Origin of the sequence: Micromonospora lacuserhaii (assembly GCF_036902735.1) — a bacterium.
Classification (GTDB): Bacteria; Actinomycetota; Actinomycetes; order Mycobacteriales; family Micromonosporaceae; genus Micromonospora.
In genome coordinates, this window is sequence record NZ_JBAKHO010000005.1 from 168,995 (window position 1) to 213,556 (window position 44,562).

At 73.0% G+C, this 44,562-nt stretch carries 43 protein-coding genes (1 of these 43 running past the window's edge); 26 read left to right on the forward strand and 17 right to left on the reverse strand.

Translation table 11 applies throughout. The features are described 5' to 3' along the window. The 3 genes from otsB to V6U81_RS05540 form a co-directional block, all read right to left on the reverse strand. A protein-coding gene (gene otsB / locus V6U81_RS05530; RefSeq protein ID WP_334485108.1) for a trehalose-phosphatase crosses the window boundary here: on the reverse strand, positions 1–455 show its 5' portion. Its footprint begins 370 nt before the window's first position; 455 of the gene's 825 nt are visible here — the first part of the coding sequence; the start codon lies at positions 453–455; the stop codon falls past the left edge of the window. A 93-nt stretch (positions 456–548) separates the two neighbouring features. Then, positions 549–902 carry a hypothetical protein gene (locus tag V6U81_RS05535; protein WP_334485109.1) on the reverse strand — a complete coding sequence of 118 codons (354 nt, stop codon included), beginning with the start codon at positions 900–902 and terminating at the stop codon, positions 549–551. Positions 903–1,064: 162 nt separating this feature from the next. After that, positions 1,065–1,505, reverse strand: coding sequence for an XRE family transcriptional regulator (locus V6U81_RS05540; RefSeq protein ID WP_334485111.1), 441 nt, complete (start codon positions 1,503–1,505; stop codon positions 1,065–1,067). Between the two features lie 264 nt (positions 1,506–1,769). Between V6U81_RS05540 and V6U81_RS05545 the strand changes: the two genes are divergently transcribed. From V6U81_RS05545 to V6U81_RS05570, 6 genes are all read left to right on the forward strand, one after another. Then, the gene (locus V6U81_RS05545) at positions 1,770–2,114 is read left to right on the forward strand and encodes a hypothetical protein (RefSeq protein WP_334485113.1); all 345 of its coding nucleotides are present in this window, start codon (positions 1,770–1,772) and stop codon (positions 2,112–2,114) included. Between the two features lie 31 nt (positions 2,115–2,145). Continuing rightward, complete coding sequence (locus V6U81_RS05550; protein WP_334485114.1) at positions 2,146–2,541, forward strand: hypothetical protein; 396 nt, start codon at positions 2,146–2,148, stop codon at positions 2,539–2,541. 352 nt (positions 2,542–2,893) lie between these two features. Further along, a complete protein-coding gene (locus V6U81_RS05555; protein WP_334485115.1) occupies positions 2,894–4,309 on the forward strand; it encodes a PhoH family protein in 1,416 nt (471 codons plus the stop codon). A 287-nt stretch (positions 4,310–4,596) separates the two neighbouring features. Then, a complete protein-coding gene (locus V6U81_RS05560) occupies positions 4,597–5,298 on the forward strand; it encodes an aggregation-promoting factor C-terminal-like domain-containing protein (RefSeq protein WP_334485116.1) in 702 nt (233 codons plus the stop codon). Between the two features lie 112 nt (positions 5,299–5,410). Continuing rightward, positions 5,411–6,067: a rhomboid family intramembrane serine protease gene (locus V6U81_RS05565; protein ID WP_334485117.1), complete on the forward strand. Its 657-nt coding sequence runs from the start codon at positions 5,411–5,413 to the stop codon at positions 6,065–6,067. A gap of 117 nt (positions 6,068–6,184) precedes the next feature. Then, entirely contained in the window at positions 6,185–7,153 is a 969-nt protein-coding gene (locus V6U81_RS05570; protein ID WP_334485118.1) for an NAD(P)/FAD-dependent oxidoreductase, read from the forward strand. A gap of 169 nt (positions 7,154–7,322) precedes the next feature. Here the strand turns inward: V6U81_RS05570 and V6U81_RS05575 are convergent, their stop codons facing one another. Next, positions 7,323–8,015: a TetR/AcrR family transcriptional regulator gene (locus tag V6U81_RS05575; RefSeq protein WP_334485120.1), complete on the reverse strand. Its 693-nt coding sequence runs from the start codon at positions 8,013–8,015 to the stop codon at positions 7,323–7,325. 140 nt (positions 8,016–8,155) lie between these two features. Between V6U81_RS05575 and V6U81_RS05580 the strand changes: the two genes are divergently transcribed. Then, positions 8,156–9,073: an NAD-dependent epimerase/dehydratase family protein gene (locus V6U81_RS05580; RefSeq protein WP_334485122.1), complete on the forward strand. Its 918-nt coding sequence runs from the start codon at positions 8,156–8,158 to the stop codon at positions 9,071–9,073. Between the two features lie 18 nt (positions 9,074–9,091). On the opposite strand, the gene V6U81_RS05585 is transcribed toward V6U81_RS05580, so the two are convergent. Continuing rightward, a complete protein-coding gene (locus tag V6U81_RS05585) occupies positions 9,092–10,063 on the reverse strand; it encodes a DMT family transporter (protein ID WP_334485124.1) in 972 nt (323 codons plus the stop codon). Beyond that, complete coding sequence (gene glpX / locus V6U81_RS05590) at positions 10,060–11,091, reverse strand: class II fructose-bisphosphatase (RefSeq protein WP_334485126.1); 1,032 nt, start codon at positions 11,089–11,091, stop codon at positions 10,060–10,062. The genes V6U81_RS05585 and glpX overlap by 4 nt, the downstream gene beginning before the upstream one ends. 157 nt (positions 11,092–11,248) lie before the next feature. Here glpX and V6U81_RS05595 point away from each other — a divergent pair, with 157 nt between their 5' ends. Next, entirely contained in the window at positions 11,249–12,040 is a 792-nt protein-coding gene (locus V6U81_RS05595; protein WP_334485128.1) for a DUF4245 domain-containing protein, read from the forward strand. 152 nt (positions 12,041–12,192) lie between these two features. Next, on the forward strand, positions 12,193–13,035 hold the full coding sequence (locus V6U81_RS05600; RefSeq protein ID WP_334485130.1) for a hypothetical protein: 843 nt from the start codon (positions 12,193–12,195) through the stop codon (positions 13,033–13,035). A 67-nt stretch (positions 13,036–13,102) separates the two neighbouring features. Here the strand turns inward: V6U81_RS05600 and V6U81_RS05605 are convergent, their stop codons facing one another. Beyond that, positions 13,103–13,315: an exodeoxyribonuclease VII small subunit gene (locus V6U81_RS05605; RefSeq protein ID WP_334485203.1), complete on the reverse strand. Its 213-nt coding sequence runs from the start codon at positions 13,313–13,315 to the stop codon at positions 13,103–13,105. Positions 13,316–13,378: 63 nt separating this feature from the next. After that, the gene (gene xseA, locus V6U81_RS05610) at positions 13,379–14,593 is read right to left on the reverse strand and encodes an exodeoxyribonuclease VII large subunit (RefSeq protein ID WP_334485132.1); all 1,215 of its coding nucleotides are present in this window, start codon (positions 14,591–14,593) and stop codon (positions 13,379–13,381) included. A 261-nt stretch (positions 14,594–14,854) separates the two neighbouring features. Between xseA and V6U81_RS05615 the strand changes: the two genes are divergently transcribed. Both V6U81_RS05615 and V6U81_RS05620 read left to right on the forward strand, forming a co-directional pair. Next, the gene (locus tag V6U81_RS05615; protein WP_334485133.1) at positions 14,855–15,841 is read left to right on the forward strand and encodes a 4-hydroxy-3-methylbut-2-enyl diphosphate reductase; all 987 of its coding nucleotides are present in this window, start codon (positions 14,855–14,857) and stop codon (positions 15,839–15,841) included. A 39-nt stretch (positions 15,842–15,880) separates the two neighbouring features. Continuing rightward, positions 15,881–16,333: a hypothetical protein gene (locus V6U81_RS05620; protein ID WP_334485135.1), complete on the forward strand. Its 453-nt coding sequence runs from the start codon at positions 15,881–15,883 to the stop codon at positions 16,331–16,333. Positions 16,334–16,406: 73 nt separating this feature from the next. Here the strand turns inward: V6U81_RS05620 and V6U81_RS05625 are convergent, their stop codons facing one another. After that, the gene (locus V6U81_RS05625) at positions 16,407–19,634 is read right to left on the reverse strand and encodes a S8 family serine peptidase (protein WP_334485137.1); all 3,228 of its coding nucleotides are present in this window, start codon (positions 19,632–19,634) and stop codon (positions 16,407–16,409) included. A 369-nt stretch (positions 19,635–20,003) separates the two neighbouring features. After that, a complete protein-coding gene (gene rmuC / locus V6U81_RS05630; protein WP_334485139.1) occupies positions 20,004–21,167 on the reverse strand; it encodes a DNA recombination protein RmuC in 1,164 nt (387 codons plus the stop codon). A gap of 54 nt (positions 21,168–21,221) precedes the next feature. Between rmuC and V6U81_RS05635 the strand changes: the two genes are divergently transcribed. Continuing rightward, positions 21,222–22,070 (forward strand): hypothetical protein, encoded by an 849-nt coding sequence (locus V6U81_RS05635; RefSeq protein WP_334485141.1) that lies wholly within the window; start codon positions 21,222–21,224, stop codon positions 22,068–22,070. A 66-nt stretch (positions 22,071–22,136) separates the two neighbouring features. On the opposite strand, the gene ppc is transcribed toward V6U81_RS05635, so the two are convergent. Together ppc and V6U81_RS05645 are read right to left on the reverse strand one after the other, a co-directional pair. Beyond that, entirely contained in the window at positions 22,137–24,923 is a 2,787-nt protein-coding gene (ppc, locus tag V6U81_RS05640; RefSeq protein WP_334485143.1) for a phosphoenolpyruvate carboxylase, read from the reverse strand. Between the two features lie 111 nt (positions 24,924–25,034). Beyond that, entirely contained in the window at positions 25,035–26,060 is a 1,026-nt protein-coding gene (locus tag V6U81_RS05645; RefSeq protein WP_334485145.1) for a YhgE/Pip domain-containing protein, read from the reverse strand. An 80-nt stretch (positions 26,061–26,140) separates the two neighbouring features. Between V6U81_RS05645 and V6U81_RS05650 the strand changes: the two genes are divergently transcribed. Further along, on the forward strand, positions 26,141–26,548 hold the full coding sequence (locus V6U81_RS05650; protein ID WP_334485147.1) for a VOC family protein: 408 nt from the start codon (positions 26,141–26,143) through the stop codon (positions 26,546–26,548). A gap of 33 nt (positions 26,549–26,581) precedes the next feature. Next, positions 26,582–27,622: a S66 family peptidase gene (locus V6U81_RS05655; protein WP_334485149.1), complete on the forward strand. Its 1,041-nt coding sequence runs from the start codon at positions 26,582–26,584 to the stop codon at positions 27,620–27,622. A gap of 31 nt (positions 27,623–27,653) precedes the next feature. Here the strand turns inward: V6U81_RS05655 and V6U81_RS05660 are convergent, their stop codons facing one another. Beyond that, positions 27,654–28,559 (reverse strand): cyclase family protein, encoded by a 906-nt coding sequence (locus V6U81_RS05660; RefSeq protein ID WP_334485151.1) that lies wholly within the window; start codon positions 28,557–28,559, stop codon positions 27,654–27,656. Positions 28,560–28,714: 155 nt separating this feature from the next. Between V6U81_RS05660 and mfd the strand changes: the two genes are divergently transcribed. From mfd to V6U81_RS05680, 4 genes are all read left to right on the forward strand, one after another. Next, a complete protein-coding gene (mfd, locus tag V6U81_RS05665) occupies positions 28,715–32,353 on the forward strand; it encodes a transcription-repair coupling factor (RefSeq protein WP_334485153.1) in 3,639 nt (1,212 codons plus the stop codon). A gap of 62 nt (positions 32,354–32,415) precedes the next feature. Continuing rightward, complete coding sequence (locus V6U81_RS05670; protein ID WP_334485155.1) at positions 32,416–33,204, forward strand: hypothetical protein; 789 nt, start codon at positions 32,416–32,418, stop codon at positions 33,202–33,204. Beyond that, a complete protein-coding gene (locus tag V6U81_RS05675; RefSeq protein ID WP_334485205.1) occupies positions 33,201–34,184 on the forward strand; it encodes a nucleoside triphosphate pyrophosphohydrolase in 984 nt (327 codons plus the stop codon). The genes V6U81_RS05670 and V6U81_RS05675 overlap by 4 nt, the downstream gene beginning before the upstream one ends. A gap of 146 nt (positions 34,185–34,330) precedes the next feature. Beyond that, positions 34,331–35,950: a DUF885 domain-containing protein gene (locus tag V6U81_RS05680; protein ID WP_334485157.1), complete on the forward strand. Its 1,620-nt coding sequence runs from the start codon at positions 34,331–34,333 to the stop codon at positions 35,948–35,950. 23 nt (positions 35,951–35,973) lie between these two features. On the opposite strand, the gene nudC is transcribed toward V6U81_RS05680, so the two are convergent. Next, the gene (nudC, locus tag V6U81_RS05685) at positions 35,974–36,810 is read right to left on the reverse strand and encodes an NAD(+) diphosphatase (protein WP_334485160.1); all 837 of its coding nucleotides are present in this window, start codon (positions 36,808–36,810) and stop codon (positions 35,974–35,976) included. After that, complete coding sequence (locus tag V6U81_RS05690) at positions 36,807–37,502, reverse strand: hypothetical protein (protein ID WP_334485162.1); 696 nt, start codon at positions 37,500–37,502, stop codon at positions 36,807–36,809. The genes nudC and V6U81_RS05690 overlap by 4 nt, the downstream gene beginning before the upstream one ends. 245 nt (positions 37,503–37,747) lie before the next feature. On the opposite strand from V6U81_RS05690, the gene eno reads away from it, so the two are divergent. The 5 genes from eno to V6U81_RS05715 all read left to right on the forward strand — a co-directional run bounded on the left by eno (position 37,748) and on the right by V6U81_RS05715 (position 42,059). Beyond that, positions 37,748–39,031 carry a phosphopyruvate hydratase gene (gene eno / locus V6U81_RS05695; protein ID WP_334485164.1) on the forward strand — a complete coding sequence of 428 codons (1,284 nt, stop codon included), beginning with the start codon at positions 37,748–37,750 and terminating at the stop codon, positions 39,029–39,031. A 32-nt stretch (positions 39,032–39,063) separates the two neighbouring features. Further along, the gene (locus V6U81_RS05700) at positions 39,064–39,687 is read left to right on the forward strand and encodes an FtsB family cell division protein (RefSeq protein WP_334485165.1); all 624 of its coding nucleotides are present in this window, start codon (positions 39,064–39,066) and stop codon (positions 39,685–39,687) included. A 31-nt stretch (positions 39,688–39,718) separates the two neighbouring features. After that, complete coding sequence (locus V6U81_RS05705; RefSeq protein ID WP_334485167.1) at positions 39,719–40,276, forward strand: DUF501 domain-containing protein; 558 nt, start codon at positions 39,719–39,721, stop codon at positions 40,274–40,276. Beyond that, positions 40,273–40,794: an amino-acid N-acetyltransferase gene (locus tag V6U81_RS05710; protein WP_334485169.1), complete on the forward strand. Its 522-nt coding sequence runs from the start codon at positions 40,273–40,275 to the stop codon at positions 40,792–40,794. The genes V6U81_RS05705 and V6U81_RS05710 overlap by 4 nt, the downstream gene beginning before the upstream one ends. 323 nt (positions 40,795–41,117) lie before the next feature. After that, positions 41,118–42,059 carry a Ppx/GppA phosphatase family protein gene (locus V6U81_RS05715; protein WP_334485206.1) on the forward strand — a complete coding sequence of 314 codons (942 nt, stop codon included), beginning with the start codon at positions 41,118–41,120 and terminating at the stop codon, positions 42,057–42,059. A 24-nt stretch (positions 42,060–42,083) separates the two neighbouring features. Here V6U81_RS05715 and V6U81_RS05720 read toward each other — a convergent pair whose 3' ends face one another. Together V6U81_RS05720 and V6U81_RS05725 are read right to left on the reverse strand one after the other, a co-directional pair. Further along, entirely contained in the window at positions 42,084–42,401 is a 318-nt protein-coding gene (locus V6U81_RS05720) for a helix-turn-helix domain-containing protein (RefSeq protein WP_334485171.1), read from the reverse strand. Beyond that, on the reverse strand, positions 42,398–42,763 hold the full coding sequence (locus V6U81_RS05725; protein ID WP_334485173.1) for a type II toxin-antitoxin system RelE/ParE family toxin: 366 nt from the start codon (positions 42,761–42,763) through the stop codon (positions 42,398–42,400). Before V6U81_RS05725 ends, V6U81_RS05720 begins: the two co-directional genes overlap by 4 nt. 93 nt (positions 42,764–42,856) lie before the next feature. On the opposite strand from V6U81_RS05725, the gene V6U81_RS05730 reads away from it, so the two are divergent. The 3 genes from V6U81_RS05730 to V6U81_RS05740 all read left to right on the forward strand — a co-directional run. Further along, on the forward strand, positions 42,857–43,210 hold the full coding sequence (locus V6U81_RS05730) for a VOC family protein (RefSeq protein WP_334485174.1): 354 nt from the start codon (positions 42,857–42,859) through the stop codon (positions 43,208–43,210). Between the two features lie 71 nt (positions 43,211–43,281). Beyond that, positions 43,282–43,614: a PadR family transcriptional regulator gene (locus V6U81_RS05735; protein WP_334485176.1), complete on the forward strand. Its 333-nt coding sequence runs from the start codon at positions 43,282–43,284 to the stop codon at positions 43,612–43,614. After that, positions 43,611–44,562 (forward strand): HAAS signaling domain-containing protein (locus tag V6U81_RS05740; RefSeq protein ID WP_334485178.1); only part of this gene is annotated, 952 nt, incomplete at its 3' end. The genes V6U81_RS05735 and V6U81_RS05740, both read left to right, overlap by 4 nt.

Consider the following 44,562-nt stretch of genomic DNA (forward strand, 5'->3'; position numbering starts at 1 on the left):
GTACGCCAGTGCAGCGCGACGCTCAGCCGCTTGAACTCCACCAGCGTGCCGGTGGGCAGCTCGGCCCGGGCCAGGTCGGCCAGCTCGGACATGGTCGGCACCCAGGGCAGCGCGGCCGGCTCGGTGACCGTCTCGCCGCCGGAGTGGCTGTGCTCCAGGCCGTACAGCCCGTAGAGGTCGATGCCGGCGAGGCCGCCGAGGTGGTCCCGGAGGAAGTCGACCGGGCGGGCGGAGACGATCGCCACCCGCTGCACCACCGGGGCGAGGGCCTCCAGCGCGGAGAGCACCTTCGGTGCCGGCTGCACCGCGGTCGGGTCGTCGTCGACGGGCGCGAGGGTGCCGTCGAAGTCGAAGAAGAGCACGGTGGCGGCCGCCCGCACGGCGGTGGCCCGCCAGGCGTGGTCGGCGTCCAACGGGGTCTTCGGCTGCTGGTTGCCCAGATTCAACGGCGGCACGCGCGACAGCGTACCCCGGCGGTGACGGCTCATTCGTGGCCGCGAGGTGACGCCTTTTAACACCGTCGGGCCGGGCGCTCCGGCAGGGTACGGTCAGCGTTCGGCGGCTCCCCGACTACGTCGTCCGAACGGCACCACGGCCGCGTCCTGGCCGTGGCTGAGCAGGTAACCCTCCACGAAGCCGGTGTTCCGGTCCCCGGTGTGGGTCTCGATCTCCTTGAGCCGGTCCACCAGGAATTCGCTGAGCGCGGCGACCCGGTTGTCGAGTCTCTCGTGCAGCTCGGCGACGACGGCCAGGACGACCGCGGTGCCGGCGGTGGTGAGTGCGAAGAGGTTGACGACCAGGGGAAGCTGCTCGCCCTCGACCGCGCCGATCACCACATTGGCGGTCACGCACGATGTCATCGACACCGCCGCGACCACGACTGCCCACCATTTAAGGGTCACGGACAGACGCCTCCTTCTGTCCCGCAGGGCTGGGTCCGGCCTTGTCCCGTCCCCCCGCCGATGACGAGCCCAAGCAGTACGAATACGGACGCTAGCGTGCCCGTTCCGGCCCCGGAGCGAAACGAAGGTGTCTGACCAGCCGTTCTTTCGCCATTTGAGGAACTACCCGGCCCGTTCCTCTCGCTTTCGGACATCGACCGGGAGAGTCGGGCGGTATGCGAGGTAGCGAATGGTTTCTCGAATGTGGAACTTCTCCGCGTCGGATACCGCCGGGTCCACCAGCCGGCGCAGCAGGGCCTCGACGTCCGGGTCCATCGGCGGCGGGGTCGCCGGGCCGCGGGGCGCGGCGGCCCGGTCCCAGCCCAGCGCGGCGAAGGCGGCTGCCGGGTTGAGGCCCAGCCCCTCGCAGAAGGCGACCACCCGCTCGGCCTCGGGGTCGCTGGCCCAGTCCCCGCGTACCCAGCGGTTGATGGTCTGTCGGGAGACGCCGGTACGGCGGGAGACCTCGGTGCCGGTCCAGGCCCGCATGGCGCGCGCGTCGTCCAGGGCGCGGCGGACGAAGGTGGCGAATGCGATCTTCCGTGCGGGGGCGGTCTCGGTCACCTCGTGACGGTACGGCGCGAGGGCCGGCGCGGGACGGCCGGGCACCCGTTTGTCACGTAAGCGGGACGCTCTCTCCGGATCGCCGGTAAACGATCCGGAGGCCTTTCCGAGGGGTGTCACCTGGGCAGAATAGATGGACTTAGGTGCGGCGGTAACCGGACGAAAAGCTGATACTGTCACGCTCATGGGACAATCTACGGTGTGTCACGTGCATGAGACGATCAGTGCTCACATGCGTCACGCCCTTCCCGCGAAGGAGGTGTGGTGACCGAACTCGCGACCCGTGCCCAGGCCTTCGGCCTGGTCGCGGAGGGGGTGGCCGCGGGTCTGAGCGCGCCCTGGCGCCTCTACCTCGCCCGGGGTTGCCGATACCTGTCACTGAGCGTCGGGGACCGCGACGAGTGGGACGCCTGGCGTACCCATCTCGGCTGCCCCGAGGTGAGCGTCCGGGTCTACGACGCCGGCGGTGAGATCCGGCGGTCCTCGGTCGCCGAGGTGGTCCTCGACGGCTGCCGGATCAGCGTCGAGCTGGTCGAGGAGGTCAGCACCGACGACCTCGAGCGGCTCCTGGTGGCGGACCCGACCGCCGCCGAGGGAGACGAACGGTGACCCGTCGGTCGCGGCGCACCGGGGCCGCCGGATGAGCCCCTTCCTCGCCGTCTTCCTCGTCCTCGTCCTCGGCGCGACCAGCTACGCGGCCGGCCGGTTGCACGGTCAGCTCAGCTACCGGATCGGCTACCGCTTCGGCTACCGCCAGGGCTACTTCGACGGTGACCGGGGAGCGTGGAACCGGCGTCGTCGGGACGCCCAGGCGGCGATCGCCTCCGCCCGGCCGGTGCCGGTCGGCGCCCCGTCGGCGACGGCCACCCCGGTCGTCCCCCTGGGCGGCGCCCCGGCCACCGGCCCGCGCGGCGGCGCCGTGGTCACCAGCACCGCCGTGCGGCAGGGCACCACGTACACCGGCTCCTCGTTCACCGCGGTCGTCCCGGTGGGTAGCCGGCAGCCGGCGGGGACCTTGGTCCGGCGGCAGGGCTGACGGCCCGGGCCGCCGGCACCGACCCGGTGCGTCGTCCGCGGCGGACACGCACCGTCGGGACCACGTCAGACCGGTGACCGTGGTCCCGCCGGCCGGGATGCGCGCAGGGGGCATGCATCCCGGCCGGTCCGCCGCGCCGGCGTGCCCGCCCGGTCGAGGGAGATCCATGTCGCCCTCTAGCCGAGGGGGCGTGCCGCCGCTAGCGTCTAGGCATGGCACGGGGTTCTCCCGGGCCAGCCGGCCCGCCCGGATCTGCGACCTCGCGCACGGGGTTCCGCATCCGACCCCGTGTCCCCGGGCACCGGAGGAGGCGGAACGCGGGTGGCGGGTGCCCATCCGTCGGAGCAGGCCTGTGACCACTCGCCGTACGAGCGCCGGTGCCGACCAGACCCCGGCCGCGACCGCCACGACCCGCCGCGCCACCCGGAGCCGCCGTACCACGGCCGCCGCTCCGGCCGGTGCCGAGGAGCCTCGACCAGCCGGCCAGGCCTTCGTCCTGGACACCTCGGTGCTGCTCTCCGACCCGGCGGCCTTCCACCGCTTCGCCGAGCACGAGGTGGTCCTGCCCCTCGTGGTCATCTCGGAACTGGAGGGCAAGCGGCACCACCCGGAGCTCGGCTGGTTCGCCCGGCAGTCCCTGCGGATGCTGGACGACCTGCGGGTCAAGCACGGGCGGCTGGACCACCCGGTGCCCGCCAACGACCAGGGCGGCACCCTGCGGGTCGAGCTGAACCACTCGGACGGCGGCGTGCTGCCGCCGGGTTTCCGCAACGAGTCGAACGACGCGCGGATCCTGTCGGTGGCGTTGAACCTGGCCGCCGAGGGCCGGGAGGTGACCCTGGTCAGCAAGGACATGCCGCTGCGGGTCAAGGCCGCCTCGGTCGGCCTGCGCGCCGACGAGTACCGGCACGACCAGGCCAGCGATCCCACCTGGACGGGCATGTCCGAGCTGGAGCTCGGCGAGGAGGAGATCGGCCGGCTCTACGCGGGTGAGACGCTCGACGTGGGCGAGGCGGCGGGTCTGCCCTGCCACACCGGCCTGGTGCTGCACTCGGCGCGCGGCTCCGCGCTGGGCCGGGTGCAGCCCGACAAGACCGTCCGGCTGGTCCGCGGTGACCGGGAGGCGTTCGGCCTGCACGGCCGCTCGGCCGAGCAGCGGGTCGCGCTCGATCTGCTGCTGGACGACTCGGTGGGCATCGTGTCCCTCGGTGGCCGGGCCGGCACCGGCAAGTCGGCCCTGGCGCTCTGCGCCGGGCTGGAGGCGGTGATGGAGCGCCGCCGGCACAAGAAGGTCATCGTCTTCCGCCCGCTCTACGCGGTCGGCGGTCAGGAACTCGGCTACCTGCCCGGCTCCGAGTCGGAGAAGATGTCGCCCTGGGCGCAGGCCGTCTTCGACACCCTCGGCGCGGTGGTGCACGAGAACGTGATGGAGGAGGTGACCTCCCGGGGCATCCTGGAGGTCCTGCCGCTGACCCACATCCGGGGGCGGAGCCTGCACGACGCGTTCGTCATCGTCGACGAGGCGCAGTCGCTGGAGCGGGGTGTGCTGCTCACCGTGCTGTCCCGGATCGGTCAGGGCTCGCGGGTGGTACTCACCCACGACGTCGCCCAGCGCGACAACCTCCGGGTCGGCCGGCACGACGGCGTCGCGGCGGTGATCGAAACGCTGAAGGGGCATCCGCTCTTCGCGCACGTCACGCTGACCCGTTCGGAGCGGTCCCCGATCGCGGCGATGGTGACGGATCTGTTGGAGGACATCCCGACCTGACGCCTCCCGGGCGCCGGATCGCCCCTTTCCGTCCACATTCACTTTGTGGCGCAGGTCACAAATGGGGCCCTTGGTTTCCCAATGGCCTCACTGTGCGCGATGGTGTCCAACGAGCGCCCACGCCCCGACAAGATCGTTGAGCATCGTTCGTCCCACCCCCGGACGGGCCCGCCGCGACCGTCGGAGCGCCGGTGCGACCGGCTCCGGTCGGGGCGCTCGCGGCACGACCGCGCCCGGTGAGGGCCGGCCCCGGGCCGCGTCCTTGCCCCCGACGAAGGGACCACTTCGTGAGTCGGCTGTGGAGCCGGTTCGGCGCCCGTACGGCCGCTGTCGCACTGCTCTCCGTGGGCGTTGCCGGCGGCTTCTATCTGGGCGAAGACCGCGAAACCCAGCAACAGGGCCTGACCGCGCAGGTCGGCCTCGAGGTCGACCAGGCCGAGTACGACTACCAGCACGAGCGGCAGGCCGACCACCGGGTGCAGTCCGCGAAGCAGCGGGCCGCCGAGTACCAGGCGAAGCTGCGCGCGGCTGCTGCGGCCAAGGAGGCCGCCGAGCGGGCCAAGGAGGCCGAGGCCGCCGCGGCGTCCCGGAAGAAGGCCCGTGAGGCTGCGGCGAAGGAGGCCGCGGCCGCCAAGGAGGCGGAGACCAAGCCGTTCGCCGGCCCGATCCCCGCGTCCTGCAGCGAATACAGCGGCAACCGCGGGATCGGCTGCGCGCTGCTGCTCCAGGAGGGCTTCGCGATCGACCAGATGCCGTGCCTGGACAAGCTCTGGACCAAGGAGAGCGGCTGGAACCATAGGGCCTACAACTCCTCGTCCGGCGCGTACGGCATCCCGCAGGCGCTGCCGGGCAGCAAGATGGGCTCGGTCGCCGACGACTGGAAGACCAACCCGGCCACCCAGATCAAGTGGGGTCTCGGCTACATCGAGGGCCGGTACGACAACCCCTGCGGCGCCTGGGCGCACAGCCAGGACGTCGGCTGGTACTGATCGACACCGCGACGGCGGGGGTGTGGGCGACCGCACCCCCGCCGTCGTCGTACCGCTGGTCGGTGGGCCGCCCGGCTGGCGGTCGGCCGGGATTGCTGATAGCTCTGTTCAGGTGACCCCGCACCCGACCGGCGACGGCGACCCGAACCGCTTCGGCACCGAGGCGTTCTACGCCGCGCTCGGCCGCGCCTTCGTCGCCATGTGCGCCGTGGTGCCCTTCCTCTTCCTGATCGAGGCGCTCGACCAGGGCCTCAACTTCGGCCTGGACGTCTCGGCCGGCATCATCCCGCACCGGATCCAGGGGCTCGACGGGGTCTTCTTCTCGCCGTTCCTGCACCACGGCTTCGACCACCTCTACAGCAACAGCATCCCGCTGATCCTGCTCGGCACCTTCGTGCTCGCCGCCGGCACCCGCCGCTTCCTCTGGTCCACCCTGATCATCGTGCTGGTCAGCGGGCTCGGCGTCTGGTTCACCGGGTCGCCCAACTCGGTGGTGGTCGGGGCCAGCGGCGTCATCTTCGGCTACCTCGGCATGCTGCTCACCCGGGGCATCGTCGAACGCAGCTGGTGGAACTTCGCGGTGGTGCTGCTGGTTGGCCTGCTCTACGGCTGGCAGCTGCTGGGCATCCTGCCCACCGACGAGCGGATCTCCTGGCAGGGGCACCTGTTCGGGCTGCTCGGCGGGGTCGTCGCGGCGATCCTGTTCCGCCGGCGCCGACCCCAGCCGGGCGGGCCGTACCACACCGAGTCGTCGCTGACCCTGCCCTGACCGGCGGCGACCCGCCGGCAGCCCGCGGAGCTGGGACATGCTTGCCCGCGCCCCACCTCGCGCCTACCGTCGGCATCAGCACGCGTTGATCCGCCAGCGGAAAGCGACGGTACGCCCATGCGCGAGGTCGATGTCGCCGTGATCGGGGCCGGCCCCGCGGGGCTGTTCGCCGCGTACTACGCCGGGTTCCGCGGGCTCTCGGTGGCGGTGATCGACGCGCTGCCCGAGCCGGGCGGCCAGATCACCGCGATGTACCCGGAGAAGTTGATCCTCGACGTGGCCGGCTTCCCCGCGGTGAAGGGGCGCGACCTGGTGGCCAACCTGGTCGCCCAGGCCGCCCCGTACGCCCCGGAGTACCTGCTCGGCGTCCGGGCCGAGAAGCTGTCGTACACCGACGGGAAACCGGTGCTCGGCCTGGCCGGCGGCGAGCAGCTGCGCTGCGGCGCGGTGCTGGTCACCGGCGGGCTGGGCAGCTTCACCCCGCGCCCGCTGCCGGTCGCGGAGAGCTTCCTCGGCGGCGGGATCGTCTACTTCGTACCGGAGCCGGCGGCGCTGGCCGACCGGGACGTGCTGATCGTCGGCGGGGGCGATTCGGCCTTCGACTGGGCGTTGACCCTGCAACCGCTGGCCCGCTCGGTGACCGTGGTGCACCGCCGTGAACGGTTCCGCGCGCACGCCGGCACGGTCGCCCGGGTGCTGGACCTGCCGGTACGGGTGATCGTCAACGCCGAGGTGACCCGGCTGCACGGCGACGGGACGGTCATCGCGGCCGAGATCACCGTGCGTGGCGGGGCGGCCGAGACGCTGCCGGTCGACACGGTGGTCGCGGCGCTCGGCTTCACCGCCGATTTGGGCCCGCTGGCCGAGTGGGGGCTGCGGCTGGACCGCCGGCACATCGTCGTGGACAGCGCCATGGCCACCAACCTGCCGCGGGTCTTCGCCGCCGGTGACATCACCGAGTACCCGGGCAAGGTGCGGTTGATCGCCACCGGCTTCGGCGAGGCCGCCACCGCGGTCAACAACGCGGCGGTGGCCATCGACCCGACCGCGCACCTCTTCCCCGGCCACTCCTCCGACGCCCCCTGACCCCGCGTCACGCCCCCCGGCCCCCGCCCCGCCGTCGCGCCCCGCCCCCCTTCTCGTCGATCTTGCAGTTTCGGCCCCTGATATGCACTGAATACTCCATTTGCCGGGGCAGTAACCGCAAGATCGCGGGAGGGGAGGAGAAGGGCGGGGTGGGGCGGGGCGGGGTGGGTCAGCGGGGGAGCCCGATCAGGTCGGCCATCAGGCCGGTCTGGTGGTCGAAGTACTCGTCGCGGTGCGGAATGGCGCGGTTGAGCCGGCCGAAGAGTTCGAAGCTGATCAGGCCGAAGAGCTGCGTCCAGCCGGCCATGCCGCGGGCGAGCAGCGACTCGGGCAGGCCGGGGATGAGCCCGGCGGCGATCTCGGCCAGGTCGGCGCGGACCGGCTCGGGCAGTTCGTCACCGTCGGGGGCGGCGAGCCGGCCGTCGGTGAGGCCGTCGCGGAGGATGCCGACCAGGGTCAGCGGCGGGCGCTGGGCGGGCAGCACGGTGTCGTCGGGGGCGGCGTAGCCGGGGACGGGGCTGCCGTAGAGCAGCGCGTACTCGGCGGGGTGGGCGAGCGCCCAGTCGCGGGCCGCCCGGCACGCCGCGTGCCAGCGCCCGCGCAGGTCGGCCCGGTCGGTGCCGGCGTCGGCCGCCTCCACCGCGTCGCCGAGCCCGTCGTACGCCTCCAGGATCAGCGCGGTGAGCAGGTCGTCCCGGCTCGGGAAGTAGCGGTAGATCGCCGAGGAGACCATGCCCATGTCCCGGGCGACGGCGCGCAGCGACAGGTTGGCGCCGTCGGTGGCCAGATGACGCCGGGCCACCGCCTTGATCTCGTCGATCATCTCGGCGCGGACCCGGGCGCGGATCGAGGAAGCGGGCATGGCCCCACTCTGCCACGGGCCGGAGCAGCAATCAAAATAGAGAGCACTGCTCTTGACGCGAGTCGGACGGCGGGTCATGCTGGGTGGCGTCAACAGAGAGCACCGCTCTCTTTTCGTATCTCTGCTCGAAGGGCAGTCCCATGTCGCTGCACGTCATCGTCGGCTCCGGTCCGATCGGCACCGCCACCACGCGGCTCCTCGTCGAGCGGGGCGACCGGGTCCGGGTCGTCACCAGGCGCGGCACCGGCCTCGCCCACCCGGCCGTCGAGCGGATCGCCGCCGACGCCGCCGACGCCGACCGGCTCACCGCGCTCACCGAGGACGCGGTCGCCCTCCACAACTGCGCCAACCCCGCCTACCACCGCTGGCCGACCGAGTGGCCCCCGCTGGCCGCGGCGCTGCTCACCGCCGCCGAACGCAGCGGCGCGGTGCTCGCCACCGTCGGCAACCTCTACGGCTACGGCCCGGTCGACGCCCCGATGACCGAGGCGACCCCGCTCGCCGCCACCGGGGTCAAGGGGCAGGTCCGCAACCGGATGTGGACCGAGGCGCTCGCCGCCCACCGGGCCGGCCGGGCCCGGGTCACCGAGGTCCGCGGCTCCGACTACCTCGGCGCCAACGGCACCTCGCTGCCGATGATGGTGCTGCCCAAGGTGCTCGCCGGGCAGCGGGTCTTCCTCCCGGTCGACTGGGACGCCCCGCACACCTGGACGTACATCGACGACGTCGCCCGTACCCTCGTCGCGGCCGCCACCGACCCGCGGGCCTGGGGACGCGCCTGGCACGTGCCCAGCTCGCCCGCCGTGTCCATGCGGGAGCTGGCCACCCGGGCGGCGAACCTGGCCGGCGCGCCCGCCCCGAAGCTGACCCGGATGCCCTACCCGGTGCTCTGGCTCGGCGGCCTGGTCAACCCGATCGCGAAGGAGCTGCGGGAGACCGCCCACCAGTTCCACCGGCCGTTCGTGATGGACTCGACCGCGGCCACCGCCACCCTCGGCGTCGCGCCCACCCCACTGGACCGCGCCCTCGCCGAGACCGTCGAGGCGCTGCGCGGGTGACGCCCGCACCGGCCGGCGTCAGCGCCTCGGCGCCGGCCCCAGCGCGGCGACCAGCACCGCGACCAGCGTCAACGTCGCGCCGGCCAGGGTCGCCGGCCCCGGGTGCGAGGCCGCCGTCGGCAGCGCCACATCCAGGAGTACGGCGCCGACGATCTGCCCCGCGATGGTGGCCAGCCCGAGCAGCAGCACGCCCGTGAAGCGGACGATGGCCGCCGCGATCGCGATGAACACGATGCCGATCGGGCCGCCCAGGTAGAGCCAGGGCTCGGCCGGGAAGGCGCCGGTCGGGCGACCGCGGACGGCCACCTCCACGGCGAAGGTGGCCAGCAGCGCCAGCGTGCCGACGGTGAAGTTGACCAGCGTGGCGGCCAGCGCGCTCCCCGAGGCCGCCCGGATCCTGCCGTTCACCGCCTGCTGCCAGGCGATGCCCACCCCGGCCAGCAGCGGCAGCGCCGCCAACGCCAGGGTGGCCGGGTCGCCGAGCCGGTCGCCCACCGCGAGCAGCACGGCCAGCACGGTGAGCACCGCGCCGACCAGCCGCGCGGCGGTCACCGGCTGCCGTCCGGCCGGGCCGATCCCGGCCCGGTCCACCGCCAGGCTGCTGCCCGACTGGCCGGCCACCACCGCCACGGTGAAGACCGCCACCCCGAGGGTGCCGATGGTGAGCCCCTGGGTGGCGACCAGGAACGCGCCGCACACCCCGCCCAGGCACTGCCAGGGACGCAGCGAGCCGTCCCGCAGCGCCGCCCGCAGCGCGCTCAGCCCCCGCCGCCCACCCGGGGTGGCCGGGACCAGCACCAGCAGTACCAGCAGGCCCAGCCCGAACGAGACCACCGCGGCGGCGATCCCGTCGGCCAGGCGTACCCCCAGCTCGCCGTTGATCCGGGACTGCACGGCCACGGCGAGCCCCGACGCGGTCGCCAGCCCGACAGCGGCGATCCGCCGGGATGCCGGGACGGTGGGCGGCGCCGCCGTCCCGGTCGCGCTCACTCCTGCTCGGCCAGCGGTCGGCCGTCGAAGTCGACGGCCGAGTAGAGGGCGAGCTTCTCCAACCGGTGGTACGAGTCGATCACCCGGATCGTGCCGCTCTTGGAGCGCATCACGATCGACTGGGTGTACGCCCCGCCCGCCTTGTACCGCACCCCGCGCAACAGGTCGCCGGAGGTCACGCCGGTGGCCACGAAGAAGCAGTTGTCCCCGGTCACCAGGTCGTCGGTGAGCAGCACCCGGTCCAGGTCGTGCCCGGCGGCCAGCGCCTTCTCCCGCTCCTCGGGGTCGCGCGGCCACAGCTTCGCCTGCATCGCCCCGCCCATGCACTTCAAGGCGCAGGCCGAGATGATCCCCTCCGGCGTGCCACCGATACCCATCAGCACGTCGACGTCGGACTCGCCGCGCGCCGCCGCGATGGAACCGGCGATGTCGCCGTCGGAGATGAACCGGATGCCCGCCCCGGTACGCCTGATCTGGGCGACCAGCTCGTCGTGCCGGGACCGGTCCAGCACGCAGACGGTCACCTCGGAGACGTCGGTGCCCTTGACCCGGGCGATCCGCCGGATGTTCTCCGCCGGGCCGGCGTTGATGTCCACCACGTCGGCGTACATCGGGCCGACGGCCAGCTTCTCCATGTAGAACACGGCGCTCGGGTCGAACATCGAGCCCCGCTCGGAGACCGCCAGCACCGCCAGGGCATTCGGCATGCCCTTGCTCATCAGGGTGGTGCCGTCGACCGGGTCCACCGCCACGTCCACCTCGGGCCCGGTCCCGTCACCGACCTCCTCGCCGTTGAAGAGCATCGGGGCGTTGTCCTTCTCGCCCTCGCCGATCACCACGATGCCGCGCATCTGGATCGAGTTGATCAGCTTGCGCATGGCGTCGACGGCTGCCCCGTCGCCGCCCTCCTTGTCGCCCCGGCCGACCCACCGGCCGGCGGCCATCGCCGCGGCCTCGGTGACCCGGACCAGGTCGAGGGCAAGGTTGCGGTCGAGATCCTGGGGGATCCGCGTCCTGGTGTTCGTCATGACGGCTTCCTCCTCGCGACGTTGCGGGGTGGACCGGCAGGCACTGCACTCGCCACTGCCGGCTTTGTCGCTGATCCTCACACGATGACAGGTCCGCCGTGGGCTCGGGGCGGTGGTGGGCGGGATCGGTCACTGACGCGGCTGCGAGAATGGGGCGGTGGAAGCCGCCCAGCCTGCCGACCGCGTACCCGCCGACCAGACCCCGCCCGACGGCCAGCCGCCGGTGACCCCGACCGGCCCCACCCGCGCGGGCGCCGGGTCCCCCGCCGCGGCGGGGACGCCCGCGGCCGGCCCGACCTCCGCCGACGAGCCGGAGACGGCGCTGGTCGAGTCGCCGGCCGGCCCGGCCGACAGCGAACCGGCGCTGGTCGAGCCCGCCGCCGACGAGCGGACGGACGTGCCGCCGGCCGCCCGGCCGGCCCCCGGCCGCCGGGAGAAGGCCCGCTCCGAGCGGTCCCCCCGGGACATGGCGCTGTCGCTGCTGGTGCTGCTCGTCCCGATCGCCCTGCTGGTCGCCTTCTACCGGGGCTTCCTCGGTGGCGAGGAGCCGACCACGGTCGACGCCGCCCCCGCCTACGAGCAGGCCCGCTCGGCCAGCGCCTTCCCGATCAGCGAGCCGACCGGGCTGGGCTCCGGCTGGCGGACGGTCAGCGCCAGCTACCGCACCGTCGAGGGCGGGGCCAACCTGCGGATCGGCTACCTCACGCCCGAGGGACGCGCCGCCCAGCTCGTGCAGAGCAACGTGCCGCCGGAGAAGCTCATCCCCGCCGAGCTGACCGCCCAGGGGCAGCCGCAGGGCCCGGCCGAACTGCCCGGGGGCAACTGGCAGCGCTACACCGGCCGGGGCAACGAACAGGCCCTGGTGCTGCTCGAACCGAACCGCACCGTGATCGTGGTCGGCGACGCCCGGGAGAACGAGCTGCGGCAGCTCGCCGGCGCGCTGCGCTGACGCCGATCGGCGAAAGCGGACACCGGGGCGATTGTGGAGGACCGCGAGCGGGAACAGACACCAGGTGACCTGATCGGCCGGTTCGCCGGCCGAGCGGGGAGCGTCCAGCTTCCGGCGCGCTGTGGGCCGGACGACCCACTTGGAGAGTTCCCGTGACTGTTCGACGCTGGAGCGCGGCGGTGTTCGCCGCGACTCTTCTTACTCCCGGCCTTGTCGCCTGCAACGCCGACGGGACGACCGACCCGGCGGCCTCCGGCTCCGCGACCCCGACCGTGTCCGGCTCGGCGATCGCGCCCAGCGGCAACGCGGACGCCAAGCAGGCCCTGCTCAACTCCACCAACGAGATCCGTAACGGCAACTTCCGGTTCACCATGTCCGGGGCGGGTTCCACCGCCGAGGGGCAGGTGCACGAGCCGAGCCAGAGCGCCGAGATGAAGCTGACCATCGGCAACCCGGGCTCGGACCTGATGATGAACCTCGACCTTATCCACGCCAAGCCGGACAGCTGGGTGAAGCTGGACCTCGGTGGCAAGGCCGCCAGCAGCGTCCCGGGCGCGCAGCGGCTCAACCTCGGCAAGTACCAGCACCTCGACCAGGCCCGGATCAAGGGCAACAAGGCGCTGGGCTTCGACTTCGACAAGGTCGACCCGGCCGGCAGCGAGGTGCTCACCCAGGGCATCACCGAGGTACGGCAGACCGGCGAGGGCAGCTACGCCGGCACCCTGGACGTGTCGAAGGCGGCCGACGCCGGCTCGGTCGACCCGACGGTGATCACCGCCCTCGGCCCGCAGGCCAAGTCGGTGCCGTTCACCGCGAAGCTGGACCCGCAGGGCCGGCTCAGCGAGATGGTGCTCCAGATCCCGGCCGCCGGCCAGACCGCGGCGCAGGAGATCAAGGTCACCTACTCCGACTACGGCAGCGCGTCCGCCGCGCAGAAGCCGCCGGCCGACCAGGTCGTCGAGGCGCCGCAGGAGTTCTACAACCTGTTCAACTGAGTCGACACCGGTGGCGGGGACGGCGTCGGCCGCCCCGCCATCGGCGTCTGGAGTGCAGGCCGGGCCGTCAGGAGTCGGCGTTCTGGCGGGCGGCGTCGATCCGGGCCCGGGCGCCTTCCAGCCAGCCCTGGCAGATCTCGGCGAGCTTCTCGCCCCGCTCCCAGAGGGCCAGCGACTCCTCCAGCGACGTGCCGCCGGCCTCCAGCCGCTCGACCACCTGGGCCAGCTCGGCGCGGGCCTGCTCGTAGCTGAGCCGCTCGTCCTTCTTCGCGTCAGTCATCGCGTCCATCCCACCACATCGTCGGTGCGGCCTCGGCCGGCCAGCCGGTCATGATCGCGCCCGTCAGCCGTCGACCGTAGCGGCCAGCTCGCCCTCGGCGAGGCGTACCCGCAGCGGGTCGCCCTTGGCCACCTCGGTCGCAGCGCGCACGACGTGGCCGTCGGCGCGCTGCACGATCGCGTAGCCGCGGTCGAGAGTGGCCGCGGGGGAGAGGGCGCGCAGCCGGGCCAGGGTGTGCCGCAGGTCGTCGGCGGCGGCGCCGAGTCGGTGGTCCAGGCAGCGGCCCGTCCGGTCGCGCAGCGCGGTCACCTCGGCGGCCCGCTGGTCGACCATCACCTGCGGGCGGGCCAGCACCGGGCGGGAGCGGAGCAGGTCGAGCCGGTGCGACTCCCGGTCGACCAGGTGGCGCACCGCGCGTTCCAGCCGGGAGCGGGCCTGACCGATCAGGCGCACCTCCTCGGTCAGGTCGGGCACCACCCGCTTGGCCGCGTCGGTCGGGGTGGACGCCCGGACGTCGGCGACGTAGTCGACCAGCGGCGCGTCCGTCTCGTGGCCGATCGCGCTGACCACCGGCGTACGGCAGGCGAAGACCGCCCGGCAGAGCGCCTCGTCGGAGAAGGGGAGCAGATCCTCGATGCCGCCGCCGCCCCGGGCGATGACGATCACGTCGATGGCCGGGTCGGCGTCGAGCACCTTCAGCGCGTCGACGATCTGCGGCACCGCGCTCGGCCCCTGCACCGCCACGTTGACCGTGCGGAACTCCACCGCCGGCCAGCGCCGCCGGGCATTGGTGAGCACGTCCCGCTCGGCGGCCGAGGCGCGACCGGTGATCAGGCCGACCCGCTGGGGCAGGAACGGCAGCCGGCGCTTGCGGGCCCGGTCGAAGAGCCCCTCGGCGGCGAGCAGCTTCTTGAGCTTCTCCAGGCGGGCCAGCAGCTCGCCGAGCCCCACCTGGCGGATCTCGTCGGCGCGCAGGCTCAGCGTGCCCCGCGCGGCGTAGAACTCGGGCTTGGCATGCAGCACCACCCGGGCCCCCTCGCGCAGCTCCGGCGCGCCGGTGTCGAGGACGTCCCGGTTGGTGGTGACGGTCAGGCTGAGGTCGGCCGACGGGTCACGCAGGGTGAGGAAGACGGTGCTGGCGCCGGGGCGGCGGCTGATCTGGGCCACCTGCCCGTCCACCCAGACCCAGCCGAGCTTGGCGATCCAGGCGCCGACCTTCTGGCTGACCACCCGGACCGGCCAGGGCTCCTCCGGGGTGCTGCGCGGGGCGTCGGTCACCCGCCCACCCTACGGTCAGCCCCCGACGACCTGCGGGAGCCCCGCGAGGGCGTACCGCTCGCCGTGGCGGGCGGTGGGCACCCGGGCCGGGTCTCGTCGGGGGCCTTCTGGATCACCGTGACGCGCGTCCTGCCGTACCCGGAAAGGGTTTCCGGTGGCCCCGCGCGCTGCCGGTCAGCGCATTCCGCCGGGCTCCGTGCCCCCGGTGTGGTACGGGTCGCAGCCGCTGCCACCGGGAAACCCGGCACGTACGATGGTCGGGTGACCCAGGCTGAGACGACCCCCCGGACCGGCAAGCGCGTGCTCCTGGCCAAGCCCCGCGGCTACTGCGCGGGCGTGGACCGGGCGGTGCAGACCGTCGAGGAGGCGTTGAAGCTCTACGGCGCCCCGATCTACGTCCGCAAGCAGATCGTGCACAACAAGCACGTGGTGCGGACCCTGGAGGCCAAGGGCGCGATCTTCGTGGAGGAGAACGAGGAGGTGCCGGAGGGCGCCACCGTCATCTTCTCCGCGCACGGCGTCGCCCCCGAGGTCTACGAGCAGGCGAAGGCGCGCTCGCTGAAGGCGATCGACGCGACCTGCCCGCTGGTGACCAAGGTGCACCAGGAGGCGAAGCGGTTCGCCGCCGAGGACTACGACATCCTGCTGATCGGCCACGAGGGGCACGAGGAGGTCGTCGGCACCGCCGGTGAGGCCCCCGCCCACATCCAGCTCGTCGACGGCCCCGACGGCGCCGACAAGGTCACCGTCCGCGACCCGAACAAGGTCGTCTGGCTCTCCCAGACCACCCTCTCGGTCGACGAGACGCTGGAGACGGTGGCCCGGCTCAAGCAGCGCCTGCCGCTGCTCCAGTCGCCGCCCAGCGACGACATCTGCTACGCCACCTCCAACCGGCAGCACGTGGTCAAGGAGATCGCGCCCGAGTGCGACGTGGTGATCGTCGTGGGCTCGCGGAACTCCTCCAACTCGGTGCGGCTGGTCGAGGTGGCCCTGGACGCCGGCGCCCGCGCCGGCCACCTGGTCGACTTCGCCCACGAGATCGACGACGCCTGGCTGGCCGGCGCCGGCACGGTCGGCGTCACCTCCGGCGCCAGCGTCCCCGACGAGCTGGTGCAGGACGTGCTGACCCACCTCGCCGAGCGGGGCTTCACCGACGTCGACGAGATCACCACGGCCAACGAGCGGCTTACCTTCTCGCTCCCGCAGGAGCTGAAGCGCGACATGAAGGCCGCGGCCGCCCGGGGCTGACCGCGGAACGGATCGCCGGCGGGGGCCGTCCAAGGAGGCATGAAGACTCCTCGGATGGCCCTCGCCGCTCTGGTCGTCTGCGCGGCGCTGACCGCCTGCGGCGACGACCGGACGGGCACCGCCAGCCCCTCGGAAGGAGCGCCGGTGAGCACGTCGCCCAGCACCGACCCGGCCGAGCCGGTCGACCCGACCGCCCCGATGCCGACCGTCCCCGCGACGGCCCCACCGCCGACCGCGGCGCCCCCGACCAAGCGGCCCCCGCTCGGGCCGAGTCGCCCGCCCGGGCCCGGCGCCACCACGCTCACCGGCACGGTGCAGCCCGGGGTGGAGCCGAACTGCCTGCTCCTCGACGGCTACCAGCTGATCGGCGGTCCCCGCGACGTGCTCAGCCCCGGGGCCAGGGTCAGCGTCACCGGCCAGGCCCAGCCGGACATGATGACCACCTGCCAGCAGGGCATCCCGTTTGTGGTGGAGTCCGCCCGCCGGGCCTGACCGGCACCCGCCACGACGGCCGAGAGGCCCGCCCCCACCCGGGGACGGGCCTCTCGTCTCGTACCTGAGCCGGTCAGCTCACGTTCTGCACCACCACGTCACCGCTGCCGATGAGGATGTTCGTGTCGGTGCGGACCTGGACCGTGCCGTACAGCACCCGGCCGGAACCCGGCGCGACGAGCGCGGTCACCGCACCCGGCACGTCCCACGACACGCCGCTGGGGCGCGCCGCGTTGGCGTCGGTCACCGACACCGAGCCGAAGGCCGGGTTGGTGAAGACGTCGATGTAGTTGTAGGTGGTGGAGCCGGCGGGCACCGCGTACCCCTCGACCCGCACCTTCCAGGCGCCCGCGGCCGGGTTGGCCACGGTCACCGACTCCTCCGAGTCGCCGTCGGCGCTCTTGCCGGCCTCGACGCAGGTCCCCGAGGTGCAGTTGAGCACAAACAGGTCCAGGTCGGCGGCCGGGTCGGAGGTGCCGCCGATGGTGGCCCGCAGCTGAGCCGACCCCGGGGTCACCGTCAGGTCGTACTCCTGGGTCTGCTGCGCGGCGATGGTGAACGGACCCTGTCGGGCGCTGCCCAGCGCGCCGCCGCCGGCCGCCCGGCCGGTGAACGAACCGAGCGTGCTGGTCAGCGTGTACGACCGGGCCACCGGCGTGCCGGCGGTCGCCGAGGCGATCACGTCCGGGTTCGGGCTGACCGTCGCGCCGAGCACCGAAGCGGTCAGCGTGAACGGCGTCCACTGCGCGTCCGAGGTACGTCGACCGTCCACGGTGACCTCCCAGACCCCGGCGAGCGGGTTCGAGGTGGTGCGGCTGTTCGGCGAGCCGGTGGCGCAGACGCCCGCGGTCGGCGAGTAGCAGGAGTTCGACGCGTTGTTGTCGATCGCCACGCCGTACGGGTGGTAGCGCAGGAACCGGGCCTGGCCGGTGCCCGCCGTGCCGTTCGGGCCGGTGAAGTCGACCTTGAGGGCCGGCGTGCCGGCCGGGACGCGGAAGAAGTAGTGCAGGGACTGGTTACGCCCGACCTGGTCGCTGATCTGCACCTGGTGGTTGGCGGCCGGCTCGAAGGTGTACGGCGCGATCACCGTGTTCATCGTCTGCTTGTCGACGCCGGTAGTGGCCGGGTCGTCGAGCCGCAGCACCGCCGAGTGCGCGCCCGGGGTCGCCGGGTCGACCGTCACCGCGACGGTGACCGGCTTGTTCAGCGGCAGCGCCACCGACGACGCGGTCGCGAAGGTGCCGTCGTTGCCCACCCAGGACAGGTTGTAGGTGACGGTCTTCGACCCACCGCTGGTACGGGTGAAGGTGTAGGTGCGGGTGTACTTCCGGCCGACCGTGACACCCTCCCGGTCGTAGATGCCGACGCCGACGCCCGGCGTCGCGAGGAACCCGGAGAGCACCGTGTTCACCGCCACCGAGGAGGTGATGTCGACCGTCCTGATGTTCTTCCGCAGCAGCTCGTACGCCGCCTTCACGTCGATCAGGCCGGCGCCCTGCTCGTAGGTGCCGGTGTTGTCGATGAACCGGGCCGAGGACATCAGGGCCTGCCGGAGCTGGGCCGGCTTGCGCTGGAAGCCCTGCGCCTTGGCCGCGCCGACGAGCAGCGCGCCCGCGCCCGCCGCCTGCGGCGAGGCCATCGAGGTGCCGTTGAACATCGCGTACCCCGGCGGCAGCACGTAGGTGCCGGGGACCGGCCCACCCGGCTGCCAGGTCGGGACGGTGGAGATGGCCGAGCCCGGCGCGATCACGTTGGGCTTGAAACCGCCGTCCTCGCGCGGGCCGCGGGAGCTGTAGTAGTGCAGGCTCTCGGCGTACGGCGAGCTGGAGCCGTAGTTGGACCGCCAGGTGGCGTCGGTGACGTATGACCCGATGCTCATGACCTTCTCGGCCACCGACGGGTCGCCGACGGTGTTGGTGCCCGGTCCGCTGTTGCCGGCGGAGATGAACATCTGCACGTCGTACTGGTCGATGAGCCGGTTGTAGAGCACCGCGCGGGTGTTGTTGCCGTCGTTGAGCGAGGGCAGCCCGCCGATCGACATGTTGATCACGTCGACGTTCGCCTGCTTGGCGGCGTAGATCATGCCCTCGATCAGGGCGCTGGAGGTGCAGCCGGCGACGAAGAGGCAGACCCGCACGGAGACCAGCTTGGCGCCCGGGGCGGCACCGGTCATCGCGCCGCCGAAGAGGCCGTTGCCAGCGGTGATGCCCGCGACGTGGGAGCCGTGGGCGCCGGAGACGATGCCGATGTTGACGAACTTGCCCTTGCCGTCGACCTGGACGACGAACGGCATCGACTCGTTGATGGCGGTCGCCGGGTTGTCGGTCCCGAAGGTGCCCACGTCGTTGCGGACCTTGTAGTCGGTCATCGCGGCCTGGTCGGCGAAGGAGCCGTCCTGGTCGGTGTCGACCCAGGCGCTGCTGCCGCCGTCCCAGAGCACGCCGAAGAGGCCGCTGCTGCCGGCCGGGTTGCCGTCCCGGTTGACGTCGTTGCCGACCTCGCCGCCGAGGTTGACGTCGCGCTCGTTGAAGACGCCGAACCGGTAGGAGGCCGAGCCCGGGGCCGTCCAGGTGCGGCCGTCGACGGTGAAGCTCGGGCCGGAGACGTTCTTCGTCACGCTGACCCAGGTCGGGTCGGCGTCGTCGGTCGGGTGGGTGGCGGTGACCCAGTCGACGATCTTGCGCTCGCCGGTCGTGGTCTTCTGCAGCGCCGGGTGCGACAGGTCGATGCCGGTGTCGAGGATGCCGACGGTGACGCCGCGTCCGTCGAGCGTCGGGTTGGCCGCCGTGAACTGGGCCGCGCCCATGTCGCCGATCGGCATGTACGGGTTGTTGGCCGGGGTGGCGGCCCCGGGCGCCGGCTGCGCCGCGACCGGCTCGGCCGCATCGGGACGCGGGTCGGGCAGCGGCACCGACGCGTCGATCTCCACGGTCTGGACGCCGGTCGACCGGGCGATCCGCTCGGCCCGCTCGGTGGCCACCTCGGCCCGCAGGTAACCGAGGTCGTCGTCGCGGTAGAGCACCGTGGCGCCGAGCTGGGTGAGGCTGTCGGCGGCCGCGGCGACCTGTCCGTCGCGGGCGGCGACCAGCACCGTGACGGTCTTCTGGCCCTTGGCCCGGGCCTCGGCCAGTCGCTCCTGGTCGGTCGGGGTCCAGCCGGTGGTGCTGCTCTTGAGGACGTCCGTGGTCTGTTCCGCGTTGGCGGGCGCGCCGGCGAACGCCAGGGTCAGAGCGCCGGCGGTCACCACCGACGTCAGGAGCGCGGCCGAGGCACGGCCACGCCGGATGGGGGGTTTACGCACGTCTCTTCCTCCGAGGGGAGAGCGAGGGCCCTGAGGGGTACAGGGCGGGGGATCAACCGACGGGTCTGCTGACGCGGGGTCGCCGTCACTCCTTCAGCGACAGGTGTGACACCCGCGTTACTCGGACGACCGTCGTGGTAACGGTGACGCGGGTAGTTGCCCGACGACAACGAAAAACGGGCAGGTCATGGCCCCGAACGTCCAATCCGGATCCACCACCCGGGCGACGGGACGGCCGGGCGCGTCCGGCCGGACGACCCCGGCCGTTCCGCCGAAGGGACACAGAACCACGCCGTCCCGACCGGCTGCCCGGGCTCGGGATGCGGCCCCTGCACCGCCGTGTTACACCCCACGATCACAGACAAGCTGCTAGATCGAGCGATCCCCGGCGGACGGCTCGTCGAGCAGTTCCGGCGCCTGCGGCTGCCGCGGGGCCACCTCCACCTGCGCCGGCGTGGCCAGCTCCTGGTCGGAGACGCCCAGCTCGGCGAGCTTGCGCGCGCTCACCAGCACCCGCGCCTCCAGCGAGCCGACCGCGCGGTTGTAGGCCGTCACCGCCCCGCCGAGCGAGGCGCCGAGCTTGCCGACGTGGTCGCCCAGGGTGGACAGTCGCCCGTACAGCTCGCGGGCCAGCGTGTGCACCGCCACCGCGTTGCGGGCCAGCGCCTCCTGCCGCCAGGCGTAGGCCACCGTGCGCAGCAGGGCCACCAGGGTGGCCGGTGTCGCCAGCACGATGTTGCGGCTGAAGGCGTGCTCCAGCAGCGTCGGATCCCGCTGCAACGCCACGTCGAGGAACGGGTCGGCGGGCACGAAGAGCACCACGAACTCCGGGGTGGAGTCGAACGCCGCCCAGTACGTCTTGGCGGCCAGCCCGTCGACGTGCGCCCGCAGGTGCCGGGCGTGCGCGTCGAGGTGGGTGTCCCGCCCTCGCTCGTCGCGCGCCTCCATGGCGGTGAGGTAGGCGTCGAAGGGTGCCTTGGCGTCCACCACCACCGTCCGCCCGCCGTGCAGCCGGACCACCAGATCGGGGCGGACCCCCTGGTGGTCGGTGGCCGCGGTGACCTGCTCGTTGAAGTCGCAGTGCTCCAGCATGCCGGCCGCCTCGACGATCCGGCGGAGCTGGTGCTCGCCCCAGCGGCCGCGCACCTGCGGGGCGCGCAGCGCCGCCACCAGCTGCTTGGTCTCGGTGCGCAGCTCACCGGAGACGGTGCTCATCGCCCGGACCTGCTCGCGCAGCTCGGCGTAGGCGTCCACCCGGGCGTGCTCCAGCTCGGCCACCCGGGACTCGTAGCGGCGCAGGGTGTCGTGCAGCGGCGCCACCGCGCGGGCCACCGCCTCCTGGGACTGCGCGGTCGCCTCGTAGCTCAGCGCCCGCATCGACTGCTCGAGCCGACCCTCGCCCTCCCGGGTGGCGGCGAGGGTGGCCTCCAGCCGGGCGATCTCGGCCGCCGACCGGGCCCGGGCGGCGTACCACCCGAGGGCGCCGCCCGCGGCGAGGCAGAGCACCACCACGGCCAGCGTCGTGAACTCCATGCCCGAGAGCTTGCCAAACGGGTACGACGGGCGCCCGCTGGGTACGTTCGGAGCATGGAAGTTGCCCTGTGGGTGATCCTCGTGCTGATGCTCGGAGGTGCGTTCGTGTTCTGGCGGTGGGGGAGCAGGTCCCGGAAGGCCACCGAGTTGGCCGACGCGCGGGCCGAGGCCCAGCGCTGGTACGAGCGGCTCGGCGGCCAGTTGATGAACCTGCACGGCGACCAGCCGGCGGTCCGTCAGGCGCTGGCCGACGCCGGTGAGCGCTACAACGCGGCGGGTTCCCAGCTGGAACAGGCGCGCAGCCCGCAGCAGTTCGCGCTGGCCCGGGAGACCGCGCTGGAGGGGCTGGCCTACATCCGGGCGGCCCGTACGGCGATGGGCATCGACCCCGGCCCCGAGCTGCCCCCGCTGGCCGCCGCCCGGGGCGCCGGGATGCTGACCCGGGAGCGCGAGGTCAACGTGCAGGGGCAGACGTTCCGGGCCGGCCCGCAGCCGGGTCAGGCCACGCCCTACTACTACCCGGGTGGGCGCTACCAGGGCCGGTCCGTGCCGGCCGGCTGGTACTCCACCCCCTGGTGGAAGACCGCGCTGGGCGCCGGCGCCGGGGTGCTCGGCGGGATGCTGATCGCCGACGCGCTCTTCTCCCCGGCCTTCGCCGACCCGGGCTACGGCTACGACGAGGGCTACCAGGAGGGCTTCAACGACGGCGTCGACCAGGGCGACGGCCAGGGTGCCGACCAGGGTGGCGACCAGGGCGGCGACTACGCCGACCAGGGTGGCGACTACGCCGACCAGGGCGGCGGCGACTACGCCGGGGATTTCGGCGGTGGGGATTTCGGCGGGGGCGACTTCGGCGGTGGGGACTTCGGCGGCGGCGATTTCGGCGGCGGCGGGGACTGGTGACCGCCCGCTGAGCGGCACGGCGAAGGCCCCGGTCGACCCGACCGGGGCCTTCGTCGTACCCGGGGGTCAGCCGGTGTTGCGCATGCCGGCGGCGATGCCGTTGACCGTGGTGAGCAGGGCGCGCTCCAGGGCCGTACCGTCGCTCGGGGCGCGGCGGCCGCCCGGCGCGGTCGCCACCGCACGGCCCGCGGCGCCGGAGTCCCGGTACTGCCGCAGCAGCGCCACCTGGAGGTGGTGCAGCGGCTCCAGGTAGGTGTCGCGCACCGCCAGGGTGCGCTGGAGCACCGGTGAGTTCTCCAGCAGGGCCGGCGACGAGGTGACCGCCAGCACCTCCTGCTTGGTCAGCTCGTACTCCTGCTCGATCTTGTCGAAGATCGGGTGCAGCTTCTTCGGAACCAGGGTCTCCACGTAGCGGCGGGCGATGCTGAGGTCGGTCTTGGTCAGCATCATCTCGACGTTCGACAGGAACGTGCGGAAGAAGTGCCAGTTGCGGTTCATCTCGGCCAGCACGTCCTCCAGCCCGGCCGCCCGGGCCGCGGCCAGCCCGGAGCCGACCCCGAACCAGCCCGGCACGATCTGCCGGGTCTGCGTCCAGCCGAACACCCACGGGATGGCCCGCAGGCCGGCCAGCCCGGCGCCGGTGTTCGGCCGCTTCGCCGGCCGGGAGCCGATGTTCAGCGCACCGAGCAGCTCTGTCGGGGTGGACGCCCAGAAGTACGCCGGCAGGTCCGAGTCCTCGACCAGCGACCGGTACGACCGGAACGCCGACTCGGAGACCACGTCCATGGTCGCGTCCCAGCGCTCCAGCTGCTCGGCCGGCTGCCGGGGCGCGGTGTGCAGCAGCGTCGCCTGGAGCACCGCGGCGACGGTCAGCTCCAGGTTCTCCCGGGCCAGCGCCGGCAGGGTGTACTTGTCGGAGATGACCTCGCCCTGCTCGGTCACCTTGATCGCGCCGTCCAGGGTCCCGTACGGCTGGGCCAGGATCGCGTCGTGGGTGGGGCCGCCGCCCCGGCCCACCGTGCCGCCCCGGCCATGGAAGAGCCGCAGGTGCACGCCGTGCCGGGCGGCCACGTCCCGCAGCGCGCGCTGCGCCCGGTGGATCGACCACTGGCTGGTGGTGATGCCCGCCTCCTTGTTGGAATCGGAGTAGCCGAGCATCACCTCCTGCACGTCGCCCCGGGCCGCCACCAGCGCCCGGTACGCGGGCAGCGACAACAGCTCGTCGAGCAGTTCGCCACCGGCGTTCAGCTCGGCCGGGGTCTCCAGCAGCGGCACGATCCCGATCCGGGCCCGGCCGGAGTGCACGTCGACCAGGCCGGCCTCGCGGGCCAGCACCACCGCGGCGAGCACGTCGTCCACGCCGAGGGTCATCGAGATGATGTAGGACTCGATCACCTCGGCGCCGAACCGGTCCTGCGCCTCGCGGATCGTGGCGAACACGTCGAACGTCTTCTGCGCCGCCTCGGTGAGCGGGGTGTCCAGGGCGGAGAGGGGTCGGCGGCCGGTCAGCTCGTCGGCGAGGAGCTTGGTCCGCTCCAGCCGGCTCAGCGCCGGGTAGTCCGGTACCTCGCCCACGGCCGCGTAGAGCTGGCCCAGCACCTCGTGGTGCTTCTCGGCGTGCTCCCGGACGTCCATGGTCGCCAGGTGCAGCCCGAACGCGGAGACGGTACGGATGGTGGAGGCGAGCCGGCCGACGGCGGTGAGCTGCCCGGAGTTGCGGGCCAGCGAGGCGCGCAGCAGCTCCAGGTCGGCGATCAGCTCGGCCGAGCCTCGGTAGTCGCGGCCCGGGACGTGGGCGGTGCCGTTGCGCAGCCGCTCCCGGGTGTTGGCCAGCTTCGCCCGCACGCAGCGGGCCTTGAGCCGGTACGGCTCCTCGGCGTTGACCCGGCGGAACCGGGGCGCCACCTCGGGCAGCGCGTCGAGGTCGGCGGCGAGGCTGGCGGAGAGGTCCAGCGACACCGCGCGCAGCCGGCGGGAGACGGACACCTCGTTGATCAGGTGTTCCATCGCCGCCTCGGTGGCCGCGATGCCGTGCTCGTGCTGGATCTGGAGGACGTCGCGGGTGACCGTCGGGGTGACGAACGGGTTGCCGTCCCGGTCGCCGCCGATCCAGGTGCCGAAGGTCAGCGGGCGGGACGTCGGCGAGGTCTCCACGCCGAGGGTGCGCAGCGTGTCGGCGAGGTCGTCGAGCACCTGCGGGGCGGCCTCGGCGTACAGGTCGCGCAGGTAGTAGATGGCGTTGCGGGCCTCGTCGGTCGGGTCCGGCCGGTCGAGCCGCAGCTCGTCGGTCTGCCACATCAGGTCCAGCAGCTCGGCCAGCCGGCGGTTGGCCGGGCCCTCGTCGCTGGCGCCGTAGAGGATGGCGTTGGCGGTCTCGGCGTCCAGCTGGTCGGCGATGGCGCGGAGCTTGGACAGGATCGACCGGCGGGCCGCCTCGGTGGGGTGGGCGGTGAAGACCGGGCGTACCGCGAGCCGGCGGGCGGCGGCGGCGATCTCCTCGGCCGGCACCCCGCGCTCGGCGATCATCTTGGCGGCCTGGTCCAGCCAGCCGCCGTGGGTGGCCCGGCGGCGGCGCAGGTCCCGGGCCCGGTGCACCTGCTCGGTGATGTTGGCCAGGTGGAAGTAGGTGGAGAAGGCGCGGGCCAGCTTGGTGCCGGTGGTCACGTCCAGCCCGCCGAGGCGCTGGGCGGCGGCCGGGGCGTCGGAGCGGACCTGGGCGCGGATCTCCTCGACCAGGTCGAGCAGCGGCCGACCCTCCTGGCGGGCCAGGGTCTGGCCGAGCAGGGTGCCGAGGCGGCGGATGTCGGCCCGCAGCGCGGCGTCGGGGCCGTCGTGGTCGTACTGGTCGGTCACGGTGCGCTCCTTACGTGGGTACGGAGGACAGCGCTGTCCGACTTCCTGGATCGTATCCGCGCGGGGCCGGTGGTAAGGAGGGGGCCCTGGATGTCACCTTCCCCACCATTCTCACCCGGTCATCCGGGGGGCGGGCCTGGCGGTGGCCCGGCGGCCACGCACCAGGGTGGCGGTGAGCAGGCCGATCACCCCGAGCGCGGACCAGACCACCAGCCCGGCCAGTGGCCAGCGGGCGGCGCGCCAGTCGAAGTAGACCGCCGACTTGAGCAGGTCGGTGGCGAGGCCGGGGACGTTCCACCGGTGCATGCCGCGCAGGACGGCGGGGAGGAACTCCGGGGCGTAGATGCCGCCGGAGCCGGGGTTGCCGAGCACCACCAGCAGCAGGATCACCAGGCCGGTGCCGAGCAGTCCCAGCCAGCCCTGCACCGCCGCGGCGACCATCGCGGCGGTGAAGACGGTCAGCATGCCCACCAGGGCGACCGTCAACAGGTCGTGGTCCCAGACGCCGAGCACCGGGCCGACCAGGACCGTGCCGATGATGCCGAGCAGCACGGCGTGCACGGCCAGCGAGGCGATCCGCAGGCCGGCCCGGCGCAGGTTGCGCGGGGCGGTGCCGAGCGAGATCCCGAGCGCGGTGGACGCCAGGTAGCCGCCGAGCACCAGGCCCACGGCCAGGTAGAACGGCACCAGCCCGCGCGGGTCGTCGGCGGAGACCGGCACCCGGTCGGTGACCTCGATCGGGGTCTGCGCCCGCTGGGCCGCGGTGCTGAACACCTGGGTGGCCAGTTCGCTGGCGGCGGGCGCGGACGCGCTGGCGGTGGCGAGGACGAGCTTGCCGTCGGGGGTGGAGGTGAGCACGGCGTACACCTCGCGGGCGGTCAGGCCGTCCTCGGCCTCGCCCGGGCTGTCGTACTCGATCGGTTTGATCTTCTTGGTCTGGCCGCGGACGGCGGCCATCACCGCCTGGGCCCGCTGGTCGCCGAGGACCACCCCGACCGGGACGTCGCGGGGGTTGGGTTGGTGCAGGGCGCCCACGTAGGCCGCGATGAACGCGGTGGCCAGCGCCAGGGTGCCGACCAGCAGCGCCGCGGTACGGGGCAGCCAGTCACGGGTCGGCGGCTCCGGCTCCTCGTCCACGCAGGTCAGCCTAGGCCGACGGTTCGCCCTTATTGTGGGGTTTCGCCGCCTGGTGCACCGGCCGGTGCCAGGCTGGCGGCATGGCGCGCGACGACCTGCCGATCCCCGCCGAGGGCATCCTGCTCACCCACTTTGTGGTGGCGGCCGATGTGGCCCGGTCGGCGGCCTTCTACTCCGACGTCCTCGGCGGCACGGTGGTGCGCGAGGGCGAGCCGTCGATGGTCCGGCTGGCCAACAGTTGGATCATCATCAACGTCGGGGGTGGCCCCACCGAGGACAAGCCGGACGTGATCCTGGAGACCCCGTCCGACCCGCACCGGACCAGCGCGTTCCTCAACATCCGGGTGGCCGACGTCCGGGCGGTGCACGCCGAGTGGAGCGCCCGGGGCGCGGTGTTCCTCACCCCGCCGCAGGAGCGGGCCACGGAGATCCGCTGCTACCTGCGCGACCCCGACGGCCACCTGATCGAGGTCGGCCAGACGACCTGAAAACCCGTTGGGGGTGGTCGGTAGCGTCCAGGCATGACGTCGCCGAGCTATCCGCCCAAGCCGCGACCCGGCGACCGGGTCGCGGTGGTCTCACCCTCCGCCGGCCTGCCGGCTGTCTTCCCCCACGTGTACGAGATGGGCCTGCGCCGGCTCCGCGAGGAGTTCGGGCTGGAGCCGGTGGAGTACCCGACCACCCGGGCGATGGGCGCCGACCCGCGGGACCGGGCCCGGGACGTCACCGCCGCCTTCGCCGACCCGACGATCACCGCCGTGCTCGCCACCGTCGGCGGGGACGACCTGATCACGGTCACCCCGTACCTCGACGACGACGTGCTGCGGGCCAACCCGAAGCCGTACTTCGGCTACTCGGACAACACCAACATCCTCAACCACCTGTACCGGCTGGGCATCGTGGCGTACCACGGCGGATCGGTGCTGGTACACCTCGGCCGGCCCGGGAAGCCGCACCCGCTGACCTTCGACTCGCTGCGCGCCGCCCTCTTCACCTCCGGCTGGTACGACCTGGCCCCCGCGCCGGAGTGGGGCGACCAGCCCGGCGACTGGCGGGACCCGGCCTCGCTGGCGGTCGAGCCGCCGATGCTGCCCGGCACGGGCTGGCGGTGGCAGGGCCCGTCGACGGTGGTGCAGGGGCGTACCTGGGGCGGCTGCCTGGAGATCCTGCACTGGCTGATGGCCACCGACCGGGTCCCCACGGCCGAGGAACTGGCCGGGTCGGTGCTGGTCTTCGAGACCTCCAACGAGCTGCCGACCGCGCGGGAGGTGTTCCGGATCGTGCGCAACATGGGCGAGCGGGGCCTGTTGCCGGCCTTCCCGGCGATCGTGGTGGGCCGGCCGAAGGCGTGGGACTTCGACAAGCCGCACGCGGTGCCGGAGCGGCTGGCCTGGGGCGAGGCGCAACGCGAATCGATCATGAAGGCGCTGGCGACGTATGCCGACGACCCGGTGGTGGTCTTCGACGTCGACCTGGGCCACACCGACCCGCAGTTGATCGTCCCGTACGGCGGCGAGATCCGGGTCGACGCGATCGAGCGTCGGATCTCCGTCCGCTACTGACCGCCGCGCGGTGGGCTGTGACCGCGGAGGGTCAGCCCACCACGGCGAAGGCGCGGACCGTAATGGTGCCCACGCCCGCCACCCGCGGGGGCGCCGCCGTGAAGCGGAACCCTTCCGGCGGCAGGGCCGCCAGGCCGGTCAGGTGCTCCACGATCGGGACGCCGGCGGCGAGCAGCGTGCTGTGCGCCGGGCGTTCGCCGGCCGCGGCGGGGCTCATGTCGTCGATGTTGATCGAGTCGATGCCGACCAGGGCGGCCCCCGCCTCCACCAGCCACCGCGCCCCGTCGCCGGTCAGGTGCGGCGCCTCGGGTGCGCCGTACCGGTCGGTGCCGAAGTGCGCGTCCCAGCCGGTGTGCAGCAGCACCGCCCGCCCGGTCACGTCGTACGGGGCCAGCATCAGCCGGTCCACCGCCCGGGCGCCGGCCGGTACCCGGACCACGATCCCGGGCAGGTCGGCGAGCCGGTCCAGCGGCACGCCGGTCAGATCGGGCCCGTCCGCCCAGCGGTGGGACGGGGCGTCGAGGTAGGTGCCGGTGTTGGCGATCATGTCGATCCCGGCCACGTGGAACTCGGTTCCCGGGGCGTACTTCGCCCTGGAAGCCTCCCGGGTCAGCCAGTCGGTGATCCGCGGTGCCGGCCAACCGGGCAGGGTGATCATCCCGTCGGTGATCACGTGACCGAGCTCGACCAGCCGTCGCTCCCGGCGGCCGGCGGCGACGCCGCGACCGCCCTTGTGCGGCTCCTCGATGATCGTCTTGTTGTCGATCCGCACCTCGGCGACCATCAGCAGCCCGAGGTGCCGGACGAAGAGCGCGGCCAACTCCTCGTCGGTGATCTCCCGGCCCGCGATGTCCAGCCGGAAACCCTCGGTCCGCAACCCGCCCCCGTTGGCGAAGCGGACGTCCGCGTCGAACTGTGCCCGATACTCCCCTGCCATGCCTCACCGCACCACGTCCGCGCTCCCAGGGTCAAGATCCGTCGCTCGGGACCACCCGGGTTGTCCGTGGTGCGGGATAGTCTCGACGGGTACACCCCCCGTCCGGCTGGACGTGGGGTCGTCGCCGTGCGTCGACCTTGTGGAAGTGATCACTGATGCTCACCGGACTCTTCTCCGCCGCCCTGGCCGATCCCGGGCTGGCCCGGGCGCGTGACCTGGCGCGCTCCGGTGCCGCGCAGGTCGACGGCCTCGACCTGACCGCCCCCGCCGCGCTGCGCCCGTTCGCCGTCGCCGCGGTCGCCGCCGACGAGCCCGACGGCGGCGCCGGCCGCCCGGTGCTCGCCGTCACGGCCACCTCCCGCGAGGCCGACGACCTCGCCTCCGCCCTGGGCAGCCTGCTCCCGCCCGAGCACGTCGCGGTCTTCCCGTCCTGGGAGACGCTGCCGCACGAGCGGCTCTCGCCCCGCTCCGACACCGTCGGCCGTCGGCTGGCGGTGCTGCGCCGGCTGGCCCACCCGGAGTCGGCCGACGCGCACGGCTGGACCGGCCCGGTGCGAGTGGTCGTGGCACCCGTCCGGTCGCTGCTGCAACCCCAGCTCAAGGGGCTCGGCGACCTGGAGCCGGTGCGGCTCGCCGCCGGGGACGAGGCGGATCTGGAAGAGGTCGCCCGCCGGCTCACCGACATGGCGTACGCCCGGGTCGACCTGGTCACCAAGCGCGGCGAGTTCGCCGTCCGCGGCGGCATCCTGGACGTCTTCCCACCCACCGACGAGCACCCGTCCCGGGTCGAGTTCTGGGGCGACGAGGTGGAGGAGATCCGCACCTTCGCCGTCGCCGACCAGCGGACCATCGAGGGTGTGCCGCTGCTCTGGGCGCCGCCGTGCCGGGAACTGCTGCTCACCCCGTCGGTCCGCAGGCGGGCCGCCGCGCTGGCCCAGGAGCACCCCGAGCTGGCCGAGATCCTGGACAAGCTGGCCGAGGGCATCCCGGTCGAGGGGATGGAGTCGCTGGTCCCGGCGCTGCTCGGCAACGAGAGCCTGGAACTGCTGATCAACTGCATGCCGGCCGGCACCCACGTGCTGCTCTGCGACCCGGAGCGGATCCGCACCCGGGCGCACGACCTGGTCCGTACCTCCGAGGAGTTCCTCCAGGCCAGCTGGGCCGCGGCCGCCGTCGGTGGCCAGGCCCCGGTCGACCTCGGCGCCGCCGCCTTCAAGACCCTGGCCGAGGTACGCGCCAGCGCCCGCACCCTGCGCCAGCCGTGGTGGACCCTCGCCCCGTTCGGCCTGGTGGAGGCGGACGCCACCGCACTGGCCCGGCAGCCCTGGGAGGACGTACCGACCGAGGTCGACGTCACCCCCGACGACGCCATCGCGGTGAGCCTGGCCGCCCAGCCGGCCCCGCTCTACCACGGTGAGACCTCGCGGGTGGTCGACGACCTGAAGCGCTGGGCCGGCGAGGGCTGGTCGATCGCGCTGGTCTTCGAGGGGCACGGTCCCGCCCAGCGGGCCGTCGAGGTGCTGCGCGACGCCGGTCTCGGCGCCCGGCTCACCGACGAGGTGCCGACCGCGCCGGCCCCCGGCGAGGTGGTGGTCTCCTGCGGCTGCCTGACCGCCGGCTTCGTCGACGAGGCGTCGAAGTTCGTGCTGCTCACCGGCAACGACGTCACCGGTGGCCGGGGCACCTCGACCCGGGACATGCGCCGGATGCCGAGCCGGCGGCGCAACACCATCGACCCGCTGGAGCTGAAGGCGGGCGACCACGTGGTGCACGAGCAGCACGGCATCGGCCGGTACGTCGAGCTGGTCCAGCGCACGGTCAACGGCGCCAGCCGGGAATACCTGGTCATCGAGTACGCGGCGAGCAAGCGCGGCCAGCCCGGCGACCGGCTCTTCGTCCCCACCGACCAGCTCGACCAGCTCTCCCGGTACGTCGGCGGCGAGCAGCCCACCCTGCACAAGATGGGCGGCTCGGACTGGCAGAAGTCCAAGGCTCGGGCCCGCAAGGCGGTCCGTGAGATCGCCGCCCAGCTGATCCAGCTCTACGCCGCCCGCAAGGCGTCCAAGGGGCACTCGTTCGGCCCGGACACCCCGTGGCAGCGGGAGCTGGAGGACGCCTTCCCGTGGCAGGAGACGCCGGACCAGCTCGCCGCCATCGAGGAGGTCAAGCGGGACATGGAGCAGACCGTCCCGATGGACCGGCTGATCTGCGGCGACGTCGGGTACGGCAAGACCGAGATCGCCGTGCGGGCCGCGTTCAAGGCGGTGCAGGACGGCAAGCAGGTGGCGGTGCTGGTGCCCACCACGCTGCTGGTGCAGCAGCACTACAACACCTTCGCCGAGCGGATGGGCCAGTTCCCGGTGACCATCCGGCAGCTGTCCCGGTTCCAGACGCCGAAGGAGTCCGAGCGGACGTTGGAGATGGTCGCCGACGGCACCGTCGACATCGTCATCGGCACCCACCGGCTGCTCCAGACCGCGACCCGGTTCAAGTCTCTCGGCATGGTGGTCATCGACGAGGAGCAGCGGTTCGGCGTCGAGCACAAGGAGCACCTGAAGACGCTGCGCGCCTCGGTCGACGTGCTGAGCATGTCGGCCACCCCGATCCCGCGGACGCTGGAGATGGCGATCACCGGCATCCGGGAGATGTCCACCATCGCCACCCCGCCGGAGGAGCGGCACCCGGTGCTCACCTTCGTCGGGGCGCACGACGACCGGCAGGTGGCCGCCTCCATCCACCGTGAGCTGCTCCGCGACGGGCAGGTCTTCTACCTGCACAACCGGGTCGAGTCGATCGACCGGGCGGCCCGCCGGATCCGGGAGCTGGTGCCCGAGGCCCGGGTCGCGGTGGCGCACGGCCAGATGGGCGAGGAGGCGCTGGAGAAGGTGATGGTCGGCTTCTGGGAGAAGGAGTTCGACGTCCTGGTCTGCACCACCATCGTGGAGTCCGGCATCGACATCCCGAACGCCAACACCCTGATCGTGGAGCGGGCCGACCTGCTCGGCCTGGCCCAGCTGCACCAGATCCGCGGCCGGGTCGGCCGGGGCCGGGAGCGGGCGTACGCGTACTTCCTCTACCCGCCGGAGAAGCCGCTCACCGAGCACGCCCACGAGCGGCTGGCCACCATCGCCCAGCACACCGAGCTGGGCGCCGGCATGTACGTGGCGATGAAGGACCTGGAGATCCGGGGCGCCGGCAACCTGCTCGGCGGCGAGCAGTCGGGCCACATCGAGGGCGTCGGTTTCGACCTCTACGTCCGGATGGTCGGCGAGGCGGTGTCGGCGTTCAAGGGCGAGCGCCCCGAGGAGGAGGCCGACGTCAAGATCGACCTTCCGATCGACGCGCACCTGCCGCACGACTACGTCGGCGTGGAGCGACTGCGCCTGGAGATGTACCGCAAGCTCGCCGAGGCCCGCGACGAGGAGCGGCTGCGCGAGGTGGTGGCCGAGATGACCGACCGCTACGGCGAGCCGCCCGCCCCGGTGCAGAACCTGGTCGCGGTGGCGAGGTTCCGGCTGCTGGCCCGCCGGTACGGGCTCACCGACGTCTCCATGCAGGGCAAGCACCTGCGGTTCGGCCCGCTGCCGCTGCCCGACTCGAAGCAGCTGCGGCTCAAGCGCTACCACCCGGACTCGGTCTACAAGCAGGCCACCGACCAGGTCAGCGTGCCCCGGCCGAGCACCCGCCGGGTCGGCGGCGAGCCGCTGCGCGACCAGGCGCTACTCGAGTGGTGTGCCCAGCTCCTCAAGGACGTCCTCGGTGAGCCGGCCGCGCTGGTGGGGGCGAGCGCGTGAGGCCGGCCGGCTCGCGGTGGGGGGCGTCACACCGCCGTACCGGGCATGAGAGAGTGACCGGCATGCGTGCACGCCGTCTCATCGCCGCCGCCAGCGTCGCGGCTCTCGGTGTCCTCTCCCTCGCCGCCTGCGGCAAGTCCTCGCCCGACGTGGCCGCGTACGTCGGTGACCGGAGCTATTCGGTCGACCGGGTGGACGCGGTCTACGACGACGCGCAGGCGAAGTACGCCGAGGCGGTGCAGCAGAGCGCCAAGCAGGCCGGCATCACCCCCACGCCGGACCAGCTGCGGTCCTCGGTGACCCGGCAGGACGTGGTGAATCTGCTGGTCAGCATCGACCTGGGCAAGCGGGTGGCGGCCGAGCAGGGCCTCCAGGTCGCCGACCAGGTGACCCCGGAGCAGCTCGCCCAGCAGCTCCAGATGCCGCCGCAGGCCGAGTACGCGAAGCTCTGGGGCGAGTGGGCGGACATCTCTCTGGTGCTCAGCCAGAAGCTGCCCCCCGCCGACCTGAGCGACGATGCGGTGATGGCGGTCTACCACGCGATCGAGAAGGCCGGCGGGATCCAGTCGGGCCTGTCGGTCGCCGAGGTGCGTCAGCTCTTCGGTGAGGCCGGCTTCGTGCGCAGCGCGTCGGCGCTGAGCGCGGCGCTGGAGGCGGAGACCGACAAGGTCGACGTGTCGGTCAACCCGCGGTACCGCCCGCTGGGCGTCCCGTCCTGGGTGAACAAGGGCCAGGAGCTGGTCTTCTACGCGCTGCCCTACATCGACGCGAGCGGCCCGGTCACCGACATCTCCACCCCGGATCCGGTGGACTCCCCGGCCGAGCAGTCCGCCGGGCCGGTGGCGCCCTGAGCACGCCCGCCCGGATCGTCCTGCTGGTCACCTCGCCCCGGCTGCCGGCCGGTCTGCTGACCGCCGCCGCCTGGGACGTCGTACGGTCCGCGCCGGTGCTGGCCGGGGCGGAGAGCGCGCTGACCACGGCCGTGCGCGCCGCGGGCGTCGAGGTCATGGTGCTCGAGGGCGGCGCCACGCAGGCGCTGCTGGACGCGGCCGCCGCGCACGGCACGGTGGTCTGGCTGGCCGGCCCGGTCGGCGACGAGGCGCTGGCCCGGGAGCTGGGGTTGCGGCTGGCCCGGGAGCCGGGGCTGGCCGAGCTGGAGTTGATGTACGGCTCGTGGGACCCGCCGGGCGCCCGGCTGCTCGACGCGGTCGAGGTGATGGACCGGCTGGCCTCGCCGGGCGGTGATCCGTGGAAGCTGGCGCAGACCCACCGCAGCCTCGCCGGGTTCCTGCTGGAGGAGTGCTACGAGGCGTACGACGCGATCAGCGCCGACGACACCGACGCGCTCCGCGAGGAGCTGGGTGACGTGCTGCTCCAGGTGCTGCTGCACGCCCGGCTGGCGGAGAACCTGCCCGAGGGCGAGCGGTGGAGCGTCGACGACGTGGCCGGCGGGCTGGTGGACAAGATGGTCCGCCGTAACCCGCACGTCTTCGCCGGCGGCGAGGCGGGCACGCTGGAGGAGATCGAGGCGAGCTGGGAGCGGATCAAGCGGGCGGAGAAGGCCCGTGCCTCGGTGCTCGACGGCATCGCGCTGAGCCAGCCCGCGCTCGCCCTGGCGGCGAAGGTCCTGGACCGGGCCGGCCGGGTCGGCCTCGCCGTTCCGCCTCCACTGGCCGACACCCAGGTCGGCCCGGAGGCCCGACTAGGCGCGAGCCTGCTGGCCACCGTCGCCGCCGCCCGGCAGGCCGGCCTCGACCCCGAGGCCGCCCTGCGCCGCGCCGCCCTGGCCTACGCCGAAGCCGTCCGCACCGCCGAACGCCCCACCCCCTGACCCGACCAACCCGACCAACCCGCCCCCAACCTCGTTGATCATGAGGTTACCGGGGCGGAATGCCGGAATCCGTGCCGCCAACCTCATGATCAATGCCCCGGGCGCGGTGCTGCGCGGGCGGGGGCGGGGGTGGGTAGGGTCGGGGGATGGAAGAGTTCGTGCCGCTGGCGGAGCGGATCGTGGAGGCGGTGCTGGAGAGTCGGCCGGGGCTGGCCACCTCCGCCGGCGACCACCGGTACGACGACCGGCTCCCCGACCTCTCCGCCGACGCGGTGGCGGCCGACCAGGGCATGCTCAAGGAGGCTGCCGACGCGCTCTCCGAACTCGACCCTGACGCGCTCGACGTCGAGGAGCGGGTCGACCACGCGCTGCTCAGTGCCCTGGTCGACCGCGAGCTGTTCGAGCTGAGCGAGATCCGGGCGTACGAGTGGGATCCGCTGCGGCACAACCCCGGCCCGCTGCTGCACGCCCTGCTCGCCCGCCCGTACGCCCCGGCCGAGGAGCGCCTGACCCACCTGGCCGGGCGGCTGTCGGCCGTACCGGACGCGCTGGCGACCGCGCGCGCGACGCTGCGCGACATGCCGCGGATCCACGCCGAGACGGCGGTCGGGCAGTTCACCGGCACCGCGGCGCTGGTCCGCGACGAGTTGCCGGCGCTGCTGGCTGAGGCGCCCGCGCTGTACGGCACGGTCGAACCGGCGGCGACCGCCGCGATCGCCGCGCTGGAGGAGTTCGTGGCCTGGCTGCGCATCGGCCTCGCCGCCGACACCGGGCCGGGCCGCGACCCGCGGCTGGGCCGGCGGCGCTGGGAGGCGCGGCTCTGGCACACCCTCGACACCGAGCTGGGCGCCGCGGAGATCCAGCGCCGGGCCTGGGCCAACCTGGACCGGGTCACCGAGGAGATCCGCGCGGCGGCCGTCGAGCTGGTCGGCGGCCCGGGCGACGACGCGACGGTACGCCGGGCGCTGGACATGCTCGCCGCCGAACACCCGGACGACAAGTCCATCGTGGAGCTCGCCTCGGTCACCCTGGACGAGGCGAGCGACTTCGTCCGCCGGCACGACCTGGTCACCCTGGTCGACGATCCCTGCGTCATCCAGGAGATGCCGGAGTTCGCCCGGGGCGTGGCGGTCGCCTACTGCGACTCGCCCGGCCCGCTGGAGACGGCCGCGCTGCCGACCTTCTACTGCATCTCGCCCACCCCGGCCGAGTGGCCGGCACACCGGGTCGAGTCGTTCTACCGCGAATACAACGACCACATGATCCGCAACCTGACCGTGCACGAGGCGATGCCCGGCCACTTCCTCCAGCTCGCCCACGCCCGCCGGCACATCGGCCCGACCCGGGTCCGCCCGCTCACCGAGTCCGGGGTGTTCATCGAGGGGTGGGCGGTCTACACCGAGGAGCTGATGGCCGGCCTCGGCTTCGGTGGCCTGCCGGTGCGGTTGCAGCAGCTCAAGATGCAGCTGCGGATGACCATCAACGCCCTGCTCGACCAGTTGGTGCACGGCGAGGAACTGCCCGAGTCCGAGGCGATGGCGCTGATGACCGAGCGCGGCTTCCAGGAGGAGGGCGAGGCGGCCGGCAAGTGGCGGCGGGCGCTGCTCACCTCCACCCAGCTCTCCACGTACTTCGTCGGCTACAGCGAGATGGCCGACATCGCCGCGTCCCGCCCCGCGGGGGTGTCGGTGCGGGACTGGCACGACGCGATGCTCGCGCACGACTGCCCGCCGCCCCGCCACCTGCGTACCCTGCTCGGGATCTGACCGCCGCCGGCCGCCACGCGGGGTCAGCGCCGCGCGGCGGTCGCCGTCGCGTCGATCAGCCAGCGTGAGATGGAGTACGCCGGCGGCAGCTCCGCCGGCAGCGCGTCCAGCGGGAACCACCGCGCCTCGGCCAGCTCGTTGCCGTCCACCACCGGCTCGGCGGCCGGGTCGGCGACGGTGGCGGTGAAGCCGGCCAGCAGCACGTTCGGGCCGGAGATCGCCCAGGGCTGACTGCCGAAGTAGCCGACCGTGTCGAGCGTCAGCCCGACCTCCTCGCCGACCTCGCGGTGCACCGCCGCCTCCAGCGACTCGCCCGCCTCCACGAAGCCGGCGACCAGCGCCCAGAGCTCGGTCGGGCCGTAGGTGTGGCGGACCAGCAGCAGCTCGTCGGGGCCGCCGGCCGGGCCGGGGCGGGTGATCGCGGTGAGCACGGCGGCGGAGAGCCGGATCGGCACGTACAGGTCGCAGTCGGGGCAGCGCCGGGCCGTCTCGCCCGGCACGTCGGCCAGCTCGGCCCGGCAGGCCCCGCACCACCGGTGGGTACGCCGCCAGGTCGCCACGGCCAGCGCCCGGCCGGCGAGCGCGGCGAGCGGCTCCGGGAACGTGGCGGCGAGTGACCGCCAGCTGTGCCAGCGGCCGGCGTCGTCCTCGGTGGAGGCGGCCTCGGTCACCCAGGCCGGTACGCCGTCCAGCGTGCCGATCGGCGCCCACCGCGTCCCGGCGGGCAGGTCGGCGATGCTGAGGAAGTGGCCGTCCGGGCCGGTCAGCAGCCGGCGGCCGGCCACCGGCAGGGCCAGATCGGTCGGGGCGGGCGGCACGCTGGCGTCGGCGCCCGGCAGGAAACCGACCGCCCCGGTCACGAGGGGTTCGACGGGCGGCGGTCCACCACGCTCGCCCCGGTCGGCGGGTCGAAGGCGGTCGCCCCGACGGTCTCGGTGTAGCGGCTCAGCGACACCTCGGTCGACCGGCCGTCCAGGGTGCCGGTGAAGCTGCCGAGCACCCCTTCGGTGGTCACGCAGGCGGTGAAGTCGCCGGCGGAGCGCCGCACGTCGACGCAGGTGGCGTGGTGGCCGGCGACGGTGGTGTCGCTCTGCACGATGACCGCCGCCGGGTCGAGGGCGGCCTCGGTGAGCAGCCGGATCACGGCCGGCGGGGTGAGCTGTCCGCGCTTGGCGGCCTCCTCCCAGGCGGCCACCGCGGGCTTCCCGGCGGTGGTCACCGGCGGCAGCACCGAGCAGGAGCTCCGCCCGGCGGCGGTCTCGCACCGGGTGACCGCCTCCTGGGTCACCGTGATCTTGCCGGCCGGCCAGCTGTACGCCGCGCGCAGCGGCTCCTGCGTCTGGGCCAGCGAGGCGGTCCCGCCGTCGGACAGCCGGTAGTCGGCGGCCCAGGTCGAGGTGAGCGAGGCGTCCAGCCGGGCGGCGAGGTCGTTGACGAGGTCGGCGTGGCCCAGGGCCCGGCCGGCGTCGTCCAGGGTCTGGCAGCCGGTCACCGAGAGCGACGCGATGACCGACACGGCGAGCACGCGGAGGGCGGTCGATACGGCGGGCATGGCGACCAGCCTTGTCGATCGGGTCCACCGCGCGCAAACCGGTTGCCGGTTGAGTGCCGAGAATCCGGGAATGACCCGTGTCACCCATCGTCGGGTGCGGGGTCGGGGTCCGGCTGCGTCGGCGCGACTCCGGTCGGGTGGAGACGTGCGACTGCGGGCCGCCCGATACGCTGCGTTCAACACCTGCCCCAGCCGCACCGTCGCGGCCCATACCGGATTCGCACACACGAACGAGGAGCGACTCAGTGGCAACCATCGAGGGAATCGTCGCCCGGGAGATTCTCGACTCGCGGGGAAACCCGACGGTCGAGGTCGAGGTAGGGCTCGACGACGGCACGATCGCCCGCGCCGCGGTGCCCTCCGGCGCCTCCACCGGCGCCTTCGAGGCGATCGAGCTGCGCGACGGTGACTCCGACCGTTACCAGGGCAAGGGCGTCGAGAACGCGGTCGCCAACATCGAGGACAAGATCGTCGACCAGATCATCGGGTACGAGGCCAGCGAGCAGCGGCTGATCGACCAGAAGATGCTGGACCTCGACGGCACGGACAACAAGGCCGAGCTGGGTGCCAACGCCATCCTCGGCGTCTCGCTGGCGGTGGCCAAGGCCGCCGCGGGCAGCGCCGAGCTGAGCCTCTTCCGCTACCTGGGCGGCCCGAACGCGCACCTGCTGCCGGTGCCGATGATGAACATCCTCAACGGCGGCGCGCACGCGGACTCCAACGTCGACGTGCAGGAGTTCATGATCGCGCCGATCGGCGCGCCGAGCTTCCGGGAGGCGCTGCGCTCGGGCGCGGAGGTCTACCACGCGCTCAAGTCGGTGCTGAAGAAGAAGGACCTGTCGACCGGGCTCGGCGACGAGGGCGGCTTCGCCCCGAACCTGCCCAGCAACGCCGCCGCGCTCGACCTGATCGCCGAGGCGGTGGAGAAGGCCGGCTACCGGCTCGGCACCGACATCGTCTTCGCGCTGGACGTGGCCGCCACCGAGTTCTTCGACAACGGCAGCTACACCTTCGAGGGCAGCGCGAAGAGCGCCGAGGAGATGAGCAACTACTACACCAAGCTCATCGGCGACTACCCGATCGTCTCCATCGAGGACCCACTCTCCGAGGACGACTGGAGCGGCTGGGCCACCCTGACCGCGGCGGTCGGCGACCGGATCCAGATCGTCGGCGACGACCTGTTCGTCACCAACCCGCAGCGCATCGCCCGCGGCATCACCGAGAAGTCCGCCAACGCGGTGCTGGTGAAGGTCAACCAGATCGGTTCGCTGACCGAGACCCTGGACGCGGTGGACCTGGCCCACCGGGCCGGCTTCAAGTGCATGATGAGCCACCGCTCCGGCGAGACCGAGGACACCACCATCGCCGACCTGGCGGTGGCCACCGGCTGCGGCCAGATCAAGACCGGTGCCCCGGCCCGCTCGGACCGGGTGGCCAAGTACAACCAGCTCCTGCGGATCGAGGAGGAGCTGGCCGACGCGGCGCGGTACGCCGGCGCCGGCGCGTTCCCGCGTTACCGTTCGGCCTGAGACGCGACAGGCCTCGGGGGAGGGGTGTGACGATGCAGCAGCGCCGCACACCGGGTGGCCAGCGTCCCGCCCGTCGACCGACCGGTCGGCCGGGCGGGGCCCGCGGCGCCCGGACGTCGGTTCGCGACGGCGGGGTCCGCGCGGAGGCCCGGACGGCCACCGGCCGGGTTCGGGGGGCCGAGGGCGTACGCGCCGGCAACCGCCCGGCCGCGGCCCGGCGTACGGCGGCCGGCGGCACCATCCGGCGGCTCGCCGCACCCCACCCCCGACGCTTCACCGGGCGGGCCACCGTGCTCTTCGCGGTGCTGATCGCGCTCGCCCTGGCGTACACCTATCCGGTCCGGGTCTACCTGGACCAGCAGGTGGACATCGAGCGGATGGAGGCGTCGCAGGCCGCCCAGCGGCAGCGGATCTCCTACCTGTCCGCCGAGGCCGCGAAGTGGCAGGACCCGGAATACATCAAGATCAAGGCCAGGGAGCGGTTCTACATGGTCGCCCCGGGCGAGACCCCGGTGGTCGTGCTCAACGACCCGGCGGGCGCGGCCCGGGACGCCGGCAGCGGCCGGCCGGCGACCCCGCCGAAGACTCCCGACCCCTGGTACGACACGCTCTGGTCGAGCGTCCGGGCGGCGAACGCCGACAGCCCGGAGAAGTGACCGGCCGAGCACCGAACGAGAGATGGGCACCGTGACTGTCGTACCACCGCAGGAGCCGGCGGCGGACTCCGTACCCCCGCCGAAGCGGGAACCGGCCACCGAGGCCGACCTGGCCGCGGTGGCCGCGCAGCTCGGACGCCCGCCCCGCGGCACCCGGGCGGTGGCCCACCGCTGCCCCTGCGGCCTGCCCGACGTGGTGGAGACGACCCCGCGGCTGGCCGACGGCACCCCGTTCCCGACGCTGTTCTACCTGACCTGCCCTAGGGCGACGGCGGCGTGCAGCCGGCTGGAGTCGGCCGGGCTGATGAAGGAGATGGCCGACCGGCTCGCCGAGGACCCGGAACTCGCGGCCCGCTACCGGGCGGCGCACGAGGACTACCTCACCCGCCGGGAGGCGATCGGCGAGGTGTCGGAGATTGCCGGCATCTCCGCGGGCGGCATGCCCGGCCGGGTGAAGTGCCTGCACGTGCACCTTGGCCACGCGCTCGGCGCCGGCCCCGGGGTCAACCCGTTCGGCGACGAGACGCTGGCCCTGGTGGAGAAGTGGTGGGCGGCCGGCCCGTGCGTGGACGTGCCGGCGGCGGAATGAGCGCGCCCGCCGGACCGGACCAGATCGTGGTGCGCCGGGCCCGCACCGGCGACGTACGGGGCATCCGGCGACTGGTCGACACCTACACCGACGACCGTCGGCTGCTCAGCAAGGCCACCGTCACCCTCTACGAGGACGTGCAGGAGTTCCGCGTCGCCGTGGACGATGACGGGGTGGTCGTCGGGTGCGGCGCGCTGCACGTGATGTGGGAGGACCTGGCCGAGATCCGGACGGTCGCGGTGGATCCGGCCTGCCGGGGGCGGCGGATCGGCCACCGGATCGTCGGCGAGCTGATCGACGCCGCCCGGGAGCTGGGGGTTGCCCGGATCTTCGTGCTCACCTTCGAGACCCGGTTCTTCGGCTCGTTCGGGTTCACCGAGATCGACGGCGCGCCGGTGCCGCAGCCCGTCTTCGAGCAGCTGCTCCGCTCGTACGACGAGGGCGTCGCCGAGTTCCTCGACCTGGAACGGGTCAAGCCGAACACCCTGGGCAACACCCGGATGCTGCTGCGCCTCTGATCAGCTCTGCATCCTCCGTGGCCCTGCGTAGCCAATGGTGGCGGCCCATGCCTGCCCTCGCAGAGCTTTGCTCTGCTGCCTTCTGCGCAACAGTTACGGAAAGTGTCGCGGAATCGCGAGGGCCCCTCGCCGCCCGCAGGAGATGTGCAGCTCAGGCTGGTGTTGCTTATGCGGCAGCAGAGCAAAGGTGCCGCGCGCCGGAACCGCTTCCGGCGGGTTCGTGACCCTGCGTGAGATTCGCTGGAAATCACCCTGTGTGAGCGAATCACGGTTGGCCGCCCGTCGGGGTGACCTGCCGTAGGGTTGCTGCCGTGACGACGCGTGTGGCCGCCATCGACTGCGGGACGAACTCCATCCGTCTGCTGGTCGCGGACCTGCCCGATCCCTCCGCCGGCCCCGAGGCACCGCTGGTCGACCTGACCCGCCGGATGGAGATCGTCCGGCTGGGCCAGGGCGTCGACCGGACCGGCCGGCTCGCCCCGGAGGCGATCGAACGGACCCGGGTGGCGCTCGCCGACTACGCCGCCGAGATTGAGAAGTTCGGCGCCGAGCGGGTGCGGATGTGCGCCACCTCGGCCTCCCGCGACGCCTCCAACGCCGGCGACTTCCGGGCCATGGTCGAGCGGACCCTCGGGGTCGCGCCCGAGGTGGTCACCGGCGACGAGGAGGCCCGGCTGTCGTTCACCGGCGCGGTGCGCGGCCTGCCCGCGGGCGCCGAGCCGCCGTACCTGGTGGTCGACATCGGGGGCGGCTCGACCGAGTTCGTGGTCGGCACCCGCGAGGGTGGGGTCGAGGCGGCCGTCTCGATGGACATCGGTTGTGTCCGGATGACGGAGCGGCACCTGCACGGCGATCCGCCGAGCCTGGACGAGATCGCCGCCGCGCAGGCCGACATCGCGGTCGCGGTGGACCGCGCGCTGGAGGTCGTCCCCGGCCGCCGGGCCGCCACCCTGGTCGGTCTGGCCGGTTCGGTCACCACCGTGGTCGCCATCGCCCAGGACCTCCAGGAGTACGACCCCGAGCGCATCCACCACGCCCGGGTGTCGTACGACGCGGTGGCCGGGGTGACCGCCGACCTGCTGGCGAAGACCCGCGACCAGCGGCTGGCCATCCCGGTGATGCATCCCGGCCGGGCCGACGTGATCGGCGCGGGCGCGCTGGTGCTCCGGGTGATCATGGAGCGGGCCGGGATGTCCTCGGTGGTCGCCTCCGAGCACGACATCCTCGACGGCATCGCCTGGAGTCTCCTGCCGGCCACGAATTAACTGGTCGCCCTGGGCTCGAATGACTCAGGCGATGGCGGCGATGTCTCCGTCGTCGAAGTAGATGGCCTGGTGAAGGCGTCCGCCGAGGGCGGCGGCGAACCGGGCCACCACCTCCTGTCCCGAGATCATGCCCTGTTCGATCTGGGAGACCCTGCCCTTGGTGACGCCCATCCGGTCGGCCACCTGCTGCTGGGTCAGACCGCGGGCCCGTCGTACCTCGGCGAGGCGGTGTCCGAGCACCTCGGCGAGCAGTTCCTGCTTGCCTGCCTCGACCGCCCCCTCGCCCCCGGCACGCGCGACGTGCTCGGCGCGAATGTCCTGCCAGCGCGAGTAGTCGCTCATCGTGCTTCCCCTTCCTGCTGCGATCGTTCCTTCAGGTAGAGCTCGTAGCGGTGTTCCGCCAACGGGATGGCCTCGCGGTACCGGGAGTTCCATTGGCCTGACTTGTCGCCCCCGACGAGCAAGATGCTCGATCGCCACGGATCGAACGCGAAAAGGATACGTACGGTCCCCGGGCGCAACTCCTTCAAGTTGGCGACGGACGAGCCGTGGATCGTGTCGACGAGGGGTCGGCCGAGAGCGGGTCCGGCTTCGGCGAGGAGGTCTATGGCCTGGACGACGCGGGCGTGATCCTTGTCGTCGAGCCCGGCTATCCATTCCCGCACCTCATCGACGAGATAGATGTCCCACTCGTCGGTACTCATGGCAGTAAGTATAGCTATTGCTAAACCCTCTGGTGGGCTGGTGCGTCAATCGGGTTCGGGCCGATGGACGGAGGCTGGGCCTAGGCTGGTCGGATGGCGGTCAGGCGGATCAAGCCGAACATCCACTCCGACGACTTCGACGGCAGCCGCCGGTTCTACAACGACCTCATCGGCCTCGGCGGCGGCGATGGGCTGGACTGGATCCTCTTCTTCGGCGGGGAGACCCGCGAGGTCCAGCTCTCGGTGATGAAGCGCGACATCAGGGCAGGCGTCCACGCCGATGTGTCGATCGAGGTCGACGACGTCGACGAGGTGCACGCCCGTTGCGTCGCCGCCGGGGCCGAGATCGTCTACCCGCTCACCGACGAGCCGTGGGGGCTGCGCCGTTTCTTCGTCCGCGACCCGAACGGCGCGGTCATCAACGTGACCCAGCACGACGAGAGGTGACCGCCACGTTCGACGCAGTCCAGCTACCGCGTTCTTGACGGTACTGCGCACTGCACAGTAGTGTGTGATGCGTGGACACCACACAACTGCTCAAGGGTGTGCTCGACCTGGCCGTCCTCGCCGTCCTGCGCGACGAGGACGGCTACGGCTACGACATCCTGCGCCGGCTGCGCGACGCCGGCCTCGACGAGGTCGGCGACGCCTCGGTCTACGGCACGCTGCGCCGGCTCTTCGCCGCCGGACTGCTCACCACGTACGTGGTGCCCAGCGAGTCCGGGCCGCACCGCAAGTACTACGCGCTCAACGCGGCCGGCCGTGACCAGCTCACCCGCTCCGGCAAGATCTGGCGCTCGTTCGCCACCACCATGGATGCACTGCTCGACGATCGGGGGATGGCGGCATGACCGTCACTGGGCAGGAGATCACGGACTACGTGCAGCGGGTGCGGGCCGCGCTGGCCGACCTGCCGCCCACGGTCCGCGACGAGTTGACCGAAGACCTGCCGGAACACCTCACCGAGGTCGCCGCCGAGGCCGACGGCACGCTGGTGGAGCGGCTGGGCGAGCCCGAGGCGTACGCGGCCGAGCTGCGCGCCGCCGCCGGCGCCGGTCAGCCCGGCGAGGCGCACCGGGGGCTGGAGCACCGGGTGGCCGCCGTCGCGCGCCGGGCCCGCGTCCGGCTGTCCGGCGCCGATGCCCGGCTCGGCCCGGTCTTCGGGTACGCCACGGCGAGCGAATTCCTCCGGCTGCTCCGCCCGGCCTGGTGGGTGCTGCGGGGCTACCTCGCGGCCATGTTCGTCACCGGGCTCACCACGGGCGGCACCTTCGGCGTGCTGCCCCGGGTGGACGGCAACCACGTCGCTGGGCTGGTGCTGCTGGCCGGCCTGGTGCTGGGCTCCATCTGGCTGGGTCGGCGCGCCGCCGAGTTGCGCCCCTGGCAGCGTCACGTGCTGCAGGTGGTCACCGTGGGGCTGGCCATCTTCGCGCTGGTCGGCGTGGTCACCATCGACCAGCGGGCCCGCTGGCAGGGCGACTACGGCTACGACCCCAGTTCGGTGCGGAGCCCGTACGACCAGATCCAGGACGTCTTCGTCTACGACAGCGAGGGCCGGCTGGTGAGCAGGGCCCGGCTCTTCGACCAGAACGGCACCCCGATCCGGCTCGGCTGGCCGACCTGCACCGACCCCTCCCTGCCGGACGTCAACCCGGTGCAGCGCGGCTACCCGTACTGCCCCGAGAACGCGCCCTACCGGCCGCAGTCGCCGGCCACCGCCCCACCGCCGCCCGGCACGGCCCCCACCACCGCCGCCCCGGCCCCGCCGCCGTCCGGTAGCGCCCCCCCCGGCCCGGAGT

What these genes read in the sequence shown, in the direction of transcription:
- V6U81_RS05660 (WP_334485151.1), bottom strand. Translation starts at nt 28,559, where the DNA reads ATGGCAGGGGAGTATCGGGCACAGTTCGACGCGGACGTCCGCTTCGCC.
- V6U81_RS05570 (WP_334485118.1), top strand. Translation starts at nt 6,185, where the DNA reads ATGCGCGAGGTCGATGTCGCCGTGATCGGGGCCGGCCCCGCGGGGCTG.
- V6U81_RS05725 (WP_334485173.1), bottom strand. Translation starts at nt 42,763, where the DNA reads ATGAGTACCGACGAGTGGGACATCTATCTCGTCGATGAGGTGCGGGAA.
- V6U81_RS05605 (WP_334485203.1), bottom strand. Translation starts at nt 13,315, where the DNA reads ATGACTGACGCGAAGAAGGACGAGCGGCTCAGCTACGAGCAGGCCCGC.
- V6U81_RS05690 (WP_334485162.1), bottom strand. Translation starts at nt 37,502, where the DNA reads ATGCCCGCCGTATCGACCGCCCTCCGCGTGCTCGCCGTGTCGGTCATC.
- V6U81_RS05710 (WP_334485169.1), top strand. Translation starts at nt 40,273, where the DNA reads ATGAGCGCGCCCGCCGGACCGGACCAGATCGTGGTGCGCCGGGCCCGC.
- glpX (WP_334485126.1), bottom strand. Translation starts at nt 11,091, where the DNA reads ATGACGAACACCAGGACGCGGATCCCCCAGGATCTCGACCGCAACCTT.
- V6U81_RS05635 (WP_334485141.1), top strand. Translation starts at nt 21,222, where the DNA reads ATGGAAGTTGCCCTGTGGGTGATCCTCGTGCTGATGCTCGGAGGTGCG.
- V6U81_RS05720 (WP_334485171.1), bottom strand. Translation starts at nt 42,401, where the DNA reads ATGAGCGACTACTCGCGCTGGCAGGACATTCGCGCCGAGCACGTCGCG.
- V6U81_RS05730 (WP_334485174.1), top strand. Translation starts at nt 42,857, where the DNA reads ATGGCGGTCAGGCGGATCAAGCCGAACATCCACTCCGACGACTTCGAC.
- V6U81_RS05655 (WP_334485149.1), top strand. Translation starts at nt 26,582, where the DNA reads ATGACGTCGCCGAGCTATCCGCCCAAGCCGCGACCCGGCGACCGGGTC.
- V6U81_RS05575 (WP_334485120.1), bottom strand. Translation starts at nt 8,015, where the DNA reads ATGCCCGCTTCCTCGATCCGCGCCCGGGTCCGCGCCGAGATGATCGAC.
- mfd (WP_334485153.1), top strand. Translation starts at nt 28,715, where the DNA reads ATGCTCACCGGACTCTTCTCCGCCGCCCTGGCCGATCCCGGGCTGGCC.
- V6U81_RS05650 (WP_334485147.1), top strand. Translation starts at nt 26,141, where the DNA reads ATGGCGCGCGACGACCTGCCGATCCCCGCCGAGGGCATCCTGCTCACC.
- V6U81_RS05670 (WP_334485155.1), top strand. Translation starts at nt 32,416, where the DNA reads ATGCGTGCACGCCGTCTCATCGCCGCCGCCAGCGTCGCGGCTCTCGGT.
- V6U81_RS05700 (WP_334485165.1), top strand. Translation starts at nt 39,064, where the DNA reads ATGCAGCAGCGCCGCACACCGGGTGGCCAGCGTCCCGCCCGTCGACCG.
- V6U81_RS05680 (WP_334485157.1), top strand. Translation starts at nt 34,331, where the DNA reads ATGGAAGAGTTCGTGCCGCTGGCGGAGCGGATCGTGGAGGCGGTGCTG.
- rmuC (WP_334485139.1), bottom strand. Translation starts at nt 21,167, where the DNA reads ATGGAGTTCACGACGCTGGCCGTGGTGGTGCTCTGCCTCGCCGCGGGC.
- V6U81_RS05550 (WP_334485114.1), top strand. Translation starts at nt 2,146, where the DNA reads ATGAGCCCCTTCCTCGCCGTCTTCCTCGTCCTCGTCCTCGGCGCGACC.
- V6U81_RS05620 (WP_334485135.1), top strand. Translation starts at nt 15,881, where the DNA reads ATGAAGACTCCTCGGATGGCCCTCGCCGCTCTGGTCGTCTGCGCGGCG.
- V6U81_RS05580 (WP_334485122.1), top strand. Translation starts at nt 8,156, where the DNA reads ATGTCGCTGCACGTCATCGTCGGCTCCGGTCCGATCGGCACCGCCACC.